This window comes from Staphylococcus sp. HMSC14D10 (assembly GCF_001808125.1).
Classification (GTDB): Bacteria; Bacillota; Bacilli; order Staphylococcales; family Staphylococcaceae; genus Staphylococcus; species Staphylococcus haemolyticus.
In genome coordinates this window covers 279-57949 of the sequence record NZ_KV792253.1, presented here as the reverse complement: position 1 = coordinate 57949, position 57671 = coordinate 279, and the positions used below count along the sequence as shown (strand labels likewise).

Annotated in this window: 62 protein-coding genes and 4 pseudogenes (1 of these 66 only partly in view); 18 read left to right on the top strand and 48 right to left on the bottom strand. The window is 31.2% G+C overall.

The annotated features are described in order from the left end of the window. The 3 genes in view from HMPREF3134_RS06300 to HMPREF3134_RS06290 are tightly spaced (at most 24 nt apart) and all read right to left on the bottom strand, a layout consistent with a single transcriptional unit that may run on beyond the window. Positions 1–722, bottom strand: the 5' portion of a protein-coding gene (locus HMPREF3134_RS06300) for a sensor histidine kinase VraS (protein ID WP_053025471.1). It extends 325 nt beyond the left edge of the window; 722 of the gene's 1047 nt are visible here — the first part of the coding sequence; its start codon is at positions 720–722; its stop codon lies beyond the left edge, outside the window. Then, positions 719–1420, bottom strand: coding sequence for a cell wall-active antibiotics response protein VraT (gene liaF / locus HMPREF3134_RS06295; protein ID WP_053025472.1), 702 nt, complete (start codon positions 1418–1420; stop codon positions 719–721). Before liaF ends, HMPREF3134_RS06300 begins: the two co-directional genes overlap by 4 nt. A gap of 24 nt (positions 1421–1444) precedes the next feature. Continuing rightward, positions 1445–1831: a hypothetical protein gene (locus HMPREF3134_RS06290; RefSeq protein WP_053025474.1), complete on the bottom strand. Its 387-nt coding sequence runs from the start codon at positions 1829–1831 to the stop codon at positions 1445–1447. Positions 1832–2044: 213 nt separating this feature from the next. Here HMPREF3134_RS06290 and HMPREF3134_RS06285 point away from each other — a divergent pair. The 4 genes and pseudogenes from HMPREF3134_RS06285 to HMPREF3134_RS12485 all read left to right on the top strand — a co-directional run bounded on the left by HMPREF3134_RS06285 (position 2045) and on the right by HMPREF3134_RS12485 (position 3981). After that, positions 2045–3050: pseudogene (locus tag HMPREF3134_RS06285) on the top strand (HoxN/HupN/NixA family nickel/cobalt transporter). 71 nt (positions 3051–3121) lie between these two features. Then, positions 3122–3259, top strand: a complete 138-nt coding sequence (locus tag HMPREF3134_RS12490) for an SDR family NAD(P)-dependent oxidoreductase (protein ID WP_256262275.1) — start codon at positions 3122–3124, stop codon at positions 3257–3259. Further along, positions 3256–3843, top strand: a complete 588-nt coding sequence (locus tag HMPREF3134_RS06280; RefSeq protein ID WP_256262274.1) for an SDR family NAD(P)-dependent oxidoreductase — start codon at positions 3256–3258, stop codon at positions 3841–3843. Before HMPREF3134_RS12490 ends, HMPREF3134_RS06280 begins: the two co-directional genes overlap by 4 nt. Before the next feature lie 12 nt (positions 3844–3855). Continuing rightward, entirely contained in the window at positions 3856–3981 is a 126-nt protein-coding gene (locus HMPREF3134_RS12485) for a hypothetical protein (RefSeq protein ID WP_256262273.1), read from the top strand. A gap of 112 nt (positions 3982–4093) precedes the next feature. Here the strand turns inward: HMPREF3134_RS12485 and map are convergent, their stop codons facing one another. Then, complete coding sequence (gene map, locus HMPREF3134_RS06275) at positions 4094–4846, bottom strand: type I methionyl aminopeptidase (protein WP_053025476.1); 753 nt, start codon at positions 4844–4846, stop codon at positions 4094–4096. A 151-nt stretch (positions 4847–4997) separates the two neighbouring features. On the opposite strand from map, the gene HMPREF3134_RS06270 reads away from it, so the two are divergent. Next, positions 4998–5987 (top strand): FUSC family protein, encoded by a 990-nt coding sequence (locus HMPREF3134_RS06270; protein WP_070441561.1) that lies wholly within the window; start codon positions 4998–5000, stop codon positions 5985–5987. 64 nt (positions 5988–6051) lie between these two features. Here HMPREF3134_RS06270 and HMPREF3134_RS06265 read toward each other — a convergent pair whose 3' ends face one another. After that, positions 6052–6771 (bottom strand): lipid II isoglutaminyl synthase subunit GatD, encoded by a 720-nt coding sequence (locus HMPREF3134_RS06265; protein WP_053025085.1) that lies wholly within the window; start codon positions 6769–6771, stop codon positions 6052–6054. Positions 6772–6773: 2 nt separating this feature from the next. Further along, positions 6774–8084, bottom strand: coding sequence for a lipid II isoglutaminyl synthase subunit MurT (locus HMPREF3134_RS06260; protein WP_070441558.1), 1311 nt, complete (start codon positions 8082–8084; stop codon positions 6774–6776). 195 nt (positions 8085–8279) lie between these two features. Here HMPREF3134_RS06260 and ftnA point away from each other — a divergent pair, with 195 nt between their 5' ends. Continuing rightward, positions 8280–8780: an H-type ferritin FtnA gene (gene ftnA, locus HMPREF3134_RS06255; RefSeq protein ID WP_011275365.1), complete on the top strand. Its 501-nt coding sequence runs from the start codon at positions 8280–8282 to the stop codon at positions 8778–8780. A 256-nt stretch (positions 8781–9036) separates the two neighbouring features. Continuing rightward, positions 9037–9588 (top strand): 3'-5' exonuclease, encoded by a 552-nt coding sequence (locus tag HMPREF3134_RS06250; RefSeq protein ID WP_037551142.1) that lies wholly within the window; start codon positions 9037–9039, stop codon positions 9586–9588. 55 nt (positions 9589–9643) lie between these two features. Here the strand turns inward: HMPREF3134_RS06250 and dinB are convergent, their stop codons facing one another. From dinB to gatC, 7 genes are all read right to left on the bottom strand, one after another. Then, positions 9644–10720 carry a DNA polymerase IV gene (gene dinB, locus HMPREF3134_RS06245; RefSeq protein WP_070441554.1) on the bottom strand — a complete coding sequence of 359 codons (1077 nt, stop codon included), beginning with the start codon at positions 10718–10720 and terminating at the stop codon, positions 9644–9646. A gap of 115 nt (positions 10721–10835) precedes the next feature. Next, a complete protein-coding gene (locus HMPREF3134_RS06240) occupies positions 10836–11384 on the bottom strand; it encodes a DUF3267 domain-containing protein (protein ID WP_053025088.1) in 549 nt (182 codons plus the stop codon). A gap of 127 nt (positions 11385–11511) precedes the next feature. Next, positions 11512–12876 carry a 23S rRNA (uracil(1939)-C(5))-methyltransferase RlmD gene (gene rlmD / locus HMPREF3134_RS06235; RefSeq protein WP_053025089.1) on the bottom strand — a complete coding sequence of 455 codons (1365 nt, stop codon included), beginning with the start codon at positions 12874–12876 and terminating at the stop codon, positions 11512–11514. Between the two features lie 102 nt (positions 12877–12978). Further along, positions 12979–13971: a diacylglycerol kinase gene (locus tag HMPREF3134_RS06230; RefSeq protein ID WP_037537988.1), complete on the bottom strand. Its 993-nt coding sequence runs from the start codon at positions 13969–13971 to the stop codon at positions 12979–12981. A 248-nt stretch (positions 13972–14219) separates the two neighbouring features. Further along, positions 14220–15647, bottom strand: a complete 1428-nt coding sequence (gene gatB / locus HMPREF3134_RS06225) for an Asp-tRNA(Asn)/Glu-tRNA(Gln) amidotransferase subunit GatB (RefSeq protein WP_053025090.1) — start codon at positions 15645–15647, stop codon at positions 14220–14222. Positions 15648–15659: 12 nt separating this feature from the next. Then, entirely contained in the window at positions 15660–17117 is a 1458-nt protein-coding gene (gatA, locus tag HMPREF3134_RS06220) for an Asp-tRNA(Asn)/Glu-tRNA(Gln) amidotransferase subunit GatA (RefSeq protein WP_037551153.1), read from the bottom strand. Between the two features lies 1 nt (position 17118). Next, a complete protein-coding gene (gene gatC, locus HMPREF3134_RS06215) occupies positions 17119–17421 on the bottom strand; it encodes an Asp-tRNA(Asn)/Glu-tRNA(Gln) amidotransferase subunit GatC (RefSeq protein ID WP_070441551.1) in 303 nt (100 codons plus the stop codon). Between the two features lie 464 nt (positions 17422–17885). Between gatC and putP the strand changes: the two genes are divergently transcribed. Then, positions 17886–19424 (top strand): sodium/proline symporter PutP, encoded by a 1539-nt coding sequence (gene putP / locus HMPREF3134_RS06210; protein WP_070441548.1) that lies wholly within the window; start codon positions 17886–17888, stop codon positions 19422–19424. A gap of 59 nt (positions 19425–19483) precedes the next feature. On the opposite strand, the gene HMPREF3134_RS06205 is transcribed toward putP, so the two are convergent. The 10 genes from HMPREF3134_RS06205 to HMPREF3134_RS06160 form a co-directional block, all read right to left on the bottom strand. Continuing rightward, a complete protein-coding gene (locus HMPREF3134_RS06205) occupies positions 19484–20689 on the bottom strand; it encodes a CamS family sex pheromone protein (protein WP_053025092.1) in 1206 nt (401 codons plus the stop codon). Positions 20690–20701: 12 nt separating this feature from the next. Continuing rightward, positions 20702–22705 (bottom strand): NAD-dependent DNA ligase LigA, encoded by a 2004-nt coding sequence (gene ligA / locus HMPREF3134_RS06200; RefSeq protein WP_070441545.1) that lies wholly within the window; start codon positions 22703–22705, stop codon positions 20702–20704. A 3-nt stretch (positions 22706–22708) separates the two neighbouring features. After that, positions 22709–24904 carry a DNA helicase PcrA gene (pcrA, locus tag HMPREF3134_RS06195; protein ID WP_070441541.1) on the bottom strand — a complete coding sequence of 732 codons (2196 nt, stop codon included), beginning with the start codon at positions 24902–24904 and terminating at the stop codon, positions 22709–22711. Next, positions 24901–25596, bottom strand: a complete 696-nt coding sequence (locus HMPREF3134_RS06190) for a heptaprenylglyceryl phosphate synthase (protein ID WP_037551162.1) — start codon at positions 25594–25596, stop codon at positions 24901–24903. The genes pcrA and HMPREF3134_RS06190 overlap by 4 nt, the downstream gene beginning before the upstream one ends. Before the next feature lie 276 nt (positions 25597–25872). Continuing rightward, positions 25873–26175 (bottom strand): YerC/YecD family TrpR-related protein, encoded by a 303-nt coding sequence (locus HMPREF3134_RS06185; RefSeq protein ID WP_011275350.1) that lies wholly within the window; start codon positions 26173–26175, stop codon positions 25873–25875. Positions 26176–26269: 94 nt separating this feature from the next. Beyond that, a complete protein-coding gene (purB, locus tag HMPREF3134_RS06180; protein WP_070441538.1) occupies positions 26270–27565 on the bottom strand; it encodes an adenylosuccinate lyase in 1296 nt (431 codons plus the stop codon). A gap of 276 nt (positions 27566–27841) precedes the next feature. After that, entirely contained in the window at positions 27842–28012 is a 171-nt protein-coding gene (locus tag HMPREF3134_RS06175) for an NETI motif-containing protein (protein ID WP_070441535.1), read from the bottom strand. Further along, on the bottom strand, positions 27993–28601 hold the full coding sequence (locus HMPREF3134_RS06170) for a DUF2179 domain-containing protein (protein ID WP_053025097.1): 609 nt from the start codon (positions 28599–28601) through the stop codon (positions 27993–27995). The genes HMPREF3134_RS06175 and HMPREF3134_RS06170 overlap by 20 nt, the downstream gene beginning before the upstream one ends. A gap of 83 nt (positions 28602–28684) precedes the next feature. Continuing rightward, positions 28685–29506, bottom strand: a complete 822-nt coding sequence (gene nadE / locus HMPREF3134_RS06165; protein ID WP_053025098.1) for an ammonia-dependent NAD(+) synthetase — start codon at positions 29504–29506, stop codon at positions 28685–28687. Continuing rightward, on the bottom strand, positions 29499–30968 hold the full coding sequence (locus HMPREF3134_RS06160; RefSeq protein ID WP_070441532.1) for a nicotinate phosphoribosyltransferase: 1470 nt from the start codon (positions 30966–30968) through the stop codon (positions 29499–29501). Before HMPREF3134_RS06160 ends, nadE begins: the two co-directional genes overlap by 8 nt. Positions 30969–31147: 179 nt before the next feature. Here HMPREF3134_RS06160 and HMPREF3134_RS06155 point away from each other — a divergent pair, with 179 nt between their 5' ends. Next, positions 31148–32215, top strand: a complete 1068-nt coding sequence (locus tag HMPREF3134_RS06155; protein ID WP_070441529.1) for a nitric oxide synthase oxygenase — start codon at positions 31148–31150, stop codon at positions 32213–32215. 29 nt (positions 32216–32244) lie between these two features. Further along, entirely contained in the window at positions 32245–33045 is an 801-nt protein-coding gene (locus tag HMPREF3134_RS06150; protein ID WP_070441526.1) for a prephenate dehydratase, read from the top strand. 157 nt (positions 33046–33202) lie between these two features. On the opposite strand, the gene HMPREF3134_RS06145 is transcribed toward HMPREF3134_RS06150, so the two are convergent. After that, positions 33203–34285: a glycosyl hydrolase family 28-related protein gene (locus HMPREF3134_RS06145; RefSeq protein ID WP_053025102.1), complete on the bottom strand. Its 1083-nt coding sequence runs from the start codon at positions 34283–34285 to the stop codon at positions 33203–33205. Positions 34286–34453: 168 nt separating this feature from the next. Here HMPREF3134_RS06145 and HMPREF3134_RS06140 point away from each other — a divergent pair, with 168 nt between their 5' ends. From HMPREF3134_RS06140 to HMPREF3134_RS06130, 3 genes are all read left to right on the top strand, one after another. Beyond that, positions 34454–35014, top strand: a complete 561-nt coding sequence (locus HMPREF3134_RS06140; protein ID WP_053025103.1) for a cysteine hydrolase family protein — start codon at positions 34454–34456, stop codon at positions 35012–35014. A 50-nt stretch (positions 35015–35064) separates the two neighbouring features. Beyond that, positions 35065–35994, top strand: a complete 930-nt coding sequence (locus tag HMPREF3134_RS06135) for a manganese-dependent inorganic pyrophosphatase (protein ID WP_070441523.1) — start codon at positions 35065–35067, stop codon at positions 35992–35994. A gap of 166 nt (positions 35995–36160) precedes the next feature. Continuing rightward, positions 36161–37543 carry an aldehyde dehydrogenase gene (locus HMPREF3134_RS06130; RefSeq protein WP_070441521.1) on the top strand — a complete coding sequence of 461 codons (1383 nt, stop codon included), beginning with the start codon at positions 36161–36163 and terminating at the stop codon, positions 37541–37543. 52 nt (positions 37544–37595) lie between these two features. Here HMPREF3134_RS06130 and HMPREF3134_RS06125 read toward each other — a convergent pair whose 3' ends face one another. Together HMPREF3134_RS06125 and HMPREF3134_RS11995 are read right to left on the bottom strand one after the other, a co-directional pair. Further along, a complete protein-coding gene (locus HMPREF3134_RS06125; RefSeq protein ID WP_070441518.1) occupies positions 37596–38630 on the bottom strand; it encodes a 6-phosphogluconolactonase in 1035 nt (344 codons plus the stop codon). Between the two features lie 141 nt (positions 38631–38771). Continuing rightward, the gene (locus HMPREF3134_RS11995) at positions 38772–38945 is read right to left on the bottom strand and encodes a hypothetical protein (RefSeq protein ID WP_011275337.1); all 174 of its coding nucleotides are present in this window, start codon (positions 38943–38945) and stop codon (positions 38772–38774) included. A gap of 336 nt (positions 38946–39281) precedes the next feature. Between HMPREF3134_RS11995 and HMPREF3134_RS06120 the strand changes: the two genes are divergently transcribed. After that, positions 39282–40322 carry a C45 family autoproteolytic acyltransferase/hydrolase gene (locus tag HMPREF3134_RS06120; protein ID WP_070441515.1) on the top strand — a complete coding sequence of 347 codons (1041 nt, stop codon included), beginning with the start codon at positions 39282–39284 and terminating at the stop codon, positions 40320–40322. A gap of 71 nt (positions 40323–40393) precedes the next feature. Here HMPREF3134_RS06120 and HMPREF3134_RS06115 read toward each other — a convergent pair whose 3' ends face one another. From HMPREF3134_RS06115 to HMPREF3134_RS06105, 3 genes are all read right to left on the bottom strand, one after another. After that, positions 40394–41236, bottom strand: coding sequence for a DUF4097 family beta strand repeat-containing protein (locus HMPREF3134_RS06115; protein WP_070441512.1), 843 nt, complete (start codon positions 41234–41236; stop codon positions 40394–40396). After that, positions 41233–41790 (bottom strand): HAAS signaling domain-containing protein, encoded by a 558-nt coding sequence (locus HMPREF3134_RS06110; protein WP_053025109.1) that lies wholly within the window; start codon positions 41788–41790, stop codon positions 41233–41235. The genes HMPREF3134_RS06115 and HMPREF3134_RS06110 overlap by 4 nt, the downstream gene beginning before the upstream one ends. Before the next feature lie 84 nt (positions 41791–41874). Beyond that, on the bottom strand, positions 41875–42360 hold the full coding sequence (locus HMPREF3134_RS06105; protein ID WP_053025110.1) for a hypothetical protein: 486 nt from the start codon (positions 42358–42360) through the stop codon (positions 41875–41877). Positions 42361–42571: 211 nt separating this feature from the next. Here HMPREF3134_RS06105 and HMPREF3134_RS06100 point away from each other — a divergent pair, with 211 nt between their 5' ends. Next, on the top strand, positions 42572–43132 hold the full coding sequence (locus tag HMPREF3134_RS06100; protein ID WP_070441509.1) for a thioredoxin family protein: 561 nt from the start codon (positions 42572–42574) through the stop codon (positions 43130–43132). Positions 43133–43211: 79 nt separating this feature from the next. Here the strand turns inward: HMPREF3134_RS06100 and HMPREF3134_RS06095 are convergent, their stop codons facing one another. From HMPREF3134_RS06095 to HMPREF3134_RS12480, 7 genes are all read right to left on the bottom strand, one after another. Continuing rightward, complete coding sequence (locus HMPREF3134_RS06095) at positions 43212–43940, bottom strand: phenol-soluble modulin export ABC transporter permease subunit PmtD (protein WP_070441506.1); 729 nt, start codon at positions 43938–43940, stop codon at positions 43212–43214. Continuing rightward, the gene (locus HMPREF3134_RS06090) at positions 43941–44813 is read right to left on the bottom strand and encodes a phenol-soluble modulin export ABC transporter ATP-binding protein PmtC (RefSeq protein WP_011275330.1); all 873 of its coding nucleotides are present in this window, start codon (positions 44811–44813) and stop codon (positions 43941–43943) included. Next, a complete protein-coding gene (locus HMPREF3134_RS06085) occupies positions 44810–45493 on the bottom strand; it encodes a phenol-soluble modulin export ABC transporter permease subunit PmtB (protein ID WP_070441501.1) in 684 nt (227 codons plus the stop codon). The genes HMPREF3134_RS06090 and HMPREF3134_RS06085 overlap by 4 nt, the downstream gene beginning before the upstream one ends. After that, entirely contained in the window at positions 45490–46389 is a 900-nt protein-coding gene (locus HMPREF3134_RS06080) for a phenol-soluble modulin export ABC transporter ATP-binding protein PmtA (RefSeq protein WP_070441498.1), read from the bottom strand. Before HMPREF3134_RS06080 ends, HMPREF3134_RS06085 begins: the two co-directional genes overlap by 4 nt. Continuing rightward, on the bottom strand, positions 46386–46766 hold the full coding sequence (locus HMPREF3134_RS06075) for a PSM export ABC transporter transcriptional regulator PmtR (RefSeq protein WP_011275327.1): 381 nt from the start codon (positions 46764–46766) through the stop codon (positions 46386–46388). The genes HMPREF3134_RS06080 and HMPREF3134_RS06075 overlap by 4 nt, the downstream gene beginning before the upstream one ends. 188 nt (positions 46767–46954) lie before the next feature. Then, complete coding sequence (locus tag HMPREF3134_RS06070) at positions 46955–47131, bottom strand: SE1626 family protein (RefSeq protein WP_141738631.1); 177 nt, start codon at positions 47129–47131, stop codon at positions 46955–46957. 175 nt (positions 47132–47306) lie between these two features. Beyond that, positions 47307–47402: a Trp-rich small protein gene (locus HMPREF3134_RS12480; protein WP_011275325.1), complete on the bottom strand. Its 96-nt coding sequence runs from the start codon at positions 47400–47402 to the stop codon at positions 47307–47309. 193 nt (positions 47403–47595) lie between these two features. Between HMPREF3134_RS12480 and HMPREF3134_RS06065 the strand changes: the two genes are divergently transcribed. Beyond that, positions 47596–48882, top strand: a complete 1287-nt coding sequence (locus HMPREF3134_RS06065) for an aminotransferase class I/II-fold pyridoxal phosphate-dependent enzyme (RefSeq protein WP_070441496.1) — start codon at positions 47596–47598, stop codon at positions 48880–48882. Positions 48883–49272: 390 nt separating this feature from the next. Here the strand turns inward: HMPREF3134_RS06065 and HMPREF3134_RS06060 are convergent. Next, positions 49273–49782 (bottom strand): annotated as a pseudogene (locus HMPREF3134_RS06060) (ClbS/DfsB family four-helix bundle protein). A 456-nt stretch (positions 49783–50238) separates the two neighbouring features. Between HMPREF3134_RS06060 and HMPREF3134_RS06055 the strand changes: the two are divergent. Next, positions 50239–50802, top strand: coding sequence for a hypothetical protein (locus HMPREF3134_RS06055; RefSeq protein ID WP_070441494.1), 564 nt, complete (start codon positions 50239–50241; stop codon positions 50800–50802). A gap of 127 nt (positions 50803–50929) precedes the next feature. Then, on the top strand, positions 50930–51229 hold the full coding sequence (locus HMPREF3134_RS06050; protein WP_070441490.1) for a hypothetical protein: 300 nt from the start codon (positions 50930–50932) through the stop codon (positions 51227–51229). 460 nt (positions 51230–51689) lie between these two features. Here the strand turns inward: HMPREF3134_RS06050 and HMPREF3134_RS06045 are convergent, their stop codons facing one another. From HMPREF3134_RS06045 to HMPREF3134_RS12470, 11 genes and pseudogenes are all read right to left on the bottom strand, one after another. Continuing rightward, positions 51690–52520 (bottom strand): class I SAM-dependent methyltransferase, encoded by an 831-nt coding sequence (locus tag HMPREF3134_RS06045; RefSeq protein ID WP_002445384.1) that lies wholly within the window; start codon positions 52518–52520, stop codon positions 51690–51692. 57 nt (positions 52521–52577) lie between these two features. After that, positions 52578–53492 carry an iron-hydroxamate ABC transporter substrate-binding protein gene (locus tag HMPREF3134_RS06040; protein WP_002445383.1) on the bottom strand — a complete coding sequence of 305 codons (915 nt, stop codon included), beginning with the start codon at positions 53490–53492 and terminating at the stop codon, positions 52578–52580. A gap of 254 nt (positions 53493–53746) precedes the next feature. Then, a pseudogene (locus tag HMPREF3134_RS12475) lies at positions 53747–53857 on the bottom strand (hypothetical protein); the annotation flags it as partial. A gap of 77 nt (positions 53858–53934) precedes the next feature. Continuing rightward, positions 53935–54162 (bottom strand): hypothetical protein, encoded by a 228-nt coding sequence (locus tag HMPREF3134_RS06035; RefSeq protein WP_002445380.1) that lies wholly within the window; start codon positions 54160–54162, stop codon positions 53935–53937. Between the two features lie 204 nt (positions 54163–54366). After that, entirely contained in the window at positions 54367–54975 is a 609-nt protein-coding gene (locus HMPREF3134_RS06030; RefSeq protein WP_002445379.1) for a hypothetical protein, read from the bottom strand. Next, positions 54968–55477: a Panacea domain-containing protein gene (locus tag HMPREF3134_RS06025; protein WP_002492698.1), complete on the bottom strand. Its 510-nt coding sequence runs from the start codon at positions 55475–55477 to the stop codon at positions 54968–54970. The genes HMPREF3134_RS06030 and HMPREF3134_RS06025 overlap by 8 nt, the downstream gene beginning before the upstream one ends. A 279-nt stretch (positions 55478–55756) precedes the next feature. Continuing rightward, positions 55757–56329, bottom strand: coding sequence for a terminase small subunit (locus HMPREF3134_RS06020; RefSeq protein WP_070441487.1), 573 nt, complete (start codon positions 56327–56329; stop codon positions 55757–55759). 1 nt (position 56330) lies between these two features. Next, positions 56331–56669, bottom strand: a complete 339-nt coding sequence (locus tag HMPREF3134_RS06015; protein ID WP_070441484.1) for a sigma factor-like helix-turn-helix DNA-binding protein — start codon at positions 56667–56669, stop codon at positions 56331–56333. Further along, positions 56666–57103: a pathogenicity island protein gene (locus HMPREF3134_RS06010; protein ID WP_070441483.1), complete on the bottom strand. Its 438-nt coding sequence runs from the start codon at positions 57101–57103 to the stop codon at positions 56666–56668. The genes HMPREF3134_RS06015 and HMPREF3134_RS06010 overlap by 4 nt, the downstream gene beginning before the upstream one ends. 51 nt (positions 57104–57154) lie before the next feature. After that, the gene (locus HMPREF3134_RS06005) at positions 57155–57367 is read right to left on the bottom strand and encodes a hypothetical protein (protein ID WP_070441482.1); all 213 of its coding nucleotides are present in this window, start codon (positions 57365–57367) and stop codon (positions 57155–57157) included. After that, a pseudogene (locus tag HMPREF3134_RS12470) lies at positions 57367–57671 on the bottom strand (pathogenicity island protein); the annotation flags it as partial. The pseudogene HMPREF3134_RS12470 and the gene HMPREF3134_RS06005, both read right to left, overlap by 1 nt.

Genomic DNA, 57671 nt, shown 5'->3' with positions numbered 1-57671 from the left:
TGAATATCGTGTATGACTTTCATAGGCACTTTCTTTTGCAAATCAATAACTAAATCTTTGATACCTTCACCTAGTGATTTATCTTTTAGACCTAAAGGTCTTAAATGAAGTAATAATGCGCGCATTTCAAGTTGAGACTCCTGAACCATTTTCTCTAAAACTGGTATTTGTTGATCAAGCGGTGCCTCTAACTTTGTTTCTTTTATTGCAGATAACATCATACTTGCTGCAAAAAGTTGTTGACTTACAGAGTCGTGTAACTCGCGAGCTAATCTCTGTCGTTCATCCTCAATGATTTTCTTAACTTTGACATCATTCATATTGTAATTTTCATTAGTTAAGTTTTGCGTTTTCATTCGTAAACGGTGCAACTCTTGATTTAGCGGAACTAATGTTTGATAAAGGTCTATGGTTTCGTTATAAAGCTCAATATTTTGATCATTAATACCTACTGTTTCTCCTTCAATGGCATGTTCAATTTGTGACTTAATCCACTGATTTTGTTGATTAATTTTATATGCGAGAATTGAACCTACAATAATACAAAGTAAAATGATGACTAAATTTAAAAATAGAAAAACAGGTATCCCAAAAATTTGAGTATAAAACATACCTTGGAAATAGATAATATTAACAAATACTTTATCTATAAATAAGAACGCGGTTAACATGCTATAAACTAGTATAAGCATTGAACCGATAGCTCTTAAGTAGTGGTTCATCGATAAATCACCTCAACATCTCCTATGAATGTCGAAACATAAACATTGACATTATAATTCTCTTCTTTAGGCTTCTCTTCAACTTGGATATGATTATTTTCAACTTTATACGATTGGCCATTTAAATAAGCATTTCCATATAGAGCAGCCATGTGTAAATTAATATTATAATTCAATGGTACCACTAACTGAATTTTCCCTAAAATATGTCTTACTACTATTGTATTATTCTCTTTAATATTTGCAGCTTTTGTCATATCAACGTGTATATCACCAACACCATGTTGGATTTGTACATCTTCCCATTTATAAACATATACTGGTGTGCGTTGCTCTCCAAACCACTTTTGTTTAATAAATTGAGGGGATGTAACTTCATCTTCTGAAGCAATCACTTTTAAAGGTTTAAACTTAAAAATGAGATATCTAATGATTACGATAACTAGAAAGACAAATAATATTATGATGGTATATTTATTCGACAATAAAGTAAATGCAATAAGCAATGCACCTATCCAAAACGCTAAGAGACCCCTTACTTTATGAAAGTAAAGGTAGCCTACATAAACTAATATACATCCTAAAAGTAATACAAATAGATAGCCTATTTTCTCAAAAAAGATGTAATAAAAATTGGCAATAATCATTAATGCCGTAAATACGATTAATAACTCTGTCGATATATATTTTCGAGTCAATGTGTCGCCTCCTATTCCTTTCAATTAAGCTACTACACTCATTTGTTCAATTATGTCACATTGGCCTTGTGTTGTGATCTTTTCTTTAGAGCAACGATGAATATCCGCTTCAATTTTTGCACAATAGGCTTCAAATAGATCAAGCTGTCTTTTAAGACCTTCAATTTCATAATTATTAATTTCTTGTGCATGTTTAATATTATACGTATTAGTAATATCAATATATTTATTTTCTAATGTTGCAGTTAAACTGTCAATTAACTTATTCATTTGCGCTTTCTTTTCTTTTAAATATTCAATGTAATTTTCAATACTCTTTAATTTTTGATCTAAACTGATTTTGTAATCATTAATGTTTCGTTTAATAACTACTTTAAGAAAGTGTTGTAAATATAAGTCCATATAATTCATAGAACCACCTCGTCCTTGATTAAGCTCAATTATAGTTTAAAGTGACTCAAACTCATATAGGCTCTAGGACCATCTTACTCTCATACTTTAGTACGATGTTTATTATTTCTATAGAATTTATATAAAATTCATGTAAGTTATACCTCAAATTTTATTTTCAACTTAAACAGGTGTATGATTAATTATATTTATTTTTGAACGAAAGTAACATCAATGATTAACACACATCGTCTTAATTGGCTTCCTTATGTACTTATTGTGATTTCACTTCACATTCTGGGTTTGGCCTCCTCTATTTAGCAAATACTAATCATTTACTACTTGGTATGAGATTACTTGCTTATACATCATTAGGACTTCGATACGCTTTTGATGCAGACCATATAGATGCTATTGATAATACAGTGCGTAAATTAATCCAACAATAACGTAATCCAGTAGGTGTAGGTTCCTACTTCTCAATTGGACATTCTACAGTAGTCTTTTTTTTGGCTGTCTTTTTAGGCATTTCAATTAATGGGCTAAAAATGCATTACCCCACTTTCAAGAAATTGGTGGAATTATTGGCACTCTCGTTTCAGGAACATTTTTATTTATCATAGGTATATTAAATCTAATGATATTAATTTCTTTAATAACTTTATTTTTAAAGTTTCGCAAAGACAAAATTAATGATGAAAAGTTAAATGATTTATTAGATACACGTGGCTTTGTTTCTCGTATGGTCGGACCATACTTTAAATTTATTAGTCATAGTTGGCATGTCTTGCCACCAGGCTTTCTATTTGTTTTAGGATTTGATACTGCTAGTGAAATCTCATTGCTAGCTTTATCTTCAGGTGCATCACAGCAAGCAATTTCATTCGTAGGTATAATATCTTTATCTATATTGTTTGCTTCCGGAATGAGTTTGCTATATACATTAGACGATATACTTATGATTTCTGCTTATAATTGGGCATTCTTCAATCCTATTCGAAAAATTTATTACAATATTACAATTACTGCTATATCTGTTATCGCTACGCTATTAATTGACACTGTTGAATTACTACAAATACTAGTTGATAAGCTTCAATTAAAAGGTTCTATCTGGGAATTTATTGAAAACATACAATTTGATAATATAGGTTATATTTTAGTGATTTTATTTATTATCAGTTGGCTCATTTCTACTTTAATTTGGAAATTTGGCAAAGTTGAACAACGATGGTCTTAATAGATTCATTTCTTGGACATTATTCGTAGAATAGTTAATACTTTATTGACTTTCACAAAGGAGATTATGTTATGACTAAAACTATTGCTCTAGTTACTGGTGCTTCATCAGGACTAGGATTTGAAACATCGCTCATGCTTGCTGAAAAAGGATTTCAAGTATATGCCACGATGCGTAATTTTAAAAAAACAAATAGATTTAAAAAATGAAGCGACTAAAAAGAAATGTAGACCTAACCATTTTAGAATTGGATGTAACCAAATTAGATAGTATTAAATCTGCTGTTGAATTCATTATACAAGAAGAAGGTCGTATAGACATTTTGATTAACAATGCTGGCGCCGGCTTTAATAAAACTACAGAACAAGCAACCGATGAAGAAATAAATTGGCAACTTAATTTAAATTTAATGGGTGTTATTCGAATGACCAAAGCTGTATTACCAATCATGAGATCACAAAGAGAAAATCGTGTGATCAATATTTCGTCAGTTGGAGGCCTAGTTGGACAACCTTTCAACGAAATATATTGTGCCGCTAAGTTTGGTGTTGAAGGTTATACAGAATCTTTAGCAAGTTATATTCAACCTGAATTCAATATTAAATTTACTATTATTGAACCCGGATGCATCCAATCTGAATTTATGCCCAACATTATGAAACACTTAACTCAAACTGGTGGCATACAAGAAGATGAATATACGCACTTATACAATTCATATATTAGTGGTATTAAAGAAAATTATGGGCATGATGCTTCTCAAAGTTCACATGAAGTTGCGCAAGTCATTTAAAAAACAATTGAAATGAAAGAGCCACCTATCAAAACGCGTACGTCTGATTGGTCTGAAACTTTCACAAAAATTAAAACCAAACTAGACCCAGATGGCAAACAACAGCAGAAACAAGTCTATAAATTATTAGGTAAATAACTTTATAAAACTAACTAGTATAAACTAAAAACCAGTAAATGAGCGTTGTCATCTCATTTACTGGTTAATTTATATATATCGAATTTTTAATTAATAGTAATTAAATATGAAATTAATCAATTTTTGTAGTTAATAATGGTCCATCTTTAGTAACGATAACCGTATGTTCGATTTGAGCGACAAAACTCTTATCTCTAGTTTCGAAGGCCCATTCATTTTTACCTTCTGTTACAAAAGTTGCTTTAGAAGAAATAAATGGCTCTACTGCAATTACAACCCCTTCTTTAAGTAAAGTTTTATCTTTAGGATCATAATAGTTCATAACATGGTTAGGGGCCTCATGTAGTGATTGACCTACACCATGCCCAGTTAGATTTTTAATGACAGTTAAATCATTTTGACGTGCTGTTGCATGTACTGCTTTACCGATATTACTTAATTTAGTTCCAGGTTTAACTTTTGCCATTGCATTTTCAAATGCCATTAGTGCAACATCACATACTTTTTGTTTAAGTGGGTCACTTGCTTTACCCACAACAAAAGAAATACCTGTATCAGCGTAATAACCATTTTTTAGAGCTGATACATCTATATTAACTAAATCTCCTTCACGAATGATTCGTTTGCCAGGAATGCCATGCGCTACTTCTTCATTAACACTTATACATGTTTGCCCAGGGAAATTCTCATCATGAATAGGTGCTGAAATAGCACCATGTTCTTCAAACAAATCTTTAGCTATATTGTCTAATTCTTTAGTTGTAATACCAGGTTTAGTAGCTTCTTGCATAGTATCTCTAACCTTAGCACAAATGTAACCTATCTCTTTTAAGGCTTGTAATTCTTCTTCTGTTTTTACAATCATAATATCCCGTTCCTTTTTAAATTGTGATTACATCTTATTATACCAAAAAAATTTTGATATACTAAACATACAAAAAATGAAGCGCAAAATAATTTCTGTTTAAAAGATAAAATTATAATTGTTATTTTCGTACAACGAGAGGATTTATCATATGGATAAATGGTACAAGAAAATTATAGGAGCGAGAACAATCAAAACTGGCCTAGCGACCTTTTTAACATCGCTATTTTGTTTGATGCTTGATCTCACTCCAATCTTCGCTATATTAACTGCTATTGTAACTATCGAACCTACTGCAAAGGCGTCATTAAAAAAAGGTTATAGAAGATTGCCCGCAACGGTAATTGGTGCATTATTTGCTGTACTTTTTACTTTTATTTTTGGTGACCAATCGGCTTTAACGTATACGTTTAGTGCACTTTTTACTATCTTAGTTTGTACTAAATTAAACCTGCAAGTTGGTACTACTGTTGCGGTGTTAACATCGGTTGCCATGATACCTGGCATACACGACGCCTATTTATTCAACTTTTTTTCAAGATTATTAACTGCATTAATCGGTTTGGTTACAGCAGGATTGGTCAATTTTATAGTTCTGCCTCCTAAATATTATCAGCAAATTGAAGATAATTTAACGCAATCCGAATATAAAATGTATGAGTTGTTCTCTTCAAGATGTAACGAATTATTATTAGGAAAATTTGATTCTGATCATAGTAACGATCTTTTAAATAAGTTGATGGGTGTTATAAACAAGACTGAAACTTTAACTGGCTATCAAAAAGACGAATTACATTATCATAAAAACAAAGAAGATGAATGGAAACGATTAAAAAATATTTCGAACCGTTCCTATATCGATAGATTACTGGCTACTCACCTATCAAATATTATATATTTACCTAAACACATACATTTAGTTTTTACACCTGAGGAAAAAATAGCTATTATTAAAATTAGTAATAGTGTCAATAATATTATCAAAAGCAATCATTTTGAGCCTCACCTCTCATCTGCATCAACACTTAAATCTTCTGTCAAACTCTTAGAAGAATTTGATCAGAATCAAATCAAAAGTCATGTCATTTATGAAATACTTCTAATCTATAAATTATTAGATAGTAGATATAATGACAAATAAAAAGTGACGTACTGGAAAATTTCTATAGATCCGGTACGTCATTTTTAATTGCTTATTATATTTGTTATTTTTTTGATGATCTTTCTATAATAACTCTTTTAGCCGCTTCTTCTTCAGTGTTATCTAATTGTTTAGGTTCAAAAGGCATACCTTTACGTTCGCAGGCTTTTTCTAATAAATAATCAGTCAGTTCATGATTCTTTGGAAGGATAGGTCCATGTAAATATGTTCCTAATAAATTTTTATAGTGAATACCTTCTTGTTTATCATCATCATTATTACCGTAACCAACCGTAACATGTCCTAACGTACCAAAATTATGATGTGTTCGACCACCGTGATTCTCGAAGCCAACTATCGTTCCAAATGTATCACTCTCGATTACTATATCACCAGTTAATCGTTCAGTTCGTGATTCAGTATAGAAATCTAAGATACCTAAACCTTCAAGTTCAGTTCCATCAGGCGTAATATATTTTGTTCCTAAAAATTGATAACCACCACAAATCGTTAATCCTGGCATACCATCTTCAATAGCATCTTTAAGTGTAGTCTTTATCTTGCTTAATTCCTTAGTAGCAATACTTTGTTCTCTATCGCTGCCACCGCCAATAAAGAAGATATCACAATTATCAAGCGTCACACCTTCAGTTTGGTTAACTTCTACTACATTTAATTGAATACCACGTTTCTTTGCTCTTTGTTTGAGTGCAATAATATTTCCTATATCACTATATAAATTTAATTTATCTGACATAAAATGATAAACGGTTAATTCATTCATATTTATTGCCCTCCTTTAAATGAACGATTAAGTTGTTCTAACATTGGAGATAAAGATGTGTAGTTAGGAATAGCTACAGTGAAACCTTCATAATTCATTGTCATTGCAGTTGCTTTATAAATATCTTTTTCAAGTATAATTGGAACATTTATTTCGGCTAATTTCAGACGTAATTGTAATTCTTCAGCTCGAGTCCCAGTAACAATGATCGTTTCAATATTTTGTTCGCTTAATTTCTCGAAATCGGCATCATAAATCCAAGAAGTATCACGACCATCAGCAGCATTATCATTTAGACTAATGACATATACTTTTTTACCTTCTAACTGTTCTCCTACTGATAAACTAGCATTCATACCTGCAGGATTCTTAGCTAAATTAATCATAGCCTCTTTATGATTAAGTTTAAAATATTGCATACGACCATTATCTGAAGTATATGATTCGAAACCAATTCGAATAGACTCATCATTGAGCCCTAATTCTCTCAACACAGTATAGGCAGCTAATGCATTATAAGCGTTGAAGTCTCCGGCAATTTTCATGTTAAATGTTGTTTCATTTATATTTAATACTAAGAACGGAGATACTGTGAATGATGAAACTTCATATTTAGGTAATTCACGTTTGAATCCACATGAACAATGGTAATGACCGATTTGATTATAATGAATGTAATCGTATGCTAATAATTTGCCACAATTTGGGCAATACTTACTCTCGTTCATAGTACTTTGCTCAAACTCATGTGCGTGTGCTTTCATACCATAATAAACGATAGAGTCACTAGCTATTTTAAGTCGACTTACAAAAGGATCATCTGCATTGAGTAACAATTTAATTCCTTTATTACTAATTGACTTAGCTATGTTATTTACCATTATATCTATTTCGCCAAAGCGATCCATTTGATCACGGAAGAAGTTAGTAAATATCATCATTGATGGAGTGACTTCTTTTAAAACTCGAGGAATAGATCCTTCATCGATTTCAATAACCGCTACTTTAGTATTTTTAGTGCTTTGCATGATAAAGGCAGATGTGATACCTGCTGCCATATTAGCACCTTCATTATTATGTATAATATCAATACGATTTGCTTTTAATGTATGTCCTACAAGATTAGATGTCGTCGTTTTACCATTAGTCCCACTAATAAAAACGATGTCATCTACTTGTGCAGCTAATTTTCTTAATATATTTTGATCCACTTTGCGGGCAACTTGTCCAGGTAAATCTGTACCTTTTTTCCCAGCAGCGATACTAGCCTTACGAGCCAATTTCGCTAAGTACGTTGCAGTCCATTGTCTCATGTGCTTCCTCCTCATATAAATCACTTGAATAATTATAACACGTAAAGGGTATAACAAAAAACATTCTCAATTAAAAATAACAAGTCACATTCTAGATTATAATAATTATTATTTACTAATGAGAATAGATTTGTTATACTTTTAATGAACAAAGACAAAATCAATTATAAAATCTTAAATAGAGGTGACTTAATTATGCTAAGTAAAGACTTGTTAGAAGCACTTAATGATCAAATGAACCATGAATATTTCGCAGCTCATGCTTATATGGCAATGGCAGCTTATTGCGATGATGCTTCATATGAAGGTTTCGCAAACTTCTATATCCAACAAGCTAAAGAAGAACGTTTCCACGGTAAAAAAATCTATGATTATATCAATGATCGTGGTGAACATGCTGAATTTAAATCAATACCAGCGCCTAAAACTGAATTTAAATCTATCCTTGAAACATTTAAAGATGGATTAGCACAGGAACAAGATGTTACTCGTCGTTTTTACAATTTATCTGAAATAGCTCAAAAAGATAAAGACTATGCTACGATTTCTTTCTTAAACTGGTTCTTAGATGAGCAAGTTGAAGAAGAATCAACATTTGAAACACATATTGATTATTTAAATCGTATTGGTGATGACTGCAATACTTTATATTTATATGAAAAAGAATTAGCAGCTCGTTCATTTGATGAAGAATAACTTTTATCTCAAGGTTTAATTATGATTGAGACAAACTATTTTTATTGCTTGCCTAGTACATTGTAAGTAACTAACATACACAAAAAGGTATAATGCTAGTTATTCTCAAGACTCATAAATATTAATGGAGTGGATAATGAATTCGAAATGAATTCATTTCTACTCTTTTTTTATTTTATGAATGCAACATTCTGGAAATAAATTTATATTTTTAGCTAAAATAAAAGAATCAATACTTGAAAGGACAGTGTTAGGAATGGAAAATGCCTTTATAGCATTAGACTTCGAAACTGCAAATGGTAAACGTACAAGTATCTGTTCAGTTGGTATGGTCAAAGTAGTTAACAATGAGATTGTGGAGTCTTTTTATACTTTAGTTAACCCTTTTGATTATTTCTCTCAGACGAATATTGAGGTTCACGGTATTACACCTGAAGACGTGAATGATGCTCCCAGTTTTGAATATGTATTCCCTTATATGATGCAATTTATTGGTAAATTACCTGTTGTTGCTCACAATGCTGCTTTTGATATGAATGTACTTCATCAAAGTTTAAAACAGTTAAATATAGAAACACCCTCCATGATTTACTTCTGTTCATATCAACTTGCTAAACGTACAATTGATGCATATCGCTACGGACTAAAACATTTAATGAAACATTATAAATTAGATTTTCACGGTCATCATGATGCACTCAACGATGCTAAAGCTTGTGCAATGATTACGTTTAGATTATTAAAACACTATGACAATTTACAAAGTATGCTACAAATTTATGGCAAAAATTTAAAAGATAAAGGTTAACCCATATGAATCGCAATTACTGGTTTAGTTTAATTGCTAATGTCATCATGAACCTTTATCTTTCTATAAAATCATAAATCGTCATATTCTCATATGTTGACTGTTCTAAATTGCCAACCGTTACACCGATTAACCTTATTGGAACATCAGGATCCTTCAAATCGTTATACAAATCATAAGCTACGTTATATATATCAATATCTCTACTTACTGCCTCTCTCAAACTTCTTTGTTTGGAAAATGTTTCATATTGATACGTTTTTAATTTAACTGTTACGGTGCTACCTGATTTTTGTAACTTAGATAGACGTTCTGCAGTCTTGCCAGATAGTTCCCATATTTTTTGTAAAATTTCTTCATCATCATTCACATCAGTTGAAAATGTTCGTTCAGTACCCACGGATTTACGCACTCTCGTTGCTTTTACTTCACTATGATCAATTCCTCGAGCTTTAAGATATAAGCCACGACCTCTTTTTCCGAACCAATGTATTAATTCAAATTCAGTTTTATCATACAAATCTTTACCTGTATATATATCATGGTTATGCATGACTTTTTTCGATGCTTTACCCACACCTGGAAAGTCACCAATATCAAGATTCATTAAAATATCGTTTACATTATTATAATCGATAACCTTCATGCCATTAGGCTTATTCATACCACTTGCTAATTTTGCTAAAAATTTATTATACGATACACCTGCAGAAGAAGTTAATCCAGTTTGTTCAAATATGTCGCGTCGAATAAACGTTGCGATTTTAGATGCAGACAAGTCAGGTCTAACAAGGTGAGTAATATCTAAATACGCTTCATCCAATGACATAGGTTCTACAATATCTGTATAACTTTTAAATATAGACATTATCACGGCAGAGGCTTCTCTATAAGCGTCAAATCTTGCTCTTACATAATATCCATTAGGACATAATTTATGGGCTTGAGACATTGGCATTGCAGAATGAACCCCATATTTTCTAGCCTCGTAAGAAGCAGTAGAAACCACACCACGAGTACTTGCCTTACCACCTACAATTACAGGTTTACCTTTTAATTTAGGGTTATCTCGCATTTCTACTTGTGCAAAAAAGTAATCCATATCTATATGAATAATCCTTCTTTCAGCCATCGTCTCACCTCTTTTAAAATAAACCAAAATAAAATAAGCCTCAATATAATTATAATGTGACTAGCAACAAAACTCATGAAATGTGCACATAAATAATTATATTGAGACTCACAATTTATTCAAATTCGTCATTAGCTTGTATTGGTCTTTGATGATACATAATTAAACCTTCATCTGATGGATGTATATATTCAAATTTATTAGTAAATGTAATACCTACTAAATATAAATCAATTAAGCAATATCCAATATGTATACTTAACATAATAATAATTGAGGAGTATGCGTAAATACTGAATATAAACATTAATACTCCTGTTAATATAAACATTGGAGCTAGCATTATTGTGCAAAATTGCCATTTATTAAAATATTTTTTAGAAATATGTACTAATAAAAAACCTTTTTTATATTTAAAATGAGGCTGTTCTCCTTTTGAACAGATAAAAAATGAAATTCTATGAATCAGTTCATGAAGTCCTAAAATAACTATAAAACCTAAAATACCATATAATAAGTTAGCTAAAAATGTTTGTTCATGAATGGTTGTAAACATGAATGCCCATTTATAAGTAAACACTATCATAAATAAAATCACTACTAATTGAGTTACCATAAATTTAGGTAAGTTGATTCTATTTGGAGAAAAATCAATTTTCTGCACAATAATGACCTCCAATCTCTGTTAATTTTCAACCATAGTATACACAGTCGATGTTAAGAAAAAAATCTTTTTTATAAGATTTAATGCTCTGTAACCATTTCTTAATATTTGTATTAAAATTTTACGTTTAAGATTTTCTTTCAAATAATGCAACTGTCTCTACATGTGTTGTTTGAGGAAACATATCGACTGGTGTAATTTCTTGCAATTCATATTGTGAATCTAATATTTGAGCATCTCTTTGTTGCGTAGATGGATTACAAGAAATGTAGACAATACGCTTAGGATTTAGTTTAAGCAGTGTTTGTAAGAAAGTTTCATCGCACCCTTTTCTCGGGGGATCTACCATAACAACATCTGGTTTGATACCTTGTTGTTTCCATTTTATAATGACTTCTTCTGCTTTTCCACAGACAAAAGTTGTATTTTCAAATCCATTTAAAGTCGCATTTTGTTGTGCATCTTTAATCGCTGACGGCACGACCTCAACACCATAAACATGTTTCGCTACTGACGCCATATATAAACCTATCGTACCAATACCGCAATATGTATCAAGAACTGTTTCTTCACCTGTCAATTGCGCATACTCTATTGCTTTTTGATATAATTTTTCAGTTTGAGAAGAATTTATTTGATAGAATGATTGGTCACTTATCTTAAATGTAGTATCACTAAGTTGATCAGCAATCTTATCTTTGCCGTATAACGTTACAGACTGTTGCCCCATAATTACATTGGAATGACTATTATTAATATTTTGTTTAATGCTAGCTATGTTAGGAAAAGTTTCTTTTAATTTTTCAACTAAAATTGAAGCTTGCTGGAAATTTTTACCATTTGTTACAAAAACGACCATCTTATCATCAGAATAATAGCCTGTGCGAATAACTAAATGTCTTAAAAGTCCTTTTTTTGTACACTCATTATAAACACTAATATCGTAATCAATAATCCATTGTTTGACGTGATTCATAATATCTTGGTGTATATCATCTTGAATTAAGCAACTATCCATATCGATAATATCGTGACTTCTTTGTCGATAATATCCTATAATTGCTTTTCCATCTCTATCTTTACCAATTGGCAACTGTGATTTATTTCTGTAATGCCAAGGATGATTCATACCGATAGTTTTGTTAATGATTGTATTACTAAATTGTGCTTTTCTATGGAATAAGTTGGTAACTTGTGACTGCTTCATAGCTAATTGGGCATCATATGTCATGTGTTGCAATTGACAACCACCACACTTCCAATAGTATTTACATGGCGGTTCCACGCGTTGTTCACTTGGTTTAATAACTTGAAGTAGTTTACCAATAGCAAAATTTTTCTTTACTTTTATAATTTTATATTTAATCACTTCACCAATTAACGCATTTGGCACAAATATCGGATAACGGTCGATTTTAATGACGCCATGCCCTTCATGTGTTAAATCAACAATGTTACCTTGTTTTATTTCATTTTTAATTATGGTTTCCATTATTTCACCCCACATAAAAAGAGGTTAGAGTAGTTTAATCTTGGTTTTGTTTTTCATACCTAAGACATCAAAACTATTGCTCAACCTCTTCAACTGTATAATTTACTCTGATATTTCATTGTTTTTAATAATTTCTTCATTCGATGGCTTCTCTTCAATAATACCATCTTCGACTTGTTGATCTTCAGTTAATTCCTCATTATATATATCTTTTGGCGTACATACTTCGATATGTCTTTTTAAATTCAAGAAATTAGCTGGTAATTTACCACCATATTCACCATCTACATTCAATTGCATTTCAGTAAAGGATGAGATATTAATTGATTTAGCTTTCTCATAAATAACCTTTGGATGCTTAATGTGTTCTCCGCGAGATGCTAAGGTCATGATGTGCCCTAGTTCAGCAAGGTTAGCCTTTTCTACAATAATTAATGTAAAATGCCCGTCGTCTAACTTAGCATCTGGAACTAATTTCTCAAATCCTGCCATTGAGTTTGTCAGTCCTAATAAGAATAATAATGCCTCACCTTGAAAAACTTGATTATCATATTCTATACGCAAATCTACAGCTTTCATCTGAGGTAACATTTCAAATCCTTTAATATAATACGCAAAGGGGCCTACAATTGACTTTAATCGACTTGGCGTCTCATAAGAAACTTGAGTTAATTGACCACCAGCTGCTAAATTGATGAAATAACGATTATTCATTTTTCCTATATCCACTTTAGTCGTGTGATCATCAATAATAACATCAACAGCACCCATAATATCACTTGGTAAGTGCAAGGCTCTACCGAAATCATTCACTGTCCCCATAGGGATGATACCTAATTTAGGGCGATTGGGCTGTTCAGCTATGCCATTAACAACTTCATTAAGTGTGCCATCTCCACCAGCTGCTATAATAATATCATAATCTCTTTTAAGTGCACGTTCAGCTTCAAGCGTTGCATCGCCTTCACGCTCAGTTGCATAAGCACTTGTCTCATACCCGGCACGTTCTAATTTAATTAAAACATCTGGTAAAGTTCTTTTAAAAAGTTCCTTTCCAGAAGTTGGATTATAAATGATTCTTGCACGTTTTCTCATAAATTATCCCTCATCTTTTTATACATATTCTTATATTAAATGATTTATAAGAGAGTTGGAAGTATTTAAATCAATAATCTTTAAAATACATTTATTACACTATTTACAATTAAATAATCATAGCAGTTATAACATTAAAAATAATTGAACTAAAAACACCACACACCAAAATTAAAAGGCTTGTTCCCTAACCATGATAGGAAACAAACCTTAAATGATGCTTTAATTCATTATGTTTAAATCTTTAATTAACGTTTATTTAATTCTTGTTTTAATATTTGGTTTACTTTTTGAGGATTAGCTTGGCCTTTAGATGCTTTCATAATTTGACCAACTAAGAAGCCCATTGCTTTCCCTTTACCATTTTTATAATCTTCAACAGATTGAGGGTTATTATCTAAAGCTTCAGTGACGAATTTAGTTAAAGTAGCTTCATCAGAAATTTGAACTAAACCTTTATCTTCCATAATTTGTTTAGCATCGCCACCATTTTCAGCTAATTCTGGGAAAACTTTTTTAGCGATTTTACTACTCATCGTACCATCTTCAATAAGTTTAATCATACCAGCAAGGTTTTCTGGTGTTAATTTAGTATCTTGTAACTCAACTTGGTTTTTATTTAAATATTCATTAACGCCACCCATTAACCAGTTTGAAGTTAACTTAACGTCTGCACCTTTTTCAATAGCACCTTCAAAGAAATCAGACATCTCTTTAGTAAGTGTTAATACGTGCGCATCGTATTCAGGTAAACCTAAATCATTTACATATTTAGCTTTACGCTCATCTGGTAATTCAGGGATTGTTTGACGTACACGCTCTTTCCATTCTTCATCTACGTATAAAGGTACAATATCAGGTTCAGGGAAGTAACGGTAGTCATCTGAGCCTTCTTTAACACGCATAAGAATTGTTTTACCAGTTGATTCATCAAAACGGCGTGTCTCTTGTCCAATAGTACCACCGTTTAATAATTCTTCTTCTTGGCGTTTTTCTTCGTACTCTAAACCTTTTCTAACATAGTTAAATGAATTTAGGTTTTTCAATTCAGTTTTTGTACCAAATTCTTCTTGTCCATAAGGACGTAATGAAATATTGGCATCACAACGTAATGAGCCTTCTTCCATTTTACAGTCTGATACACCTGTATATTGAATAATTGAACGTAATTTTTCTAAGTAAGCATAAGCTTCTTTAGGAGATCTAATATCTGGTTCAGATACAATTTCAATTAATGGTGTACCTTGACGGTTTAAGTCTACTAAAGAGTATCCATCTTTATGTGTTGATTTACCAGCATCTTCTTCCATGTGAAGACGTGTGATTCCAATACGTTTTGTTTCACCATCTACTTCAATATCAATATAACCATTTTCACCAATTGGTTGATCAAATTGAGAAATTTGATAAGCTTTAGGATTATCTGGATAGAAATAGTTTTTACGGTCAAATTTAGAATTTGTAGCGATATCCATATTTAAAGCCATTGATGCACGCATAGCCCAGTCTACAGCACGTCTATTAACAACCGGTAATACACCAGGATATGCTAAATCAATAACATTTGTATTTGAGTTAGGTTCAGCTCCAAAATGTGCTGGTGATGGAGAGAACATTTTTGAGTCTGTTTTTAGCTCAACGTGAACTTCAAGTCCGATAACTGTTTCAAAATGCATTATTTCCACTCCTTATAATTTTTCATATGCGTCATGTAAATTGAATTGTGTTTCATATTGATATGCCACACGATATAACGTCTTTTCATCAAAAGGTTTACCGATAAATTGTAAGCCAATTGGTCTACCGTTTGATTGCCCACAAGGAACAGAAATACCTGGTAAACCAGCTAAGTTAACAGGTGTAGTTAATAAGTCATTAGCATACATAGTTAAAGGATCATCGATTTCATCACCTAAGTTAAACGCAGTAGTTGGTGCAGTTGGACCTACAACAACATCATAGTTTTCAAAAACTTTATCAAAGTCATTCTTGATTAATGTTCTAACTTTTTGTGATTTTTTATAGTAAGCATCATAATAACCAGAACTTAATGCAAATGTACCTAGGAAGATACGACGCTTAACTTCAGCACCAAATCCTTCTGATCTAGACATTTTATATAATTCTTCTAATGATTGCGCTTCTTTTGAATGGTAGCCATAACGTATACCATCAAAGCGAGCTAAGTTCGCTGATGCTTCTGATGACGCGATAACATAATATGATGGTATACCATATTTAGTATTTGGAAGTGATACTTCATCAACTTCTGCACCTAGAGATTTAAGTGTTTCAACTGCATTCTTAACAGCTTCTTTAACATCATCATTGATACCTTCACCTAAATATTCTTTTGGTAAAGCAACTTTTAAGCCTTTAATGTCTTTACCAATTTCTGAAGTAAAGTCAACATCTTCAACTGGTGCACTTGTAGAATCATTTCTATCAACGCCTGAAATTGTCTCTAGTACGATAGCGTTATCTTTAACATTTCTTGTAATTGGACCAATTTGGTCTAATGAAGATGCAAAAGCAACTAAACCGAAACGTGATACACGCCCATAAGTTGGTTTCATACCCACTACACCACAATATGCTGCTGGTTGTCGAATTGAACCACCAGTATCTGAACCTAGACTGAATGGTACTAAACCTGCAGCAACTGCTGCTGCTGAACCACCTGACGAACCACCTGGAACAGCTGTATGATCGAATGGGTTAACAGTTTGTTTGAAATATGATGTTTCAGTAGAACCACCCATAGCAAATTCATCCATGTTTAGTTTACCGATTAGAATCGCATTTTCATCATGTAGTTTGTTCATTACAGTAGATTCATAGATTGGAACAAAACCTTCTAACATCTTACTAGCACATGTTGTTTCCACATCTTTAGTAATGATGTTGTCCTTAATTCCCATAGGAATACCAAACAATTTACCTTCCATTTGGCCTTTTGCTTGTAATTCATCTAATTCTTTTGCTTTTTTAATAGCATTATCTTTATCTAGTGCTAAAAATGATTTAATAGTAGGATCCGTTTCTTCAATTGCATCATAGATGTCTTTGACAACTTCTGAAGGCTTAATCTCATTGTTTTTAATCATTTCTGATAATTTTTCAACTGATTCATAACGAATACTCATCTTAAGCTTCCTCCTCATTCATGATAGCTGGTACTTTAAATTGACCATTTTCTGTCTCTTTAGCATTTTTTAATGCAAGTTCTTGAGGAATGCCCTCGATTGTTTCATCATCACGTAACACATTTTGTAAATCTAATACATGATAAGTTGGTTCAATACCTTCTGTATCTGCTGTGTCATTTTGTTTAGCAAAATCTAAGATACTTTCAAGTGTATTAGCCATTTCTTCAGTTTCTTCTTCAGAAATTTGAAGTCTTGCTAAATGTGCTATATGTTCAACCTCTTCACGTGTAACTTTAGTCATTTATTAAAAGCCTCCTTATTACTCATTCATCATAAAATTGTATCAAATTTTCACTTAAAAATCTAAATATTTATTGAGACAACATAACTTCATGACATTATTGATGATTAATTCATAGGTAAGTAATTAATAAATGCTTTATAAATAATGTAACTCAATTATTAATTTAACGATAATAATGACCTAAATTTTATATCAAAAATATTTATAATCTTTAATATGCATGTTACGTATAATAAAATCAATAAACATTTTTACATTTTGAAAACGCTTACTATCTTGCTTTAAAAGTGTTTATTTTTTAAAAATTAAAATTTACACTTCTCTAAACCATTCACTACATTGTATAATATTACATGTAACTAAATTATTTAAAAAAGTTACATACTCATGCAATTGAAATTTACCAATGTTTATAAGTCATCTAAATCTTCACATCATATAAAAAAAGGGGGTATTTCTTTATGCTTATTTTAGGAGCAAGCTTGCCTAGTCAAGTTAATACCAATTGGCAAACATACATAATGATTGCGATTTATTTTATTATTTTACTTATCATTGGATATTATGGCTACAAACAAGCTACAGGTAATTTAAGTGATTATATGCTTGGTGGACGTAGTATCGGCCCATATATCACAGCTTTATCTGCAGGTGCATCAGATATGAGTGGCTGGATGATAATGGGGCTACCAGGTTCAGTCTATAGTACTGGTTTATCAGCAATATGGATAACAATTGGTCTCACATTAGGTGCATATGTTAACTATCTAGTCGTTGCACCAAGGTTGAGAGTTTATACTGAAGTGGCAGGTGATGCAATCACCCTTCCAGATTTCTTTAAAAATCGACTTAACGATAAAGAAAATATTATTAAAATTATTTCTGGTTTAATAATAGTTATATTCTTTACTCTATATACGCACTCTGGGTTTGTATCAGGTGGTAAACTATTTGAAAGCGCGTTTGGACTAAATTATCATTTTGGATTAATTTTAGTTGCAGTTATCGTTATCGCTTATACTTTCTTCGGAGGATATTTAGCTGTATCTATAACTGATTTCTTCCAAGGTATAATCATGTTAATTGCAATGGTTATGGTCCCTATTGTTGCAATGTTACAACTTAATGGTTGGGATACGTTTTCTCGAGTTGCTGAAATGAAGCCAACAAATATGGATTTATTTAGAGGCACAACCTTTCTAGGTATGGTTTCATTATTTGCATGGGGTCTAGGTTATTTTGGACAACCTCATATCATCGTTAGATTTATGTCTATTAAGTCACATAAAATGCTACCTAAAGCTCGCCGTTTAGGTATAAGTTGGATGACTGTAGGTTTACTTGGTGCTGTAGGCGTAGGATTAACTGGTATCGCATTCATTCCAGATAATCATATTAAGATGGATGATCCTGAGACACTATTCATCATTATGAGTCAAATTCTATTTCATCCTTTAGTAGGCGGGTTCTTATTGGCTGCCATTCTTGCAGCTATCATGAGCACAATCTCATCACAACTATTAGTAACATCAAGTTCATTAACTGAAGACTTTTATAAATTAATACGTGGTGAAGAGCGTGCGAAAACACATCAAAAAGAATTCGTGTTAGTTGGTAGATTGTCGGTATTAGTTGTGGCAATTGTAGCAATTGCAATTGCTTGGTCTCCAAATGATACAATTCTTAACTTAGTTGGCAACGCATGGGCCGGCTTTGGAGCTTCTTTCAGTCCCTTAGTATTATTCTCACTTTATTGGAAAAAGCTAACACGAGCTGGTGCTATCAGCGGTATGGTAGCAGGTGCCCTTGTTGTAATTATATGGATTGCTTGGATAAAACCTTTAGCGAGTATAAATGAAATTTTCGGAATGTATGAAATTATTCCAGGATTCATCGTTAGTGTCATCTTTACATATGTAGTGAGTTTATTGACTCAACATCCAGGTGACTTTGTTGAAAGAGATATTGAAAAAGTTAAATCTATTATTCGTGAAAAATAATAATATTAAACAAAAACTACGGATAACCCAATTTGTAGGCGTTATCCGTAGTTTTTATGTTAATTATTATAAATATGAACTTGAGGCTCTTTATCTTCTTTAGATTTACTAATTAAGGCTCTTGGTGTATTTCCGTCTTTAATTCGAATTTCATAGCTATCGATGTTGTCAAAATATTTTCTAGCTTGTTCTGTAACATATTGAGTAATACCAATCGTTTCAGCTTGACTATAATAATCAATAGGTAAATCTATAGTTAATTGTGTTGGTTTTTTACCGTCAAATTTAACTTTACCTACTGCTTGAGTGAAGTTAGTAAAGTAAGATTGTAGGTTGTCGTTGAATTGTTTAAAATTATTATTCAAATTTTCATTGTATTTTTTTGCTGTTGAAGATGGCAATAATGCTGACACTTGATCAATTTTTTTCCATTTATTAATTTTAGTTTGATCATCATCAACTGTAGTATTAGCAATAAATTCTCCTGGTGTAATTGAATTTTGATCGGATTGTTTATAAATCGCAAAATGAATAGGAATATCTTTTAAAGCATCATTGGCTCTCAATCTTGTTAAGATTTCTGAAGCCATTTGTTTGCCTTGTTTTTTAATTTCCTTATCATCAAGTTCTTTGCTATAAGTCTCTCCATCTTTCTCTTTCTGATAATAATAAACACTATTCATGGCTAAACCAATTGTCATACCTTTAATATTTTTTCCTTTTGTATCCCCACTATCGTAAAAATCTTGTTCAAGAATATTAGATAAATAAGCTGGAGATTGTTCTGCGATTTTTTCTGGATCATCCTCACCTTTGTGTGATGGATTTAATCCTAAATTCTCACTCGCTTTATTGGATTCTTTCTCTTTTTCACTCATTTTATCTATTTCTTTTTTAGTGTATTTGGGATTTAAATAACTATTAAGAGTATCTTTATCTAGATATTGTCCGTCTTGATAAAGGTAATCATCAGTTGGAAATACATCTTTGCTTAGTGTCAATAAACCACTTTCGAAATCGTCACCATTGTAACTATTTGCCATGTTATCTTGTAATACACCACGGGCCTTACTTTCTTTAAATGGCAAAATCGTGCGGTAATTATCACCTTGTACGTTTTTATCTGTTGCTATTGTTTTCACACTATTTGAGTCAGTTTTAGTTTCTTGTTTATTCACAGATTGGTTATTTTTATTATCATTGTTATTGCCACATGCCGTTAACAACACAATCGACGTTATAATTAAGAATAGGGTTCGCTTCATTGCCGTTCTCCTCTAACTTGATATTTCATTTTGTTTAGCCACGAATTGCTCTTCTGTCCAAATTTCAGTACCAAACTTTTCTGCCTTAGTTAATTTAGAACCTGCATCTTCACCAGCAATTACTAAATCTGTTTTTTTAGTTACACTACTTGTAACTTTTGCGCCTTGTAATTCTAACCAGGCAGATGCTTCTTTTCGTGTCAGTTGTTGTAATTTACCTGTTAAAACAATTGTTTTACCTTTAAAATCAGGGTGCCCTTCTATATCAGAAGTTTTAATTCCATTATAAACCATATTGACATTTTTATATTTTAATTTTTCAATTAATGCTTTAATATCTTCATTTTCTAGATATGTCACTACAGATTGAGCTAACTTATCTCCAATATCATGAATACTAATAAGTTCTTCTTCGGTTACTTGAAGTAGTCTATCCATTGTTTCGTATTTTTCAGCTAGAACTTGACTTGCTTTAACTCCTAGATGACGTATTCCTAAACCAAATAATAGATGCTCTAGAGAATTGGCTTTAGCATCTTCAATCGCTTTTAGTAGATTTTCAACTTTTTTGGAACCCATACGCTCTAAAGGTAATAAATCGTCTTCAGTTAGGTAGAAGATGTCGGCCACATCATTAATCACATTGTGATGATAGAGTTGTTGTATAATTTTAGTTCCTAAGCCATCAATATTCATGGCTTGACGTGATACAAAGTGAATCAACCCCTCTACAAGTTGAGCCTGACACTTTGGATTTATACAACGTAATGCAACCTCCCCTTCAATTCTTACCAACTCATGGTCACAACTCGGACAATGTGTTGGCATTGAATACGGTAATGTACCTTCAGGTCGGCGTTTCGTAATACTTTTCACTACTTCTGGAATTATATCGCCAGCTTTTTTAACTACTACACTATCCCCAATTCTGATATCTCTCTCATGTATTAAATCTTCATTATGTAAAGATGCTCTAGATACAGTTGTCCCAGCAACTCTTACAGGATCAAGAATCGCAGTTGGTGTTACAACACCTGTTCTACCAATACTTAACTCAATATCTTGTAATGTTGTTACCACTTCTTCGGCAGGAAACTTATATGCAATCGCCCATCTTGGAGATTTCTGAGTGTATCCCATTTCATCTTGTTGTTCAATGTCATTCACTTTTATAACGATGCCATCAATATCATAGGATAATTGTTCACGTTGTTTTGTCCATTTCTCAATATATTCTAATACACCTTCAATATCACCCACGCGCATACGTTCATGATTTGTCTTAAATCCTAAACGATCTAATTCATCCAACGCACCACTCTGAGTAGTTGCATCAAAATCTGTGAAATCATTAACACTATATAAGAATACACTTAATTTACGTTTAGCTGCCAATTTGGGATCAAGTTGCCTTAACGATCCCGCTGCTGCGTTTCGTGGATTAGCGAATGGTTGTTCTTCATTCTTTTCTTTTTCTTCATTTAGTCTTATAAAAGAACTACGAGGCATGTAAGCTTCGCCACGAACTTCAAAACTTAATGGTTCATTAATCTTTAATGGAATAGCATGAATGGTGCGTAAATTTTCAGTGATATCTTCACCTGTAGTACCATCCCCTCGAGTTAAACCTTGAACGAAGCGACCTTCTAGATATTTAAGGGACACAGCTAATCCATCAATTTTCAATTCACACATATATTCAACACTACCGACTTGTTCACGAATACGTTGATCAAAACGACGTAATTCTTGTTCATTGAAAGCATTACCTAAACTTAACATTGGTGTATCATGATTGACTTTTTCGAAAGATGATTGCACCTCTCCTCCTACACGTACAGTAGGAGAATCAGGTGACTTAAATTCAGGATGTGCCTCTTCTATATCTATTAATTCTCTTAATAATTTATCGTATTCACTATCTGGCACTGAAGGATTATCTTGCACATAATATTCATAACCATATTGATTTAATAAATCATGTAATTCATTCACACGACTTTGGATATTGTCCATAAATTAATCCTCCTTTTTCTCGATTGGGGCAAATTGAGCTAATAGGCGCTTTGGTCCTTCTGATTTAAATATAATATCTAATTCAACTGAGCCATTTTTCTCATTAACGTTACTTACCATGCCTTCACCCCATGATTTGTGCGTAACTTTATCTCCTATTTTCCAATCAGAAGCAGAGACTTGTTTTTTAGAAGACGTTGTACGTTTACTAAATCCACGCTTAGGTTGTTTGGATGATGTTTTTGGGGTAATCGTTTGACGCTGTTGCTTAGATGGTGTCTCTAATAGCTCTTCCGGGATTTCACGTAAAAATCTTGAAGGCATATTAGATTGTGAGCGTCCATATAACATTCTAGACGTCGCGTGCGTAATATATAGAACTTCTTCAGCTCTTGTTATTGCTACATAACAAATCCGACGTTCTTCTTCCATTTCGTGGTCATCATCACTCTTAATTGCACGAATATGTGGAAATAGCGATTCTTCCATTCCCATAAGGAATACAATTGGAAATTCTAAACCTTTCGCCGAGTGCATTGTCATAAGGGTTACGCCACTCTCAATTTGAGCTTCATCGATGTCTGCTACTAGTGATAAATCCGTTAAAAAGTTAATCAAGGATTGTTCTTCTAATGGTGTATTCTCTTCATAATCTTTAGGTACTGACATAAATTCATCTATATTTTCAAGTCTACTACGTGATTCCAGTGTTTGTTCGCGTTCAAGCATATCTCTATACCCAGATTTATCTAATATTTCAACAACAATTTCACTTACCTCTAAAAATTCCTGTTCTTTAATTAAGTTTTGAATTAGTTCATAAAATTTAATGCACTCTTGAGTTACTTTTTTTGAAAGACCAATAAAATCTACTTCTGCCAATGCGTCAAACATACTTATATTGTTATCATTCGCATAGCGTTGAATTTTCTCAACTGATGAAGGTCCTATACCTCGTTTTGGAACATTGATTATGCGTTGTAAACTAATTTCATCATTACTATTAGCTACCACTCTCAAATAACTTAATAAGTCTTTAATTTCTTTTCTGTCATAGAATTTTTGGCCTCCAACCATCGTATAAGGAAGATTAGATTTCATAAATGTTTCTTCTAAAACACGTGATTGTGCATTGGTTCTATAAAGTATTGCCATATCACTATAATCTTTTCCAGCTTTACGGTGTTTCATTATTTCTCTAACCACATACTCAGCTTCATCACGCTCAGTCATTGCTTCATAATATTTAATTTTTTCGCCATCTGTATTTGCAGTCCACAGGCCTTTAGGCTTTCTTTCTGAGTTATGTTTAATGACTTCATTTGCAGCAGTCAGGATGGTCTTTGTAGAACGATAATTTTGTTCTAAAAATATCGTTTTAGCATCAGGGTAATCTTCTTCAAAAGATAGGATATTTTGAATGTCTGCACCCCTCCAACCATAAATTGACTGATCTGAGTCACCAACTACACAAAGATTTTTAAATTTACTAGCTAACAACTTTACTAATGTATATTGTGCTTTATTTGTATCTTGATATTCGTCTACGTGAATATATTGGAATTTGTTTTGATAATATTCAAGTGCATCTGGAATGCGTTCGAACAACTGAATTGTTTTCATAATTAAATCGTCAAAATCAAGTGCTTCATTTCGAGTCAATTGACGTTGGTATCCACTATAAACAGTAGCTACCATTTGCGAATGGAAGTCATTAGCCTCATTAATTGCATCTTCTGGTGTTTTAAGTTCATTTTTTAAGTTACTAATCGCCCCAATAAACATTCTTGGTTCAAAGCGTTTACTGTCAATATTTTCATTTTTTAGAACGTCTTTTATGACGGATTTTTGGTCAGTAGGATCAATAATAGTAAAATTACGTTCAATGCCTATTCTATCTGCATCACGTCTTAATATTCTTACGCACATAGAGTGGAATGTAGACATCCAAATCACTTGTGCTTCTTCCCCTACTAATTGTTCAACACGTTCTTTCATTTCTTTAGCTGCTTTATTTGTAAAAGTAATTGCTAATATATTGTAAGGAGAAACGTCTTTTTCATCTAATAAATAGGCGATACGATGTGTTAATACTCTCGTTTTACCTGAACCAGCGCCGGCCATAATTAGTAATGGACCTTCTGTAGTTCTTACCGCTTCACTTTGCTCTTTATTCATATTATTAACTAATGAATTCATTTATTAGACTCCTTTTTTATTTTTACTGTTTTAATAGCCTTTTTAATATCGTCATAAATAATATTACCTACTATAATAGTGTCAGCATATTGTGCCATCTCTCTGGCTTGTTCTATAGATGTAATGCCACCGCCATAAAACAATTGTGTATTCGTTAATAATCTGGATGCGGCTTCCACTTTTTCAATATCGCCATACTGACCACTATATTCTATGTACATCAACGGTAGTTTGTACATCTCATTAACCATTTGCGCATATGCCTCTACATCTTCAATATCTATATTAGTATTTGATTGCGTTAATTGTGCTACTTTACTATCAGGATTTAAAACTAAATACCCTTCTAATACGACTTCATCAAAATTAACCATGAATCCGAATTGCTTTAGAGCTTTATGCATCATTCCATTATGATATGTCGTATCCTTACTATTTAGAACTGTTGGTACAAAATAAAAATCGAAACCAGGAATAATACTCTCAATATTAGATATTTCAAGGACTAATGGTAATGGATATCTTCTTACTCTACTCATCAAATGAATGACATTATCTTCGGTAACATTATCTGTGCCACCAATCATGATAGCATCAGTATCTGACATACATAGTGAATCTAAATCATTATCACTTATTTCTTTGGCGGGATCTAATTTAAACACATGTTGCCACGCTTTAATGTCATACATATTCCTTTAACTCCTTTTTTTAACATACACTAAATTATATCATTTTTGGTGTACCAATTCTAAACAGAATCATTAGAATCTATACTGTCTTTTAAAGAACGAAAGACCTAATATCTTATAAGTTTATTTGTTAAAAATTAAGTAAATTAAAAGTTGTTTACTTACTATTAGCCTGTATAAATTCAATATAAAACAGAATGCTCCCATCAAAATATCCAAATTATTGTCAATTTTGAAGGGAGCATTTCAATTTATAAATATATGTTAAACGTATTATTATTTTTTTGTTTCTATATTTAATCGTTCTAATATCATTGTATATGCGTCATTACCCCATTGTAATGATCGTTTTACTCTAGATATTGTTGCTGTAGAAGCACCAGATTCTTTTTCGATTGTTGCGTAAGTATACCCTTGTTTAATCATCTTAGCAACTTGTAATCTTTGAGATAATGATTGTAATTCATTGACAGTGCATAAATCATCAAAGAATTGATAACATTCTTCTCTATTTTCAAGTGTAAGAATTGCATCAAAAAGTTCATCTAACGCTTGTCCTCGTAATTTCTCTATTTGCATCTCAAACAACCCCTATAATCCGTTTTCAATATAATCTCATTTTAACGCATTAAATAGTTAAAGTGTAGCATTTTTATTGAAAACCGTTAACTTATTACTCTAAACCTGCACGTTTAAAGATTGTATCAACTTGATTTAAATGATGTTCAGGGTTGAAACATTCATCTAATTCTTCTTTAGAAAGCACATTAGTGATAGACTCATCCTTTTCTATTAATTGACGGAATGGTGTTTTAGTTTCCCAAGATTCCATTGCTTTAGGCTGCACTCTATCATATGCTTCTTCACGAACCATGCCTTTATTAATTAACGCTAGTAATACACGTTGTGAGAAGATTAGTCCAAATGTTTTATCGATATTATTTCTCATGTTGTCTTCAAAAACAGTTAGTCTATCAACAATATTAGTGAATCTATTTAAAGCATAATCTAAAGCAATTGTAACATCTGGTAACATGATACGTTCAGCTGAAGAGTGAGAAATATCACGTTCGTGCCATAAAGGCACATTTTCATAAGCCGTTGTAATGTAACCTCGAATCACTCTTGAAATACCTGTTATATTTTCTGAACCAATAGGATTTCTTTTATGAGGCATAGCTGATGACCCTTTTTGACCTTTTGCAAACGCTTCTTCAACTTCACGTGTTTCTGTTTTTTGTAAATTACGTATCTCTACCGCAAATTTTTCAAGAGATGTAGCTACCAGGGCTAGTGTAGCGATATAGTATGCATGACGGTCACGTTGTAATGTTTGAGTAGAAACGGGTGCTGTATCAATACCTAAATGGTCACATACATATTGTTCTATTTCAGGAGGAATGTTAGCAAATGTACCAACTGCACCACTCATTTTACCAACTTCTATTTCTTTACGTACCTCTTTGAAACGCTTTAGATTACGTTTCATTTCTGTATACCATAATGCCATTTTAACACCAAATGTAGTCGGTTCAGCATGTACACCATGTGTACGCCCCATCATCAATGTGTATTTATAATTTTTAGCTTTCTCTTCTAAAACTTTTATGAAACGTTCAATATCTTTCTCAATAATTTCGTTGGCCTGTTTTATAACATAACTTAGCGCCGTATCAACAACATCTGTAGAAGTTAAGCCATAGTGAACCCATTTACGTTCGTCACCTAACGTTTCCGATACTTGTCTAGTAAATGCCACAACATCGTGTCTTGTTTCTTGTTCTATTTCTTGCGCACGTTTCACATCTACTTTAGCATTCTTTCTAATTTTTTTTACATCTTCTTTAGGAATGTGGCCTAATTCACTCCAAGCTTCACAGGCCAAGATTTCAACCTCTAACCAAGCTTCATATCTATTTTGATCAGTCCAAATATTTGCCATTTCTTCTCTTGAATAACGATCAATCATTTCTAAACTCCTATTCTATGTATAAATTTATAATTCAAAACTGTACATTAAACGTAAATTATCAGGAAAGGTTCGTTTTTAAAACTTCATTTTTATTTTAACAGATAATTAATCAAATGTATAAATCTTTTTTTACAAACTTAGTATAATGGATTTTATCTAAATAATTCACTTATCTAACAATAATCCGATAATAAAAAGAGTAAAAAGAAGTTGTACTTTAGCTTCTTTTCACTCTTAATAAAATTAATTTAAGTTGTAATTCACATTATTAAATCAAAGCTTTTTACCAACAAATTGAATATCCTGTCTTAATACTACTACATTACCTTTTTCATCTTCAGTGTATATAGGTTTTTCAATTCGTTTAACTGGTATATAGCCTTCTTCACGCATACGTGATAAACATTCTGAGATTGTTTCATTTTCATTTACTTTGAACTTCATCATCATGCTCCACAACACTTTCTATTTCTTCTACTTCGTATGCTTTTACTTTTCGAGTTCGAACGCCTTTAGTCCAGAAACCGCCGTGAATTGCTCTTGGCTCATATGCTATAATAAACGCTTTCTCATCTAAATTTCGTACTGTCTCCATTAATTTACGTTCATAACGTCTTGGCGTTAAAATCTGCATTACCATTCGACTACCATCGCGACCATATGCTGCATAGTGTGTAACACCATAACCTAAATTTCTTAACTCATTTGGTAAATCAATTTCATACTCTGATGAGGTTACATTTACGACTGTATACCCTAATGCGAGTCTTTCTTCAATTTTCATACCTACTAAAATCCCAATCGAAAAACCAAACGCATAAGCAAAGATATTTTGAATTTGGTCTAAACTAGACATTACCATGCCAAGACCAACTACATATACTAACACTTCAAGGAAACTTACTGCAGCCGCCATATAACGATAACCTTTTAACGTTAATATTGTACGCATTGTTAAAAATGTAACATAAAAAACGTTGATGACGAATATCGCTAATACCATTGACCATGGATTTGAAGTTATCACTGACATACTAATCCCCTTTTCTTACATGGATATCTAAAATCGAGATAATTTTATCAGTGAATTTTTATTTTGTCACTAGAAAATCTTTTTTAATTTTTAGGCCAAGTGTAACGCGTATAAGCTAATTCACGTTTATGTGCATTTTTGACATAGTGATTTTCAATCGTATCACGGGCTTCACTAGATATGTGTTTTCCTTCTAAATAGTCATCAATTTGATCATAAGTAACACCCAAAGCTTCTTCATCAGGTAATTGTGGTTTATCATCCTCTAAATCTGCTGTGGGAACTTTTTCGTATAAATGCTTTGGTGCATTTAAATATTTAAGTAGCTGTCTTCCTTGTCTTTTATTTAGACCAAAGATAGGTGCAATATCAGCAGCACCATCACCGTACTTAGTATAAAATCCTGTAATATTCTCTGCAGAATGATCCGTACCAATAACAATACCACTACGATTTGATGCGATTGAAAATTGAACCTTCATACGTTCACGTGCTTTTTCGTTACCACGTTGAAAATCCGTTAATTCAATACCAGCCTCGTTTAAAGATTTAACACTTTGATCAACAGCAGGTTTAATATTGACAGTAATGATTTCATCAGGATGAATAAAGTTTAATGCGTCTTCAACTTCTTCTGCATCTTTCTGCACACCATATGGTAATTTCACAGCGATAAATTGACAATCTCGCCCTTCATTACGTAATTCCCCAACTGCTAGCTGCGCTAATTTACCAGTCAAAGTAGAATCTTGACCACCAGAAATACCTAACACTAAAGATTTAATAAATGAATGTGATTGCACATAGCTTTTAATAAATTGAATAATTTCACGTGACTCTTGTTCACTATCAATATGTTTCTTCACTTTCATTTCATTGACTACAATATCTTGTATATTAGTCATTGTCTTCCTCCATCTCTTTTACGTGTTCTGCAACTTCGAAAATACGCTTATGTTTGTTATCCCAACAAGCTGTACTTAAATCCACAGGGTATTCTTGAGGATTTAAATAACGTTTATTTTCATCCCATAATTTAGATAATGCATTTTTAGAGTATTCTTGTGCCTCTTTTTCACTCGGCAATTGGTATACAAGTTTCCCATTTTCAAAGATTGAATGATGCAAATCAATCGCTTCAAAGTGTTTGATATGTTTCATTTTATACGTGTGAACTGGATGGAACATTTTTAAAGGTTTTTCATTATTTGGATTCTCATGTTCTAGAGTAATATAGTCACCTTCTGCTTTACCTGTTTTAGTATTGATGATGCGATACACTTTCTTCTTACCAGGTGTTGTCACTTTTTCTGCATTGTTGGACAGTTTAATTCTATCAACATATCGACCGTTATCATCTTCAACTGCTACTAGTTTATATACTGCACCAAGTGCTGGTTGATCATAACCAGTAATTAATTTTGTACCTACACCCCATGAGTCAACTTTAGCTCCTTGAGATTTCAAACTCATTATCGTTTGTTCATCTAAGTCATTAGATGCAATGATTTTAGCATCTTTGAATCCCGCTTCATCTAGCATTCTGCGTGCTTCTTTAGATAAATAAGCAATATCTCCAGAATCTAAACGGATACCAATGAAATTGATTTTATCCCCTAGTTCTTTCGCTACTTTAATCGCTGTAGGAACACCTGATTTAAGCGTGTGGAACGTATCAACTAAGAACACACAATTTTTATGGCGTTCTGCATAAATTTTAAAAGCTTTATATTCATCACCATATGTTTGAACTAAAGCGTGTGCATGCGTACCAGAAACAGGTATACCAAATAATTTACCAGAACGCACATTACTAGTAGAATCAAAACCACCGATATAAGCAGCTCTAGCACCCCAGAGCGCAGCATCTAACTCTTGAGCACGGCGAGTTCCAAATTCCATTAATGTATCATCAGGTGCTACTTGACGAATTCTACTTGCTTTAGTCGAAATTAATGTATGGAAGTTGATTATATTAAGTAATACGGTTTCTATAAGTTGCGCTTGAATTAATGGTGCCTCCACTCTAAGTAAGGGTTCATTTCCAAAACACAATTCACCTTCTTGCATTGAGCGAATATTACCAGTGAACTTTAAATTTTTTAAGTAGTTTAAAAAATCATTTTTATAACCTATTGACTGTAAATATTCAATATCAGAATCACTAAAATGAAAATGTTCAATAAATTGAATTACTCTTTTTAAACCATTAAAAACTGCATATCCACTCTCAAATGGCATACTTCTAAAATACAAATCAAATACTGCATTTCGTTCATGAATACCATCATTCCAATAGCTCTCTGCCATGTTAATTTGGTATAAGTCATTATGTAACATTAAACTGTCATCTTCGTAACGATACACCACAATCTCTCCTAACGATGTTTTAGTACATTTTATCATAATTCAGTAGAAGTGCGTATTCACATACCATTGATACAATTAAAATTTAAATAAGTACCAATAAGACAAATTCGTGACAATCTATGTAATTGAATGAGTTAATTCAATGTCTAGATTATAATATGAACCGAGGTGGTTATATGTTATTGGAAGAAGCAAGAAGTTTTATCGAAACGATGTATCGTGAACTTAATTACAATCCATCTATTTTTGATAAAAGAATAAAAGAGATAGGAAAAGAAATTGAACATACTGGTACATATACGCATACTTCGGAAGAATTGACGTATGGTGCTAAACTTGCTTGGCGTAATTCTAATCGCTGTATTGGACGCTTATTTTGGGATTCTTTATATGTAGAAGATGCTAGGAATGTTGATAATGAGCGTGATTTTATAGATACAATCAATCATCATCTTAAACATGCGACGAATAATGGTAAGATCAAGCCTTATATAACGATTTTTTCACCTAATCAAGCACCTCGTATCTATAATAATCAATTTATTAGATATGCTGGTTATGAACATGCCGGTGATCCATCTGAACGTGAAATCACACAATTAGCGGAGCATTTAGGTTGGAAAGGCAAAGGTACTGATTTCGATGTACTACCACTCATTTATCAATTACCTAATGATTCTATAAAATGGTATGAATTACCCCATGAATTAATAAAAGAAGTTGAAATAGAACATGAACATTATCCAAAATTAAAAGATTTAAATTTAAAATGGTATGGTGTTCCAATCATTTCTAATATGGATTTGAAAATTGGTGGCATTACTTATCCAACTGCCCCGTTTAATGGATGGTATATGGTAACCGAAATAGCAGTACGCAATTTCACTGACTCTTACCGCTATAATTTATTAGAAAGTATTGCAGAAGCGTTTGAATTTGGTACACTAAAAAATAATTCTTTTAATAAAGATCGAACACTCGTTGAACTTAATTATGCGGTATACCATTCATTTAAATCTCAAGGTGTTTCTATTGTTGATCACCTAACTGCATCAAAACAATTTCAATTATTTGAAGAAAAGGAATTAGCAAATAACCGTGATGTCACGGGTAAATGGTCGTGGTTAGCCCCACCACTTTCACCGACCCTAACCTCAAATTATCATCATGGCTATAATAATGAAATCAAGGATCCTAATTTTCATTATAAAATGAAACAGTCAATGAAATGTCCATTTCACTAGTGTTCGATAATACGAGGTGACGAACAAAGATGCGTTTATATTATTTAGGCCCTAAGGGAACATTTTCTTATTTAGCTGCAAAAACTTATTTATCTGAGGAAGAAGTTACATATTCACCTAAATCAAATCTCTATGAAGTAATTAAAGCCGTTAATAGTCATAGTGATGCTGTTGGTATCGTACCTATTGAGAACTCAATTGAAGGTACTATTAATATTGTAGCTGATGCACTTGCACAAGAAGATATATACGCTCATGGCGAAATCCATTTAGATATTAATTTTGGTTTATACGCTAATAAAGGTACTTCACTGGATGATATTGAAAAGGTTTATTCCATTGCACCTGCAATAAGTCAAACGAGTCAATATATCCATCGACATCATTTCTTATATGATTATGTTGATAGTACTATTCAAAGTTTAGAGAAAATTGACACACATATCGCTGCTATTGCACCATTAGGAAGCGGAGAGTCATATGGTTTCGAACCGATAGACACACATATACAAGACTATCCACATAATGTCACTCGTTTTTTGGTAGTAAAAAGTAACGAGCACTACAATGAATCTGCTTCTAGTACGCTATTACTGATAACACCTAAACATGATAAAGCTGGATTATTAGCTAGTATACTTAACACATTTGCATTATTTGACATTAACTTGTCATGGATTGAGTCTAGACCTCTTAAGACGCAGTTAGGTATGTACAGATTTTTTGTTCAAACCGATATTGGGAAAAATGAAAAACTCAATAAGGTTATCACAATATTACAGACTTTAGAGTTTGAAGTTAAAATTATAGGTGCATTTAATCGCCATTAGATAAGTATCGTAAGGCATTATGACGAAATTATAAAAAATTGTTGTCTTGCCCTTATTTAACACTGATGTATCGAAATTAAATAGCCAGTAAATGCGTCTTCAAAACGTATTTACTGGCTATTTATTGTTGGGTTGTGTTCGAAAACATTATCTCTACTCAGTCTACATTAATTTTTTTAATAGTAACGTCTTCACCCTGGTTTAGGGTTAAATCTTCTATATCTTCTAAATGTATGGTTTGTGATGCTTTATCAAAAGTATTACCGGCGATAAACACTTGCTGATGTTTTATATTATTATAGCTTCTAATGTGAATGGCATCTTTTTTCATTTCTCCAATAAAGTGATTACCAATCACACTGAAATTCTCACCAGCTTGAGATTCCATAACTTTGCCAGTAACAGGGTCAGCAGCATTTTTTCCATCTTTTACCCCTAAAAATCGAATACCACCTTTACAATTTTTGAATTTATTGCGTGAAATAATCATATTTTTAGCTTTTAGAGGTGTTAATGCATAGTCTTGAGTTCCCTCAAAACAATTATCTTTTATATGCACATTTTCGTAGAACTTGTTATACCTGCTTGCATGTGAGCCAATTGCTCTATTCCATGGACGCATTTGATGGTCATCTGAATTCCCAAAATAACAATTCTCAATGACTACATTTTTAGTGATGGTTCCGTCTGTCGTCCCAAATTTAGGAAACGCACCAGGTACTTGAATATCTAATTGAATTGCTTCAGAAAATGAACGATCCCCATCAAAATCATTAAAACCTTTAAAATTACAATTCTTGATATACAAACCATTAATACCACAAGCGTCTAGAGCGTGTCCGCCAACTACGTTTAATACTGTTACACCTATTAATTGAATATCTTCTGCATGTCCAATTGACATCGCAGTATTATTGTATGGATATTTAGAGCCATTCATATCAAACGTACCACCTTTGATATAAATATGACTATTACCTTGATACCCTTTATAAAAACCGAAACGATGGCCATTTTTTAAAAGTGCATCTTTACCACATCTTATTAATGTCGTATCATCTTCTAGTAATAAAGTTGTTGAGTCATAAATGATGAGTGCTTTCGAAATATAATATGTACCGCTAGGTATAAGTACAGTGTGTTCACCATATCTTGCTTTATTCAGTGCTCGTTGTATTGCTTTAGTGTCTTTGCGTTTATTACATCCTTTTAATCCATAATCTTGAGCATTTATTAACATAACGTATCCCCTATCTAAACTTTCAAACCTATTATATTGTTATATACCATTTTAGAATGAGATTAGCTATAATATATATAATGATTAATGAGGTAATAATTTAATCGTTTCTATATAATTATACAATTTTTAAATACCTCAAACATTTAATAGAGAGGAAGATTGATTATGACTAGAAAAGCACTAATAGTAGTAGATTATTCTTATGACTTCATTGCAGATGATGGTCGATTAACATGTGGTAAACCTGGGCAAGATATTGAATCTTTTATACTGAAGCGTTTAGAGACATATCAGTCTGAAGGCCATGACATTTTCTTTATGATGGATTTACATTATGAGAACGATATGTTCCATCCTGAGACACAATTATTCCCCCCTCATAATATTGAGGGCACAGCAGGACGTGAATTATATGGTAAGATTAAAGCCTTTTATAATAACTTTAGTGGAAACAGTAATATTCATTACTTAAATAAGCGCCGTTATGATTCATTCTATGGTACACCTCTAGATAGTCTATTGAAAGAGAGAAATATAAAGGATATTGAAATAGTAGGTGTTTGTACTGATATTTGTATTCTACACACTGCTGTTTCAGCCTATAACTTAGGGTATAACATTACAATTCCTAAAGATGGTGTTGCTTCATTCAATGAGAGTGGTCATAAATGGGCATTAGGACATTTTGTAAACTCATTAGGCGCAGAGGTAGATGTAGCTAAATAAAACATGATAAAATAAGATGAAAAATTAAATGATAAGGGTGGATAATAACAATGGCAAAAACTTATATTTTTGGACATCAAAATCCAGACACAGATGCAATAGCTTCAGCTATCATCATGGCTGATTTTGAACAATTAACTGGTAACTCTGAAGCAACGCCATATCGTTTAGGAGATATTAATCCTGAAACTAAATTTGCTTTAGATTATTTTGAAGTTAAAGCACCAGAATTATTAAGTGATAATTTAGATGGTCAAGAAGTAATCTTAGTCGATCACAATGAGTTCCAACAAAGTGCAGAAACAATTTCTGACGCAGAGATTAAACACGTTGTGGATCATCATAGAATCGCTAATTTCGAAACTGCTTCACCGCTTTGGTACCGCGCAGAACCAGTTGGTTGTACTGCTACTATTCTTTACAAAATGTACAAAGAACGTGGCTTTGAAATTAAACCGCATATCGCAGGTTTGATGATTTCAGCAATTATTTCTGATAGCTTATTATTCAAATCTCCTACTTGTACTGATGAAGATGTAAATGCAGCTAAAGCTTTAAAAGATTTAGCAAATGTTGATTTAGATGAGTATGGCTTAGAAATGTTAAAAGCTGGTGCATCAACTACTGATAAATCTGCAGAGGAATTATTAGACATGGATGCTAAATCATTTAATATGGGCGACTATGTTACACGCATTGCCCAAGTAAATACTGTCGACATTGCTGAAGTATTAAACCGTAAAGATGATCTTGAAAAAGCAATGTTAGAAACAAGTGCTAATGAAAAGTATGATTTATTTGTATTAGTAGTTACTGACATTATTAATAGTGATTCTAAAATCTTAGTAGTAGGTGCAGAAAAAGATAAAGTCGGCGAGGCATTTAAAGTTCAATTAGATGATGGCATGGCATTCTTATCAGGCGTTGTGTCACGTAAAAAACAAGTGGTACCTCAAATTACTGAAGCTTTAACTAAATAAAACATATTGGCAATTTAGTTATCGCCTTTATATACGCAGTTGAATGAATCTTTTCATTCAACTGTTTTTTATTGAAAAATATTTAGGGTATAGATATGATGAATTACATCATTTATTTTAATTTAATTCTTTAATATAGATTTTACTATTTAGGAGGTATCACACATTGCCAAGCATTAAGCAACAATTTGAAGAAAGTAAAGCTTTTTTCAAAACACATAAAACGAAAGATTTAAAATTTCGAAAACATCAATTAAAACTTCTAAGTAAAAGTATTAAAAATCATGAAAATGATTTACTAGATGCTCTAAAGACTGATTTAGGAAAAAGTCCTGTTGAAGCATATGCCACAGAAATTGGTATCACACTAAAAAGTATTAAAACTGCAAGAAAAGAACTTAAAAATTGGTCTAAAACAAAACAAGTTGATACACCTCTATTTATGTTTCCTGCAAAAAGTTATATCAAACAAGAACCATATGGCACAGTATTAATCATTGGTCCGTTTAATTATCCCGTACAGTTACTATTTGAACCTCTAATTGGAGCTATTGCAGCTGGAAATACTGCTATTATAAAACCATCTGAATTAACACCTCACGTTGCCACGGTCATTCGTCAAATTATTGAAGACGTATTTACTACGGATTATATAGATGTTATCGAGGGGGGTATAGAAGAAACACAAACATTAATTAAGCTGCCATTTGATTACATATTCTTTACAGGTAGTGACAAGGTTGGTCAAATCGTGTATGAAGCAGCAAGCAAAAATTTAGTTCCTGTTACCCTTGAATTAGGCGGAAAATCTCCAGTTATTGTAGATGATACCGCTAATATTAAAGTTGCTAGTGATCGTATTAGTTTCGGTAAATTTACTAATGCAGGACAAACATGTGTGGCTCCAGATTATATATTAGTTAACAAGAAGGTTAAAAACGAATTGATTGAAGCACTTAAACAAAGTATTCAAGAATTTTACGGTACTAACATAGATGAAAGTCCAGATTTTGGTCGCATAGTCAATGATAAACACTTTAATCGCTTAAATGAATTACTTAATGTGCATCAAAACCATGTTATTTTCGGTGGTAATGCAAATGCTACAACACGCTATATAGAACCAACTATTTTAGATGGTATTACGTCAAGTTCTAAAATCATGCAAGAAGAAATCTTTGGACCTATCTTACCTATTATTACTTATGATGATTTTAATGAGGCAGTAGATATTATTCAGAGTAAAGCTAAACCGTTAAGTTTATATTTATTTAGTGAAGATGAGAATACTACACACCGTGTATTAAACGAATTATCTTTCGGTGGCGGTGCAATTAATGATACTTTAATGCATCTTGCTAATCCTAATTTACCATTTGGTGGTGTCGGAATGTCTGGCATGGGACAATATCATGGTAAATATACTTTCCAAACCTTTAGCCATAGCAAGTCATACATCTTTAAGTCTACCCGATTAGATTCAAGTGTTATGTATCCGCCCTATAAAGGTAAATTTAAATATATTAGAACATTTTTTAAAAATTTGTAAAAATTTGTAAAAAGCCACGACATTTTACACTGCCGTGGCTTTGTATTTTTACTTAAATAAAACTAACATGTACACCTTCAGGTGCAATTTGCTGATTATCTGTTGGCGTTAATTTACCTGTATTTGTGTCTCTTTTAAAAACTGTAATTTCATAATTACCCTCTTGATGGGCACAAACTAGATAGTCATCTGATTCAGTAATATTAAAATCTCTTGGGAATTGGTCCCCACTTTTAACGATTTCTACAGGGTTTAGTCCCGCGCCATTCTCTGTAATCGTGAATACCGCAATACTGTCATGACCACGGTTACTAATATATAAAGTTTGTTGATCATTCGATAAGCGAACAGCCGCTAATTTAGTATCATCATTAAAATCTTCAGGAACAGTTAAATGACGTTCTAGTTCTTCAAATTGACCATCTTTATATTTAGCTACGCTAACATAATTAGATAATTCATGAACAATATAGGCATATTCACCATTATTGTGAAATGCAATATGTCTTGGACCATCTTGATCTTTAAATTTAGAAACTTTGTATTCTTTAAGACCTTCATTACTGAATTCATAAGTTACAACACTGTCTGTACCTAAATCAGTAGCTACAACATATTTGCAATCGGGTGTTTCATTTATATAGTGGACATGTGAATGCTCTTGACGCTCATGACTTCCAAGTGGATAGTCGTGATTTAATTCTTGAATTAACTTAATAATCTCACCTGTATCTTTATTCAATTGATATATTCTAGCGATACCAGCGCCGTATACTGCTTCAAATAAAAAATTTTGGTCTGATGATACCGATATATAGCAACCTGTACCCTCTTCAGATTCTAAGCATTTATTAATTAATGTTAACGAACCAGAAGCTTCTTTTTTAAAAGCAGCTACCCCGCAGTGTGCGCCTTCTTTAGTGATTGCGTATAAATAATCATCTGTTTGAGCAAGATAAGTAGATGCTTCAATCTCATAACCAGTATTAACAGAACTAATTTGTCCACTGTCTTCATTTAATTCGAATAAGTAAATACCTTTACCTTCTTTTTTTGTGTATGAACCGATATAACCCTTCGTCGTCATCAGAATACCTCCTATTTTCTAATTACCTTTATTTTATTAAAAGATTGGTGTCTATGACAATTATTCTTAATCATTGTTTGAATTTATTGAAATAAAAAACCAGTAACTCCAAAACTGAAGTCACTGGTTAAATTAATATTATTACGCGTTATTACTTTCGATATCTGAAACGATTTCTTTAGTTTTTCTTTCGATATCTTCAAAGTCTTTCTTGAAGATGTAAGCAAATGCTACAACACCTACACCAACTACTACTGATGTAATAACTACTAAGCTTAATAAGAATTTGAATAAACCTTTAATTAAATCCCACATGTATGTTTCACCTCTAAATAGATATAAGTATGTTTACAATACTATATATTATCATACTTACTGTTATGGTTAAATAGATACCTTTTTACGTCTTATAATAATAACTATAAAATAAATTTCAAAATTCAAAAACTTCATAAACTTTCAATTGTAAATTAGTTTAATACAACCACCAAGCTTTTACTTTGTTATATACATTTAAATATGCGTCCTTAAACATAGTACCCCTCCTTGTTTTTTAAATTTTTCTTGCTATCATGTTCAGTATAATAATAATTATATTCGTTTTCAATTAGTGCTATTTTACAATATTTAGAATTTTCAGGAGGCCTTCTCATGCAACAAGTGAAATCAGATATTATGACGTTTAAAGGATCACATTATGATTTAGGGGTCAAAACAGCGCTATGGCTAAAACAAACACCCTTATTGCAAAATCGTGAACGTGAATGGAAAAAACGTATGCCCCGATTTGATATAGATGTTAACGAAACGTATCAAGTATTTCAAACATACGCTCCAGAAATATGGGAAGAGTTAATGGGTATGCAAGAAGTACTGAACTTACCTACAAAACAAATGATATTAAATTTTGCACATTACCGTTTCACAGATTTACAAGAGAGTGGATGTACTGTATTTCAAGGTAAGGATTTTATGGTGCGCAATTATGATTATCATCCTGCCACATACGATGGGAGATATTTATTATTCCAACCTAATGACGGTGGGCTAGCGCAAATTGGGCCTACGTCTAGAGTGACAGGTCGTATGGATGGTATGAATGAAGCTGGCTTGACGATGGGCTATAACTTTATGCATCGTAAACACCCCGCTAATGGCTTTGTATGTTATATGATTGGTCGTCTTGTTTTAGAATATTGCAAAGACGTTGATGAAGCCGTTAGATTCTTGAAAGAACTTCCTCATAGAAGCTCATTCAGTTATATTTTAATGGATAAAAAGCTTAATCACGCAATCGTTGAGGTTACACCACGTTCATTTGATGTCAGATATGATAAAGTATGTACAAATCATTTCGAAATCTTAACGCATGAAAATCGTAATTACACAAAAGAATCACGTGAACGTTTAGAACGTACTGTCTCACAAACCTCTCAAAGCTTAGATAAACATACAGCTTTTAAATTATTTAATAATCCAAAATTCGAAATATATAGCAAATTATTTAAAAGTTGGTCAGGTACGATACACACTTCAATGTATGAACCGCAAAACTTAACCGCTTGGATGACACTAGGTGAAAATCAAACACCCACATCAATAAATTTTCAATCCTGGTTAGATGGAAATGAGTTAACTATCCAACAATTTAGTGGTCTAATTGATACTGATTTAACATTCGCAAATCATTAAAAAAACGACGAACTTTAAAATCGTTCGTCGTCTTATATAAGTGATTGCCTCTTATTGTGTAGGCAATCATTTTACTTTATTGTGATATCTTCTTTTACCGTATAAAATTCAATTACATTATTACTATTTCCTACCTTACCTTTATTAAAAGATTTATTTTCAACTTTTGCCTCTCCTGTACCTGGGTGTAATTTTAATAAAGTATTTTTAGGTTCATCTTTATAGTCCAAATGAATATAATCATGCTTACTTGATCCTTTTACATCTGTTTCACTATTCATGTTTGTGAAATTAAGATAACCAAGTTCACTTACAAATAACGATTTTTTTATCTTTGAATTATTTACTTCGACGTTACCTACCCCTGTCTTAAATTCACTATTAATGATATCACTGTTTTTAATTTTTACTCCACCAGCATCGCTCTTGTAGGAAAGATTATCAAATTTTGAATTTTGAATTTTTAAATATTTGTTGTCTTGATAAATCGAACCTTTCTTAACGTTAATGCCATTAAGATTCACATTTCCAAATCCTGAATATACATCTAAATTATTAATACTTTTATTTGGAAGTGTAACTTCAATTTTTGATTTACTTTGATTAAAAGGATTAATATTAACGCTATAACCCCTCTTGTCAGATTTATGCTCTTTTATGTTTAATGTATCTTTTTTGCGATATACCTTAACATCATTATCACCATAATATTTAACACCACAATGTTCTCCTTGCTTAATTGTGACTTCTGAATTATAGCTGTAAATATCTAAATTTTTCATTTTCACATTACTGTATGCTCTATCATATTTTAGCTTTTTAAATTCATCTTTATCATGCACAAACCAGACTAAAGTTGCTGCTAAGAAAAATCCTACAAATATTACTATGCCTGTTATCATTGCTTTCTTCATTGTTTAATTCTTCCTTTAACCGTTTGGATATACCAAGTTAAATATTTTAATACAAGTCGATATAAATTTTGTGTAATTTTCATGGTAACTACAAATAAGACGATACCTAATCCGGCATATGAAATGCTAAATAAGAAATTACTAAACGAATCAACAATCCCTTTAATGATACTCATTGATATTATTATTAATGGAAGAGAAATTAAAAAAACAGAGAATATAAACACAACAAACAATAACGCTATAAATATTACAATAGGGATGATGATGAAGAAAAAAGAAAGCACGCCAAGACTTAATGAAGCCATTATAGCCCTAATAATATTCCGTAGGTTAGGAGTTACTTTAGCATTGGATATTGCTTCTTTGGCTTTAACTTCATTACCTATATCATGTGGTTCTTTTAAATCCGATATAATATCTTTTTCTGATTTCCCTTTCGATTCTTGTTCATAGAAATGATTTTCATAATCATCCATGAGTTTATCTTTTTCTTCTCTTGGTAATTCATCAAGTTCTAATTCAAGTTCATTTAAAAAGGTAATCTTATCCATTATCTCACTTACTTTCTTAATTGAATTATCTCTATCTTATCGAAAAGTAGCTTATTTTGATGTGCATTGTAAAAGTATCACTTTTTAACGACTAAAAAATTCAATTCGTTTAACCACATTATCTTTATATAAAATGGACAGCTTCATATGGTGCTCTTTATCAACATAAATTAACGCATCATATCCTTTACCTACTTTATCTTTACGATAATTATCACCTAAATAATTGATTGCATGATCCACTCTATCTCCAATTTTAACACCGAAGTTGGTTGTTACATCATGATCATTAATCAATACGATCCCTTTTACTGTTTGGTGTTTATTTTTTACTTTTACAGTTAAATCTTTATGGTTTTTATCGTTATAGAATTTGTATCTATCCAACTTTATGTGATGATTTATCTCATAATCATTTTCATTAAATGGTCCATTCAATTGAATATCATTTATCTTCACTTCAGTAAGATCAATAGTTTTTTCATTTTTATAGATTGTAAGACACGTAACCACTATAATAGCTATTATTGTAAAAATACTAAAGATTATCCATCGATTTTGAATGCGCAAACGTACCACCACTTCTATTCTTATTAACTTAAATATATCATAACCACTTACTGAGAAACATCTAAACCACTACAATCATTTCTTATAGATTTGTAACGTTGCTTTAACGTTCTTATTATTGTGATAAAACTAATATATTTTAAGTTTTATAATTATTCTTTCTTAGTAAAAATTGTTATAATGATATAAATTTAACGGGGAGGTTTTATTTATGGCTAATTTAGAAACATATTTTAATAATAGTCAGCCACTTGATGAATATATCGATAGCATGACTTTGAATAAAGATAATGTATTAACAATTTACAATGCATTCACACTACCTTCATCTGACGATAGAATCAATCAACTTAAAGATAGTTCTTATTCTAAAGTCTTGGTTATAAGTGAAGATTGGTGTGGCGACGCTATGATGAACTTACCTATATTAAAGCGTATAAGTGAATCACTACAGCTAGAAGTACGCGTATTCCATAGAGATGAAGACACAAATCTCATTGATCAATATTTAACAAATGGTACAGCACGCTCGATTCCAATCTTTATCTTTATGAATGATCAATTTGAACAGGTAAATGTTTGGGGCCCTAGAGCTCGTGAAGCTCAAGAATTTGTTACTCAACTTAGAGCTGAAAAACTACCACCTAAAGATGCACACAATTATGAGGATAAAGAAAAAGAAGTACATCATGAAATCGCTTCTAAATATAAATCAGATACTGAGTTATGGAATCAAGTTTATGACTCTATAATCAGTAAGTTAATGCTATAAAAGTATATAAAGTAAGAGGGTAATAAAACAAATTTTGTTTTACTACCCTCTTTTTTGGATATCAATTTCTTGGCATATATTATATATCCCTTTTAGCTGCATAAGCAATATTAGCAATGAATAAAACAACAATTGATGCTAAAGAAATAAACCATTGCCAATTTGAAAATTTAATACTATCCGTTTGAGATTTCTCAGTTAAGTAACTAAACGGAATATACTTTAATGATTTTTGAATTTTTTCTCCCCAGTCAGGAATCAAACCAATAAAAGGTTGAATAAATGGAACTATAAATACTAAGAATATACCTAGTGTAAAGATTACTGCCGGTTTTTGAACAATTAATGTAACTAAAAATAAGAGTAAACCAAAGAACAGTAAGAAGATAAGATAGAACCATATGTTCGTTAAGAACTTATCTCCGTCTAAATTTTTTCCATCAGTAAATGCTTGTACTAACATTAATGTGATATATGTGATGAATGCAAAAATGAATGAAAATAAAATAATTGAAATTGTTTTAGCAATAATATATCCAATTCTATTTTTCACTTTATTCATATAAAGTTGAATCGTACCTTGTGAATAATCACGTGTAATTGTCTTAATCACTACTAACAAGCCAAAGAATAAGAACATCCAATTTGCCATAGATAAAATAGATGAATAATTTACTTGATCATTATTTCGTGCCATTAAGAACGTTATTAATCCTAAAACTAACCAGATTAAAATTAGTGCTATATATGTTAAATAGCTTTTACAAAAACTCAATATATCATATTTAACTAATTGTAAACTTCTCATTTATTTGTCACCTCTTTGATTAATATTAAAGTACGTATCACGAAGCGAACTTTTTCTTGTTTCAATATACTTAGGATATAAATCTTTTTGTGCTAAAGATTTGAGTAATTGTTTATAATCTTTTTGTGCTTTAATCATTATTTCTCCACTATCTTTATGTGATTGAAGCACGTTAAAATGTTCTGTTAAATAGTCTAGTGCTGTATTAAATTCACTAACTTCAAATTTAATCGATGTATGATCTTGTGCACTACCATCTTTCATATTGACATCTTGTACAAAATTTCCATCACGTAGAAAGACAGCTCTATCACAAATCAATTCAATATCTTCCAATTTATGACTTGAAATTAGAATTTTCATTTCTAAATCATTCACTAATGATTGAATAGTCTCTAATACATCAATTGAGCCATCTGGATCCATACCGTTTGTCGGTTCATCAAGAATTAGATATTTGGGTTTGTTCATTAATGAAACTGCTATCGCAAGTTTTTGTTTCATACCCATTGAATACTTTTTTACTTTTTTCTTAATGTATGGTCTCATACCAAATGCGTCAATGATTTTATCTGTATATTCTTTGTCGAAACCTTTGCCTAGAACTTGAGCAAATAATTTCAAGTTATTTAATCCTGTTTTATTATCATATAATTTCGGATGTTCAATAAGATAGCCAACGTTCTCGTTATCATTTAATTGAACTTTCCCTTTAAAATTAATAATATTGCCATTCATGACTTTCATTAATGTTGTTTTACCAACACCATTTTTACCAATTAAACCTACAATTTTGCTATTTCCAAAATCAAAATTGATATTATCTAAAACATTGTTATCTCCATATGTTTTTGTAATATTTTCTAATTTCATATAGGCCCTCCTTTATTTTCACGATGAATTATACGTCTTAATTGAATCAAATAATTTATAATCATCCAAACAATACTTAAGCTTAATAAACCATAATTGTAATATATGCCAAAGATATTATAAGAAATATGATGATGAAAAACGAATGCATTAATTAGTGTAAAAACCATTGTAATAGCGAATGGAAAAACTAACATCATTATCAAGATATAAGGTGCATATGATATCCCTTCGCGTTTCTTTTCAGTATTCCTACTAAATGCAATTGGAATACTTAAAAAGTTTACAAATATAAAAGCAATCGCAGTTGAGTATCTTAAATCCCCAAAATCAATATTAGAAGATTGAAAATTGTACAAAGCGATAATAACACCACCAAAAAGTGTTAATACGATACAGGTAATGTAATTCGCATTAAGCATGTCTTTTTTAGAGACAGGTAAACTTTCGTAAAACAAATATGAACTTTTACCTCCTAATCTTCTATGTATTCTAAACAAGTGTCCAGAGTCTAATATGCTAACCGCCATTAATGTGATTGCAATCGGTGCATAGAATAAAAAATAAAGTTCTGTTTTAGAAAATACGAAAGCATATAACGGATTTAATAGAAGTAATAAGATATAAATGGCAATCGTTATACTCCTACATTTAAAATTTCTAATTAGTAATTGTTTCATTTTATCAACCTACTTTGCTGAAAATCCTGTTGATTGTCATTACTTTTAGACTTTTCGATGTAAATCATAAGTTCTTCAATCGTAGGTTGTTTAATATTAACTTTTTTTCCGAACAATTCTTTAAACACTTGTGCCTGTTTAGTAAAACCAACAAAACCTGTCGACTTCACTTCTTTATAAAGGAACAAGCGATTTAATTCCTCGTCTAAATCTTGATTATCACCTTGTACAATTGAGTATTGTTCTTGAAGTTGATGACGAAAACCTTGCATAATAATTTCTCCATCTTTTATATGTACAAGATAGTCAGCAATTTTCTCTAAATCCGAAATAATATGGGTTGAAATAAATAAAGTCTTATGTTCGTCGAGTAATTCACTTTGTAAAATTTCTAACACTTCATTACGAACGATAGGGTCTAACCCCGCAGTTGGTTCGTCTAATATAAACAATTCAGCATGGTGGCTCAAAGCTAGTGCTAAAGACAATTTCATTTTCATACCTGTAGAAAAATGTTTTATTTTTTCATTGAAAGGTAAATTGAATTTTTCTAAATAATTTTTAAATGCTTGTGAGTCCCAATCGTTATAAAATGGTGAAACCATTTTTTCAAGTTTTTTTGCAGTCCATTGTTGGTTAAAATAAACTTCTGAATAAACAAAACCTATTTTATTTTTTATCCATTTCGGTTTGTTTGCTATTTGTTCACCAAATATTGATATATGACCATGATTAGGTTCTATAATATCCATTATCATACGAATTATCGTTGTTTTCCCTGCCCCATTAGCCCCAATGAATCCAGTTACAAATCCTTGAGGAATACTGAATGAAAGATTGTTTATTGAAAATGCACTACTTTGTAACGACACATCTTTTACTTCAATGACATTCATTCTTCTTCCTCCTCATAAATTAAAGCTAGTATTTCTTTTAATTCCTTGAGAGGCATATCTATTGTTTTTGCTTCTTTAATCATTAATCGAGCAAGATTTTCAATTACAAAGAATTGCTTTTCTTTTAATATGGAACTATCTTGTTCTTTAACAAATGTACCTTTTCCTCGAACAGTTGTTACGAATCCTTCTTTCTCAAGATCTTCATAAGCTCTTTTAGTTGTAATTAAACTCACCTGTAAATCCTTTGCAAGCTCACGCATCGAAGGTAAGTGGCTACCAGCTTCAACATAACCCTTTAAAATATTCTCTTTTATTTGTTGTTTGATTTGTTCATAAATGGGTTGCTCACTGGTGTTCTTCAATATAATTTTCATTGATGTCCCCCTTTAATAACTGTATATAAATAATATACACACTATATACACGTTTGTAAAGGAAATAATGTAAACACTTATAATTGTTGGTATTAAAGCTACAAATTGTATATACATTATAGATACAATTCTTTTTAAAAATAAAACTCTATATCTAACGTCAAACGCTAGTATAGAGTTTAAAAATGTTATTTTCTGTTTTTCTTTCTATCATTATTACGATTAATAAAAGCACATATGATAAACATAATTGCTGCTAATAATAATTTAACACCTTGATTCTCGTGTCCTGTAGCCTGTAAATAATATCCAATAAGAAATAAGATAATTGCCAAACTAACGAAAATCTTAGTTAAATGTTTCATCATAATCAACACCTCAATACATGTATTATAACAAATTAAAATTATAAATTTGCTTACTAAATACATTTAAAATTGAAAATATTAATCCATGTGTTACAATTTAATTGTATCCACGAATTACATTACACAACCCCTAACTTGTAACGGCAAGTTAGGGGTTTTTGTGTATGGTCATCTATTTATCTTTCCACTTAGATTCTAACCAAACACGAAATATAACGAGTATACCACCCGAAATTAATGTCACCATACCATCTAATAGCCACGACATTACACTACACCTCCAAATGAAAAGTGTCATATCTTATGATGACCTGACATTATTCTAACATAAAATACGAACAAATGTTCGCTTTTTAAAAACTCAATTCTCAATTCTATGTAATCATTATAAGAACACTTTATCTTTAAGTCATTTAAAGATAATATATTATTAAACACTAAAATAAAGTGAGGTTAAATAAATGAACCCATTAGCACAAAATTTAAATAATCAACTTGTTGATCATTGTCCAGAAATATTAAGTATGCTATCAAATTTAGGTCAATCAATGTATTATCCAAAAGGCATTTTATCTCAATCTGCTGATGCTAAAAAAACTAAATATAACGCTACAATTGGAATGGCTACTAATAAAAACGGGAAAATGTATGCTGATACTTTATTTGATGTCTATAATCATTTATCTCCAGATGAAGTCTTTCCGTACGCCCCACCTCAAGGATTAGAAGCTTTAAGAGATTTATGGCAAGACAAAATGCTAAAAGAAAACCCTGATTTATCGAAAGAGACAATTACTAGACCTATTGTCACTAATGCGTTAACTCACGGATTATCTTTAATAGCTGATTTATTTGTAGAGAGTGGAGATACTGTTTTAGTACCAACACATAATTGGGGTAACTACAAATTAATTTATGAAACACGTCATTCTGCAAATATTGAGACATATTCAATCTTTAACCAAGAAGGACATTACACAACAAATGATTTAGTTACTACTTTAGAAAATTTCAATCAAGACAAAGTTATTTTAATTTTAAATTATCCAAACAATCCTACCGGCTATACACCGAACAATGATGAAGTTACAACTATAGTTTCAGCGGTTCGTTCACTAGATGAAAAAGGAACAAAAGTGATAGCTGTAGTAGATGATGCATATTATGGTTTATTCTATGAAGATGTTTATCGTCAGTCTATTTTTACTGCACTAAATCAAATTGAATCAAGCAATATTTTACCAATTCGTTTAGATGGTGCTACTAAAGAATTCTTTGCGTGGGGGCTACGTGTTGGTTTCCTTACATTTGGATTAAATAATAATGTTGCTAAAGAAGTGTTAGAAGCGAAAGTTAAAGGTTTAATAAGAAGTAATATTTCAAGTGGACCAATGCCTTCTCAAAGTGCTATTAAATACGTTTTAGAAAATCATGATGAATTTGATAAAGAAATTCAACAAAATATAGATACATTACAAGAAAGATATGAAGTTACAAAAACTGTTGTTTATGACGATAAATACAAAAATCATTGGCAAGCCTATGATTTCAATTCTGGTTATTTCATGGCAGTCAAAGTCAATGGCGTAAATCCTGAAGAACTACGTACGCATTTAATTAACGAATATTCAATCGGTATTATAGCGTTAAATGACTCAGATATACGTATTGCTTTCAGTTGCATTGAAAAAGATGACATTCCACATGTTTTTGAATCAATCGCAAAAGCAATCGATGATTTAAAGTAAGCGATTGATATAAATAAAAAAAGTAATTAGGATGACATTGAAGAAGTATTTATATTCGATTTATTCAATCTATCGAAATTAAAAATAACTCGAAAGCTGTGATCTAAATGGTAATTATTTTTTCAATATTGCTTATTATTACATTAATCTCCACTTCGTATTATTTGTATCTTTACGCTTTTACTCCGAAAGGACATGTATCCAAATAAGATAAATAGGATCACTCATCCTATTTATCTTATTTGGAGCATGGTTATTAGATTTATTATAAATTTTCGGATTATAGTTCTTAATTAAAAGACGAGTCTTGGGTTTAATTCCTAGACTCGTCTTTATTTTAGATAATATAGTTTTTTAAATTGTTATAATCTTTCGAAAGTTAAGTTATCTTTATATTTCTGTTTTCTTCCATTTTCTAATTTTAGTTCTAAATGACTTAAATGGTGCTACGATGTTAATGTGAATCCATTTCCAAACTCGCCATTTGGAAGGTGTTGATGAAGCCCATTCCATTTTTCTACTCTCAAATAATGTTACATTATCTAAACTTTTAATTAAATTAATAATGCTATCTACTTCCTTATTGATCTGATTAATAAGTTGTTCTAATGTGTAGTTTGAGTACGTTGTATAGAATTCTTGATATAATCCTCCTAAATTATTCCACTTATAGTCAGGACTAGGGTTACAACTGGTATATTTTTTATTATCATTCTCCCACGATTGAATTAAATTTAACCATCCAAGCTAGTATGCGCTCATCTGTGTAGGTGTTCTATCGACACCAATTTTATATACATCCTTATCTGATTCTGATACATCACTAAATTCATTAATAAAAAGTTTAGCCTTCTTACTAATTTCAAATATTAAATCATCTTTATTTGAATAAGTCTGCATGTTATCATCGCCTAATATTTATTATATAATATTCCATTAAATTAAAATATGTATTTATCAACTATATTAGAACTTAAATTATTGGTATATTTATTGTTAAAAAGCTTCACCCCACTAAAACCGATTATATAATAAAATTTCTTTTTTTAATTTACTTCTTAAATTTTTTATTTTGATAGGATTTGTGAACCAATAAACCTTTGCTTTGTAAGAAATAAAAAGTCAATGCTTAGTAGCATTAATGTTTTCCATGTATTTGATTTTTCAAAATCAAAATTACTATTTTTTCAATAATGTTCTTAATATAGGGCTTCAGTTTATTAATCTCATATTATTTCCTACTAACATTATACAAAAACCTTATTTATAGACATAATATGTCCTTTCTATTTGTTAATTTGTATTGTATACCACTTAAAAAAGTAGCTTTTAATAATTATCAAGGAGGAAATCTCAGTGAGGAAATCCAAAGTTTTAGTAACATCAGTATTAGCCGGAATATTATTATTTACAGGAGTCGGAGCAAGTCAACATGTACATGCTACTGATAGCGTAGTAAATGCTAACAATGCTACTAATATCGCTGTTGAAGTTATGAATAAAAATGGTAAGGATGGCCCTAGATTAGAAAATTATTATGATGTAGAAAATAAAGGGAATTACTATTTAGTTCAGTATGGAAATAAATCTGGTGCTGGAACTGGAGCTATAAGGTTTTATAAAAACGGTGATATAACTATAGAGAGTGGATACAATGCTACTATTGATAAAGGTAACTTCACTTATAATGGTAAATATGAATTGGACAAATCTTTGTATAGCCAAAAGCTATCTAACGATAATTATCAATCAGTTCAAAATAATACTAACAAAACTACATCAACTGGTGACATCAGTAATATAACAAATGAAAATAACATTTCATTAAACGAATCTAAATCAAATAGTAAATCTTTATCAGAAACAGGTAAGCAATCTAATTCTGGTTTAATTTCAATTTCGCTTCTATATTATTTGTAGCTGGTTCATTAATAGCATATGGGAGAGTTTCTAAATCTAATTAATTATTATCATAAGATATTAACAATACTTATTCGGGGGATCATTTATAAAACGTAAATTAATTTATTTTATCTCAATTACTGGCTTGGTATTATTAGTTGCTGCATGTGGTAATGGACTAAAAAAAGGAAAATATAATTTTGCACAGAGTAGTGGTATTGACTATTTAAATGTCGACATGGTTTTAGAAGTTCCAAAAGATAATGCCAATACAGCTAAATTAACATATGGTGGCGAAACATTAAAACTTACAATAAAAGGTGGAAAAATGATATTTACTGATGGTAATGATAAAGAAAGTATAAATTATAAAGTTGAAGAAAATGGCGAAACTATCAAATTAGATGGCGGAGAAGGTCATAATGCTATATTTAGAAAGCAATAATCACCCAAAAATCCTTTAAATTTGTTTCAAAGCCATTTTTACTTGTTTTTTTAGTCATATTTTAGATAACATTATTAAGTAAAACTTAAAAATATCGAACCTTCATATGAACAATAAAAGGGTAGCTCTTTCAGCTACCCTTTTCATACTCTATCATAATATATATATCGTTTTACATCATACCTGGCATTAAGTATCATATAAAATAGATATAAATAGAGAGTGAAAAGACTATAATATCAACATTTAGAATTTTGAATAACTCTATTATTTTTAGCTTTTTTATTCTGTTATGTCATAATTATGTCATTCGAATAGTATATCAAAATACGATATATAGCTAAAGATGAAATGTTAAAATTGAAAAAACACAAGATATTTGTGCACTTTACTTTTAATAAATTTCTAGCTACATCTTTTTTGAAATGTTTTATTTTAATACTCAATTATCAGTAAATTTTTAAGCTGGTTTATATTCCATAATTACTATTTTATTGTTTAGCCTTTTTTTCAGATAAGGTATATATCTACAATACCCAAAGAGCCCCCACCTTTTCTTATGGTAGTCAAAGTAATTATATTCATTTATAACTTTCATTTTATTTGGTAAAACTTTATCCAATTCATTTAAATCATTGTATCCATATTTAAAAACAGGTTGTGAGGATAATTTTGATACAGATTTATGTCTTTTTGTATTATTTGCAATTGTTTTTGAGCAAAATTCAATCGCAAAGGCCAAATTATGATCTCCAAACTTTTTAATAATAGTATGTAATAATTTAGTCATTACACTCTCATCAAAATACATCAATACACCTTCAAAGATAAACAATATATTTGACTTACTATTAAAAAATTTATAATTTTTAACATCTTCAATCCAACTGTAATCCAGCATTGATTTAGCTATCATCTTATAACTATCTGTTTCTTTAAAAAATGTTTTTCGTATTTCTATTGATTCAGGTACATCTAAATCTATCCACGATATTTTTTCTTTATTAAATCTTTGAAACCTTGTATCTAAGCCACAACCTATATTGACCACAATCAAATTTTTATTATCCTTGATAAGTCTTTTAGTAACACTATCTATTATCACAGAACGTATACTAATTCCAATTTGAGACATGTCATCACATGTAACATTTTTGTACATATCATCTAAACCATCAAATATTTTTTTAGATAGTGCGTCTTTTATTATTGGTTTTTCGTATTCGTACTCTTTTGCTCGAGCTATCAAAGGAATTAACATTGATTCGGGAATTCCATCCAGTCGTTTCATTTAATCACTCCTTAAAAATATTATTATTAATACATTAGAAATTTTTATAACTTATTTCTAGTGAGATTTATTTAAAATTTCTTTTTTTAATTTACTTCTCAAATGTTCTAATGTAATAGGATCTGTGAACCAATAATCTTCTGCTTTATATGAAATTACATGTCCTTTTTTTACAGCTTCAATATTCTGCCATGTATGTGTTTTTTCAAAATCAAATTTTCCGTACGAAGGTTTACTTAAAAATATATAATCACCAGCATATTTACTAATATTTTCTTTTGAAATGGAAGCATAACCTTTTTTATCTTCTTGTAATTTATCTTTATATTGCTTTGTCATTGGCATACCGAATGCATCATGAACAATATCCAAACCACGACCCCATGTAGAGTTATATATGTATATTTGCTTTTCATCTGGTTCAAACACAGATGCTGTTGCTTGACCAACTTTACTTTGAATTTCTTTTTTATCTTTTCTAGTTTTATCTTCCCACTCTTCAATCCATTTTTTGGCTTTATCCTCATTATTAGTCAACTTGCCTATTTCTTTTAATATTTCTTTATGATTGTATTTATTGTATGTATATGGGACTGTTGGCGCTATTTTTTGATATTTTTTAATATTTTTATCCATAGCATCTACAACTATTAAATCTGGTTTTGCTTTAGCAACTTTTTCAACATCGTTTTCTCCAATATAATCAACCCCTTTTAAATAAGGTTTTAAGATTGAAGAATCTTTAGTTATATCTGAAACAGCAATTGGTTTGATTCCTAACTTTATAAAATCACCAACATAAAATCCAGTTAATACAGCAACTCTTTTAGGTTTCTCTGGTACTTTCAGTGTTTTACCATTTTCAATTTTATAGTCTATAGTCTTTGTCGAGTCACTTGTTTTATCGACAGACGCTGAACACGCAGTCAAAATAAATAAACTACATAATAAAATTCCAATTAATCCTTTCATAATATCATCCTTTCGTTTTTAATTGATATTCATTTTCAATTATAGATTTTTAAAAATAATAGTCAATACTTATACCTATCCTACTCGATGATATGAATGTATTTCGTTAAGCCATAATTAACTTATACATTGTTTTTAACGTGTGAGAGAATTTTTATTATCACATGAAAGCTTTTTGATATAGAAGTTTGTGAATAAAAAATAGGCAAGTACCGAAGTACCTGCCTAGAAAAGGATCATTCACTTTTTATATTCTAACTGATTTTTCCCCATAAGTCACTTAATACCTGACTAGTTGGAACAGAACTATTCCATGTTCTAATAGGCAAGTAATAACGTTGCCCCTCCCGTTTATATAATACCCATAAATAATTTTTATATAACTAATTTATGTAATTTTACAAGGCTCAAAATTGAGTTCTGCAGTTAAATTCATAAACATTTAGTATGGAATTTTAGTTTTGCTGTTTGATGTTATGTGTATTTTGGTGCGTTCTGGTACAGGTAAGTTAGCTATTTCCGATAAAGCTCTCAGACCTAAATGTTGGTATGTACCAACATCTTTAATTTCTTCAGAAACTTTAATGAAACGATGAGCTTGTGTTCTATCTAAGTTGATATTTTTCAACCAATTACCCAATTCTCCATGTGCTAGGTCATTTTCTTTCACATGCTTCAATCTTCGACCAATCTCGAAAATCGATTAACCAGCCTTTGATGATGTCGAATTTAACAATGTAATATATACATTTTGCATACATAGTTATTAAAACTCATTCCCCACTGCAACACAGGGCGTTTCTCAGCGTCCTAAAATACAAAAAACGTCACTCGTAAGTGACGCTTGAAACGATATATTTAACTTACCCGTATGCTAATTAATAAAATACCGACTAATACAATGTTTTTTGCTATTAGTAACTGATTGATAGGTTGTAATCATCATTTTATCTTTATTCATTTTACCATGCTGACTTGGTAAAACTAAATGTTGTGGATCAATACAAACTATTTTTATTTCGTTATCAATCAAATCGTAATACCAATATACTCTTAAACCCTCTTGAACATCAAGTAACCCTCTAATATCTGTTTTCATTAAGCCCTTTATATTTCTAATATCTTGTTGAGTATATAAAGATAAAATTGATAACATTCTCTCATCATAATTTATATTCGTAGCTTCATCGGGGTTATTTTTGACTATGCTTATATTTTCACTGAAATGGGTTATAGCATTGATTTGATTTTGTTGTGTAAAATCAGAAATAAAATTAGTAAATTTCAGATCATTATTTTGTTTTGAATACTTTACTTCTTCATTAAAAAAAACAACTTCTTTTACTTCAGCATTTCTTAACTCGATTTCTACTTTGTCAGTTTCAAATTCATTTCTAGTTGGTAAAAAATCTTTATTAACTATTTCAACGTGAACGTTCTTTTTTCTTTTTTTAGAAGTAACATTACTATTAAATCTAGGCATTTACCAATCCTATATATTCCTTAATAATTAAATCGTTATTCATAATTTCTTGCTGAGTAATTTTATTTTTCCACTCTTCATCTTCATGAGAACGTTCTACTAAACCAAAATCACTAATTTTTAAAGTACTCTTAATAATTTCTCTCAAATATTCTGTAATTTCCTGCTGCATTGTTTTATCTTCTATTTCAAAATTACTCATTGAAAAGTCTATGTCATTATAGCCAAGACTATATTTATTGTTCTTATATACGTCTCGAATAACAGGGCCGTATTGCCAAGCTTCAAATTGAGCGTCAAATAAATATTCAGGCAAGTTTAAACTTTCACTTTTTGTAACTTCATATTCTTTACTTTTAGATAGTTGCCCATATGAAGCACCATAATATGCAAATAAAAAGTATAATGTTTTTTGTAGTCTTAAAGGAGAAATGTTTTTTATTTCTTCTTTCATTAAACCAATTATATTTTCAACTGTTGTCAGGTATTTTTGCTCAGCCATGATAAACTCCTCCATAATCAACACATCATATTGAACATAAAAATAACAGTGACTATACACTGTCACTGTGTATACTTTCTATAATTGGTACACAAAAACAGTATATATCTTTGTGTGTATTCGCTAAGATGTGTTACGCATTTGCAACTCTTATTTATAATATAGAGCATTTCAACATTTTTTACCATACATCCACTCAAATTTGTCAACTTAATCTGAAATTGCGGAAAGAATTTAGATAAAATAAACCACCACCTATTTGAAGGTAATGGTTTCACATTAATCCTCTAACGGTATATCATCAACAATCATTGTTCTGTTAGGGTGTTGCTCATGTAGTTCATCTAATGCTTTCCGTTTTTCTTCTTCCTCATCTTCCGGCCACTCACCTATATTAATGAAAATTGGCGTGTCCGTAGATAACTCTTTCTTATCCGTAAATAACTTATGATACTTACCTAGCATATCTCTAGCACGTAAACGGTCACTAGGCTTAATCGGTACTTCCACCATTTCTACATGCTCATTGTACACTAAGTTCATTTTGTCGGTATCTGGGTTGCGTTGAAATTCCCCGCGCTTAACAACGACCTCTCTCACTTCGCTCTCGTCACCTACTGCTGCATTACTTAGGATATGAAGTAGTTCGTTAGCTGATAGCACGCCCTCATCAATCACTTTCTTACGTTGCTCATCAATGTACTTAGCCACTTTTTCATTCTTTAGCAATCTACTACCTTGTACACTTGCAGTATGAGGACTATAACCAGCCTTAATTGCACTTTGTGTTACATTTAGCGTCTTTAGGTACTCAGATATAAACTTTTCTTGTCTAGGGTTTAAATCACTCATGTTATCCCTCCTCTAATTTGTCTAATAAATCATTCCATAGTTGACGTATTCTTTCTCTACTTAATTCAAATATCTTTGCAATTTCACTCATAGATTTCCCTTCACATAGTAAGAAAAATATGTAGTATTCCCTTCTAGTCGCTACTGTATAAATAAGCCGATCTAGTTCATTAAAGAACACTTGATCACCAGTATTCTCACTCAGTTTAAAAGGGTCGACTTTATCATTCAGTGAAAAGAAATCATCTATATTGGTATTTTCATCATTAAATGTAGTATCATGGTTCTCTTTTGAGTAGTCACGTATAAACTGTTTAATAGCCTCTCTATCGTAACTCATGCTCTTACACTTACTTTCTGTCTTAGCTTGTATAAGTCACGTTGTAGGCGTTCTATGAGGTCATAATCTATCGTCGAACCATTGGACTGCATATAATACATGATTTCCTTTTGTTCACCTGGAGTATATCGCTTAATAACTTGTTTTAATTGCTGCATGTTTCTATTCGCTTTTGTTTTGAAACGTTTCAATTTTTCTTTTTCACCTATAATATCAATCACTAACTTTTCTAGTGGATAGGATATTGATACAACGCCATGAACATCATTTGTAGTCATATGTGAGATATTTAAGTGATACATCATATCTATTTGCATAGTGATGGCCTTAATCTTGGTATTAATAAATTTAGGGTTATATTCCGTTAGCAATGTGTACTCAGATATTTTATTTTCGTGATAGATTAGTGGGTATTTCACTCTTCTAAGGTTCATGTATGCACCTCACAAATAAAATGAGCCTATCACTAAGGATAGGCAAGATATTTATTTTTTAACTATGCGATTTTCTTCGGCCATTCTCATAAGTCTTACATCTCTTTGTGATTTTTGGGACAATTCGTCTTTTTTCTGTTCTCGGATATTTTGAGAAAATTGTTCTTCTACTACATCTAATACTTTTTGAGTTTCGTCTGCCGACAATGTTGTTTCTGTTAAAAGATAATTGCTAACCTTATCTAAATTGTATTTTCTAGCCATTACTTAGCACCTCTTAATTGCATTTTATTTCTTATATCAATGAAAGGTAGTTCGTCTCCACTCACATAATTGGAATATTTATTAGGGCTGAAATGATTTTTGATTTCTGCCCTTACTTCCTTATCCTTCTCAAAGTTTTCTTTGTCATAAACTCGAACAAATCTATCAAATTCTATTTCATATTCATCATTTAATGCTGCGATTTCCCCTACCACTTTGTTATATTCCTGAACGATTGGCTCAAATTTTGCTAATATACGTTCTTTGTCCTTTTTGTACAAATGAGGTAAATCTGCTTGATGTT

Coding starts and splice junctions, on each gene's coding strand:
- purB (WP_070441538.1), bottom strand. CDS start 27,565: ATGATTGATCGTTATTCAAGAGAAGAAATGGCAAATATTTGGACTGAT.
- dinB (WP_070441554.1), bottom strand. CDS start 10,720: ATGGCTGAAAGAAGGATTATTCATATAGATATGGATTACTTTTTTGCA.
- HMPREF3134_RS06005 (WP_070441482.1), bottom strand. CDS start 57,367: ATGGCTAGAAAATACAATTTAGATAAGGTTAGCAATTATCTTTTAACA.
- HMPREF3134_RS06110 (WP_053025109.1), bottom strand. CDS start 41,790: ATGGATAAGATTACCTTTTTAAATGAACTTGAATTAGAACTTGATGAA.
- HMPREF3134_RS06090 (WP_011275330.1), bottom strand. CDS start 44,813: ATGAAATTAGAAAATATTACAAAAACATATGGAGATAACAATGTTTTA.
- HMPREF3134_RS06145 (WP_053025102.1), bottom strand. CDS start 34,285: ATGTTAATAAATGCTCAAGATTATGGATTAAAAGGATGTAATAAACGC.
- HMPREF3134_RS06095 (WP_070441506.1), bottom strand. CDS start 43,940: ATGAGAAGTTTACAATTAGTTAAATATGATATATTGAGTTTTTGTAAA.
- HMPREF3134_RS12485 (WP_256262273.1), top strand. CDS start 3,856: ATGAAAGAGCCACCTATCAAAACGCGTACGTCTGATTGGTCTGAAACT.
- HMPREF3134_RS06175 (WP_070441535.1), bottom strand. CDS start 28,012: ATGAAGTTCAAAGTAAATGAAAATGAAACAATCTCAGAATGTTTATCA.
- nadE (WP_053025098.1), bottom strand. CDS start 29,506: ATGACTAATATACAAGATATTGTAGTCAATGAAATGAAAGTGAAGAAA.
- HMPREF3134_RS06080 (WP_070441498.1), bottom strand. CDS start 46,389: ATGAATGTCATTGAAGTAAAAGATGTGTCGTTACAAAGTAGTGCATTT.
- HMPREF3134_RS06230 (WP_037537988.1), bottom strand. CDS start 13,971: ATGAGAAAACGTGCAAGAATCATTTATAATCCAACTTCTGGAAAGGAA.
- rlmD (WP_053025089.1), bottom strand. CDS start 12,876: ATGGAAACCATAATTAAAAATGAAATAAAACAAGGTAACATTGTTGAT.
- HMPREF3134_RS06265 (WP_053025085.1), bottom strand. CDS start 6,771: ATGAATGAATTAACCGTTTATCATTTTATGTCAGATAAATTAAATTTA.
- HMPREF3134_RS06260 (WP_070441558.1), bottom strand. CDS start 8,084: ATGAGACAATGGACTGCAACGTACTTAGCGAAATTGGCTCGTAAGGCT.
- ligA (WP_070441545.1), bottom strand. CDS start 22,705: ATGGACAATATCCAAAGTCGTGTGAATGAATTACATGATTTATTAAAT.
- putP (WP_070441548.1), top strand. CDS start 17,886: ATGCTTATTTTAGGAGCAAGCTTGCCTAGTCAAGTTAATACCAATTGG.
- pcrA (WP_070441541.1), bottom strand. CDS start 24,904: ATGAATTCATTAGTTAATAATATGAATAAAGAGCAAAGTGAAGCGGTA.
- HMPREF3134_RS06045 (WP_002445384.1), bottom strand. CDS start 52,520: ATGAAACGACTGGATGGAATTCCCGAATCAATGTTAATTCCTTTGATA.
- HMPREF3134_RS06140 (WP_053025103.1), top strand. CDS start 34,454: ATGACTAGAAAAGCACTAATAGTAGTAGATTATTCTTATGACTTCATT.
- HMPREF3134_RS06015 (WP_070441484.1), bottom strand. CDS start 56,669: ATGAGTTACGATAGAGAGGCTATTAAACAGTTTATACGTGACTACTCA.
- HMPREF3134_RS06100 (WP_070441509.1), top strand. CDS start 42,572: ATGGCTAATTTAGAAACATATTTTAATAATAGTCAGCCACTTGATGAA.
- HMPREF3134_RS06280 (WP_256262274.1), top strand. CDS start 3,256: ATGAAGCGACTAAAAAGAAATGTAGACCTAACCATTTTAGAATTGGAT.
- HMPREF3134_RS06155 (WP_070441529.1), top strand. CDS start 31,148: ATGTTATTGGAAGAAGCAAGAAGTTTTATCGAAACGATGTATCGTGAA.
- HMPREF3134_RS06085 (WP_070441501.1), bottom strand. CDS start 45,493: ATGAAACAATTACTAATTAGAAATTTTAAATGTAGGAGTATAACGATT.
- gatA (WP_037551153.1), bottom strand. CDS start 17,117: ATGAGTATTCGTTATGAATCAGTTGAAAAATTATCAGAAATGATTAAA.
- HMPREF3134_RS06250 (WP_037551142.1), top strand. CDS start 9,037: ATGGAAAATGCCTTTATAGCATTAGACTTCGAAACTGCAAATGGTAAA.
- gatC (WP_070441551.1), bottom strand. CDS start 17,421: ATGACTAAAGTTACACGTGAAGAGGTTGAACATATAGCACATTTAGCA.
- HMPREF3134_RS06290 (WP_053025474.1), bottom strand. CDS start 1,831: ATGAATTATATGGACTTATATTTACAACACTTTCTTAAAGTAGTTATT.
- HMPREF3134_RS06065 (WP_070441496.1), top strand. CDS start 47,596: ATGAACCCATTAGCACAAAATTTAAATAATCAACTTGTTGATCATTGT.
- HMPREF3134_RS06190 (WP_037551162.1), bottom strand. CDS start 25,596: ATGTATGACATTAAAGCGTGGCAACATGTGTTTAAATTAGATCCCGCC.
- ftnA (WP_011275365.1), top strand. CDS start 8,280: ATGCTAAGTAAAGACTTGTTAGAAGCACTTAATGATCAAATGAACCAT.
- HMPREF3134_RS06125 (WP_070441518.1), bottom strand. CDS start 38,630: ATGACGACGAAGGGTTATATCGGTTCATACACAAAAAAAGAAGGTAAA.
- HMPREF3134_RS06115 (WP_070441512.1), bottom strand. CDS start 41,236: ATGAAGAAAGCAATGATAACAGGCATAGTAATATTTGTAGGATTTTTC.
- HMPREF3134_RS06010 (WP_070441483.1), bottom strand. CDS start 57,103: ATGAACCTTAGAAGAGTGAAATACCCACTAATCTATCACGAAAATAAA.
- HMPREF3134_RS06040 (WP_002445383.1), bottom strand. CDS start 53,492: ATGAAAGGATTAATTGGAATTTTATTATGTAGTTTATTTATTTTGACT.
- HMPREF3134_RS06030 (WP_002445379.1), bottom strand. CDS start 54,975: ATGCCTAGATTTAATAGTAATGTTACTTCTAAAAAAAGAAAAAAGAAC.
- HMPREF3134_RS06170 (WP_053025097.1), bottom strand. CDS start 28,601: ATGTCAGTGATAACTTCAAATCCATGGTCAATGGTATTAGCGATATTC.
- HMPREF3134_RS06135 (WP_070441523.1), top strand. CDS start 35,065: ATGGCAAAAACTTATATTTTTGGACATCAAAATCCAGACACAGATGCA.
- HMPREF3134_RS06205 (WP_053025092.1), bottom strand. CDS start 20,689: ATGAAGCGAACCCTATTCTTAATTATAACGTCGATTGTGTTGTTAACG.
- HMPREF3134_RS06075 (WP_011275327.1), bottom strand. CDS start 46,766: ATGAAAATTATATTGAAGAACACCAGTGAGCAACCCATTTATGAACAA.
- HMPREF3134_RS12490 (WP_256262275.1), top strand. CDS start 3,122: ATGACTAAAACTATTGCTCTAGTTACTGGTGCTTCATCAGGACTAGGA.
- HMPREF3134_RS06270 (WP_070441561.1), top strand. CDS start 4,998: ATGGATAAATGGTACAAGAAAATTATAGGAGCGAGAACAATCAAAACT.
- HMPREF3134_RS06070 (WP_141738631.1), bottom strand. CDS start 47,131: ATGAAACATTTAACTAAGATTTTCGTTAGTTTGGCAATTATCTTATTT.
- HMPREF3134_RS12480 (WP_011275325.1), bottom strand. CDS start 47,402: ATGTCGTGGCTATTAGATGGTATGGTGACATTAATTTCGGGTGGTATA.
- HMPREF3134_RS06150 (WP_070441526.1), top strand. CDS start 32,245: ATGCGTTTATATTATTTAGGCCCTAAGGGAACATTTTCTTATTTAGCT.
- HMPREF3134_RS06120 (WP_070441515.1), top strand. CDS start 39,282: ATGCAACAAGTGAAATCAGATATTATGACGTTTAAAGGATCACATTAT.
- HMPREF3134_RS06185 (WP_011275350.1), bottom strand. CDS start 26,175: ATGCAAATAGAGAAATTACGAGGACAAGCGTTAGATGAACTTTTTGAT.
- map (WP_053025476.1), bottom strand. CDS start 4,846: ATGATTGTAAAAACAGAAGAAGAATTACAAGCCTTAAAAGAGATAGGT.
- HMPREF3134_RS06020 (WP_070441487.1), bottom strand. CDS start 56,329: ATGAGTGATTTAAACCCTAGACAAGAAAAGTTTATATCTGAGTACCTA.
- HMPREF3134_RS06025 (WP_002492698.1), bottom strand. CDS start 55,477: ATGGCTGAGCAAAAATACCTGACAACAGTTGAAAATATAATTGGTTTA.
- gatB (WP_053025090.1), bottom strand. CDS start 15,647: ATGCATTTTGAAACAGTTATCGGACTTGAAGTTCACGTTGAGCTAAAA.
- HMPREF3134_RS11995 (WP_011275337.1), bottom strand. CDS start 38,945: ATGTGGGATTTAATTAAAGGTTTATTCAAATTCTTATTAAGCTTAGTA.